Source organism: Aestuariibacter salexigens DSM 15300 (assembly GCF_000429145.1).
Classification (GTDB): Bacteria; Pseudomonadota; Gammaproteobacteria; order Enterobacterales; family Alteromonadaceae; genus Aestuariibacter; species Aestuariibacter salexigens.
The window spans coordinates 175573-233243 of record NZ_KE386852.1 but is presented as its reverse complement, the minus strand read 5'-3'; the positions used below and the strand labels follow the sequence as shown (position 1 = coordinate 233243).

Genomic DNA, 57671 nt, shown 5'->3' with positions numbered 1-57671 from the left:
CGGTTTAATTCCTAAAAGTGCCCCCGCTTACAGTTTTGTTTTCAGCTATCTGGTGCCAGCACTTATCCCGTTGTTTTTAATGCAGGCCGATGTACGCCGTATTATTGGTGAAAGTGGTCGGGTGGGAATCGGCTTCATTCTCGCCTGTATAGGCACCGCAGCAGGCGCAATATTAGCCATCAATGTTGTCGATTTGGGCGCGCGTGAGGCCGATCTGGCAGGTATTTTTACTGCCACCTATACCGGTGGTTCAGTCAATTACGCGGCGGTCATACAGGCCACGGGTTTCGATGATGCCAACATTATCTCTGCCGCAACCGCGGTAGATAATCTTATGAGTGCGCTGTTTCTGGCGGTACTGGCGATTATGCCTGCCTCTGCCTGGTTAATGCGTCAATTTGCGGTCCGGCATCATAGTGAAACGACAGACTTCCAGCACGACGAGCAGGAAAAACCCATTAGTGGACTTTCTATTGCCGCGTCGCTGACTTTCGCTCTGGCCGTGGTGGCCCTGGCAGACGGCACCATTGCCTTGCTCAATACATTGGAAAGCGACTTTGATTTTGGCAGCCTGCGCTATGTATTTATCACCTTATATGCAGTGATACCGGCTACTTTTGCGCCTGCTACAATGGCGAAAATGCACGGCGGACAGACGATTGGTCTCGTGCTTGCCTTTGTCTTTTTTGCGGCTATTGCAGCAGGCGCAGACATTGCGAAACTGCTGGGGCTGGCGCCGATTTTACTGGCGTTTGTGGCCATACTGCTGCTGGTGCATGGTTTAGTCGTATTTGTAGGCGGCATGCTGATCACCAAGCTGAGCGTTGCAGTCACAGGCCGTAAAGATAACGGCCTGGCACTATCACTGCCGGAATTAATCACCGCATCGAATGCGGCAATCCTGGGTGCGACAACAGCGCCTGCTCTGGCCATGGCCCGTGGTTGGCCGGGGCTGGTGACGCCCGGTGTGCTGGTAGGGGTTGCTGGTTATATTGTTGGAACGCCGTTGGGTATTGCGATTGCTCAGGCCATGCAATAGGTAAATCAATGATGATGAAGTTGAGCGTGACGATGAAAAGTGTGCTGCTAATGTTATTCGGATCTGTGCTGTATGTTAGCGGCACATTCAAAACTGCGCTCGCCGTTGAGTTTGGTTCTATTAATTTAGTGGTGGGCGACATTGCTATCACGGTCGAATACGCAGACACCTTCAGCCGCCGTGCGCAGGGGTTGATGTACCGCGACACATTGTGTCAGCAGTGCGGCATGTTTTTTAAATTCGATCAGGAGAAATATGCCGCTATGTGGATGAAGAATACATCCATCCCGTTAGACGTTGCCTATATTGATAAGCAAGGGCGGATAACTGATATTCTCGCGCTAAAGCCTCATGACCTCACCGCAAGAGGCGCATCCAGGCCGGTGCGCTATGCACTGGAAATGAATCAGGGGTGGTTTGCAAAACACGGTGTCGCGGTTGGCGACACCGTTCAGATCAATGTTGAGTCAAACGAGGCGGGCGCAACGCCTGACTAACCTGTTCGTAGGCGTAGGCTGCTTCAATTGTTTTGATGTCCTGCTTATTACCACCGATAAAGCTTAAGCCTACCGGCATGTGCGCCACAAAACCCATCGGCACGGTGACATGGGGATAGCCCGCGACAGCCGGTGCGCCTGACGCAGAGCCCATGTAGTGATCGCCATTGACTCGGTCTATTTTCCAGGCTGGCGCCGTGGTTGGTGCAATCAGGACATCCAGATTATGTTTTGCGATCAGTGCGTCAATGCCGTCCTGAGCCGCTGCGCGCAGGCTATCCTGTCTGGCTGACTGGTATTCCTCACTATCCAGTGGGTGTGAGTCGGCAGCCTGCATGAAAATTTCCTGGCCAAAGTAGGGCATGGTGATAGCACTGTTCGCCTCATTTAGTGTGATGGCATCCTGTAAGTTTTTAATCGGTGCATTGCTACTTTCAAAGTAACGATTCAGCCCATCCTTAAACTCACTTAATAGCACCTGATATTCGCCCCGCCCCCACTGGCCTCGGGTATCCATGCTAACGGGATCGACAAGCTCGGCTCCGGCGGCTTTCAACACCTCCAGTTGCTGTTCAAATACCCTATCCAGGTCCGGGTGGTAGCCTAAGAAGTTTCGCAAAATCCCTACGCGTTTACCACGCAGGCCATCTGGATTGAGTGCGACAGTTAAATCTATTGGCGCCAATGTACTGTCATCTGCTGCATCCTTGCCCTGCATGGTATTGAGCAGCATAACGGCATCTGCCACGCTACGTGCCATTGGCCCTGCGGTGTCCTGTGAGTGCGAGATCGGAATAATACCGTCACGACTGACTCGTCCAATGCTTGGCTTGATCCCGACAATACCATTCACTGCCGATGGACAGACTACGGAACCATCTGTTTCGGTGCCCACGGCCATCAGCGCAAAGTCAGCTGCAATCGCTGCACCTGAACCAGAGCTGGAACCACATGGACTGCGGGTAGTGTCATGTGGGTTGACCGTCTGACCATATAGGCTGCTCCAGCCGCTTGATGATTTGGTAGACCGAAAGTTTGCCCATTCCGATAAATTGGTTTTACCCAATATCAAAGCGCCTGCATCCCGTAATCGTTGAACTAAGAATGCGTCATCGGCAGGACGGTGTTCACGCAACAGCCAGGATCCTGCGCTATTCACCATTCCCTCACCGGTATCGATATTATCCTTAAGCAGCACGATGGCACCGTGCAGAGGTCCCGTGCTTTGACCCTCTTTTCGCTGGTTATCCAATGTCTGAGCGCGGGAACGCCAGTGCGGATTGATTTGTACAACCGCATTTATATTGATGCCCTGATCATCATATCTGGCAATGCGCGCCAGGTAATGTTCTGCAAGTTGTTCAATCGAGTACTCGCCATCAGCAAGGTGCGTTTGCACCTGTTTCAGCGACAGATTATCGGGAATAACTGCCAATGCATTAAGGCTAAGGCCAAGGCACAGTACCAGCAACGCTGGGAGTGTTAATGAGCGGATGGATACAGAGTTCACAGCATATCTCTCTTTTCTTGTTGAGCAGTGTCGCGCACAAATTGCGCAGCCGAAATATCATATGCTGAAAATTTCAGGAAGATCACATTTAATCACTTTGCTTATGCGCAAATGATGGTAGTTTACGCGTTATTAGTTTCCTTAATTTCGTACTCACTATGCAAAATACCGGTCTGAATATCGCTAAATTTGGAGGCACCAGCGTAGCCAATCACGCCAGCATGCTTAATTGCGCCAAAATCGTGTTAGCTAATCCGAAGACTAAGGTTGTTGTGGTGAGCGCCTCTGCAGGTGTCACTAATTTTCTGGTCGAGCTGGCTCATCGGCCTATGACACAACAGCAAATTGAGCAAACCATTGAACAAATAGAAGCTATCGAGCTGGCCATTTTTAAAGCGCTTGGCGAGCCGCAGGATGTTGGCGAAAAACTGCAGGAACTGCTGCAATCTCTCAAAGAGATGGCATTCCACGAGGAGCTTTTACATCGTCCTGACTTGCAGGATGCGCTGTTATCCCTTGGTGAGCGAATGTCCTCTCTGTTGTTCGCTGAGGTTATCGTGCAGCTAGGTGGCGCGGCGCAGAATTTTGATGTGCGTAAAGTGTTACGTACTGATAGTACGTTTGGACAGGGGACACCGCAGCTCGAGCAGATCCGGGAATTATCAGCACAGTTGCTGGCCCCAGAGCTTGCAGACAATATCGTTGTTACGCAAGGATTCGTAGGGGCGGATTCTGATGGCAATACGACCACGCTGGGTCGTGGCGGCTCAGATTTTACGGCCGCATTACTTGCCGAAGCGCTGGACGCGGCGACCTGTGAAATATGGACTGATGTCATAGGCGTTTACACCACAGACCCTCGCATCACAGACAAGGCCAGGCCACTGCCGGAATTAAGTTTTGAAGAAGCGGCAGAAATGGCAACCTTTGGTGCAAAAGTATTGCACCCCGCAACGATGGAGCCGGCGCTCCGACAAGACATCAAAGTTTTTGTGGGCTCCAGCAAAGAGCCAGAAAAGGGCGGTACATGGATTGTCAGGGATTGCGAAGTTGAGCCTGCTTATCGTGCGATAACGCGTCGCAAAGAACAGGTCATGGTCACCGTTAAAACTCCTGAAATGATGTATGCGCAGGGCTTTCTCGAGCGCGTGTTTGCGATTATCGCCAAGCATAAACTCAGTGTGGATTTGGTGACCACGTCAGAAATCTCGGTATCTTTTACTTTGGATAATCCGCCAAACTCGGTAGCCGAACGACTCAATCGCGAGACGGTCGATGAGTTAAAAGAAATCTGTGAAGTCAGCGTCGAACACGGTTTTGATCTGGTGACGGTGGTAGGCAATAACATGCACAGTGAAAAAGGTGTGTCGAGCCGCATCTTTGCAGCAGTGGCAAACTACAATCTGCGTATGATCTGCTTTGGTGCCAACCCTCACAACATGTCGTTTCTGGTGAATGAAGCAGACAGTACGGAGGTTGTACGCGACCTGCATAAGCAACTTTTTGAAAACAATTAAGTCCGACATAACACACGTATGGAGACGCAAATGACTATGCCATTCCATGTTGAAGCATTCCTGGATAATGACAGTGAAACCTTCACCTATGTCGTGCATGATATAGAAACGCGCGAGGCTGCAGTCATCGATCCGGTGCTGGATTTTGACTATAAGTCCGGGCGCACCTCGTCGCACAGCGCACAGCAAATAGCTGATTATATCGATGCTGAACAGCTATCTGTACAGTGGGTATTGGAGACCCACGCCCATGCAGACCACCTCTCTGCTGCCCCTTTTTTCAAGCAGAGGTACGCAGCCAAAATTGGTATCGGGGAACATATTACCGAGGTCCAGAAGACCTTTAAAACGCTGTTCAATCTGGAAAAAGCGTTTTTGCCCAATGGCGCCCAGTTTGACCGGCTTTTTAAAGATGATGATCAACTGACGCTTGGGAATCTGACCTTTAGAGTCGTGCATACGCCTGGTCACACCCCAGCCGACTTGGCGTACGTACTGAATGAACAGGCGGTGTTTGTTGGTGATACCATGTTCATGCCAGACGTGGGCACGGCGCGCTGTGACTTCCCGGGCGGCAGTGCTGGCCAGCTTTATGATTCAATCCAAAAACTGTTGAGCCTGCCTGATAGCACTGACATTTATATCTGTCATGACTACCCGCCAAAAGGTCGGCAGCATGAGTGTAAAACGACAGTTAAAGCGCAGCGTGAGAATAATATTCACGTAAAGCAGGAGATAACTCGCGATCAGTTCATCAGTATGCGGGAAAGCCGTGATGCAACGCTAGATATGCCGAGGCTGATATTACCTGCTATCCAACTCAACATTCGCGCAGGCGATCTCCCCCCTGCGGATGATAACGGCACGCGCTATCTGAAGATACCCATCAACGCGCTCTAACAGACTTAGTGCTGTGCTTTGCCGTTTATGCCTAGCGCGGATGGAATGCTGATAATCAGCATTACTACAGCGCCGGCGATAAGCCCTGCGATAAACGACAATAAAATGGGCAGTACAGCATTCACAAGCCCCGGCAATGACTGCGTGTGGCCAAGAATGGTTTCTGATAGGTGATGAAGTAACGGAGTGTCATGCACCAGAATACCGCCACCAACCAGAAACATGGCAAGGGTGCCCACCACGGTCAGGCTTTTCATAAGGAACGGCGCGAAAACTAATAACGCTTTACCGACATATAACCCCAGCCCTGAAGACGTGTCTTTGTCACGTTTTAACAGGTGTAATCCAACGTCATCGAGTTTCACAATCGCGGCCACCAGACCATAAACACCTATGGTAAACGCCAAAGAAAGCCAGGAAAGCGTAATGATTTGCTGCGTGAGCGGTTGTTCAGCAGCGCTGCCCATGATGATCACAATGATCTCTGCAGACAAAATGAAATCTGTTTTGATCGCCCCTTTAATTTTTTCTTTTTCAAAGGTTTTCAAATCCAGCTCAGGGTCCAGCAAGGCATCTCGCAGGGCATCTTTCTCTTCACGGTCTTGCTTTCTGGTGCGCAGCGTATGCCAGACTTTTTCAAAGCCTTCAAAACACAAATAAAGTCCACCAATCACCAACAGCACGGTTATCAGCGGTGCATAGATAGCCGAAATAAGTAATGCGGAGGGCACCAGAATCAGCTTATTCACTGCAGAGCCCTTTGCCACCGCCCACACCACGGGAAGCTCTCGGTTAGCAGACATGCCGGATACCTGCTGCGCATTCAGTGCGATGTCATCACCGAGCACGCCAGCGGTCTCCTTTGCAGCCACTTTAGATATCATCGCGACATCGTCCATCACAGTGGCAATGTCATCGAGCAGGGCGAGTAAACTGGTAGCCATCCATCACCAACCTTGGTCCTAATCCGGTTGAAGTTAAATTACACTAACTTCTATCGGTGATAAATGATTAAAGCGTCCTTGCATTTTAATACTAACCTCTCTTGCTACTGCATTAGGCCGCCTGATTAACAGACGCTTTATTGCTCTGCGCGCCACCTAATGCATAGTCGTTCAGACCAGGCACATGCACCTGGCTGATGTATTGGTGCCAGTCCAACTCATCAGGGCTCACGGGGTATCTGTTTTGATCGGAGATACTCACTCGCTGATGCAATTCACGTAACTTACTGTTATCGAATCGATAATCTGGTGCTGCGTAAAAGGCGAACAGCTTGACCAGCTTCTCTGCAGTTTTAAGCCGATTGAGCTTTTTACTGGAGCGTTCCGGGTTGAATAGCTTGGCCAGGCCCACATAGCTGCGATAGGCGCTCATCACCGTATGAAACAGAAACGGAGGAATGATGCGTAAGCCATTTTTAGGGGCTGCGCTAAACAGCTTTGTATAAGCGTGATGACGGTGCTGGGCCACGTCTACGACGGCGTCTTTCAGGGTCTGAATGCTCAGAGGATTTCGGCTGCCACTGCAACACTGATAGATATTTACTTCAGACGGTGCTGAATCCGAAATCAGTTCTGCGGCGGCCAGCATGCAGCTATTGGCAACTAAATCGACCGGGATTATGTCTATAGTTCGGTTCTTTCGTGCTGGAAAGCTGTGCAACTTACTTTTTGCATAGGCATAAATTACGGCGTCTGCCACTTTTACGCCTTCCAGCCAGCCGGGGAAGGGCTGTGCGCAGCTGCTTTCAATAATAGAAGGGCGCACAATACTGACAGGGCAGCCAAACCGACGATTCACCAGACGTTGTTCTGCCAGCCACTTAGTCAGTGTGTAGCTGTCGTTAAACCCACACTGATGCGCGACTTGTTCACCGACCTCGGTCATCTTCTGACAAAAGGCTTTATCGTTATCCTCTCGAGCCTGTCTTACGCTTGAGATGATCTCTTCCATTTTGCTAAGCATGCCATCAATCAGGTAATGTCCGTATCGCGTTTGTGGGATATCCATATGGCGTGGCTTGTCCAGTGTTTCTTTGATCCTGCCCTTACGATAGCCATTCACATAGCAGGTAGACACATGCAGTACGGGAACGCTCCTTGGACGGCACAGTGACAAAATGTTATCGATAGAATAGGTATTGATTTTCAGTGCGTGATGCAACGGCTCCTGGAAATTAACACTGGCTGCTGAGTTAATGACAAGATCCGTATCATTTGCCAGTTCGGTGAATTGCAGGTGATCGAGGCCAAACTTTGGCAGTGTGATGTCTCCGGCAATAACCTTGACCCTGCTCAGGGCCAGATTAAACGCCGCTGCACCAAGTTGGTCCTTTAAATGACTAAAAAGGGGCGTTTGCAGAATATCTGCGTGAAATCGCTGTGTCGCTGTTTGTCTGTTGCTGTGGCGGATCATTAACACAATATCTACGCTGCTGCGAAGCGATAACAGGTTGTAAAGTACGACTTTTCCCAGAAACCCGGTACTGCCAAGTAACAACAGCTGCTTGCCATCAAAGGCGTGATCGACGTTAAAAGTGGTGCTGCTCTCCATTAGGACGTTCCTCTTGGCTGTGGTAGTCAATGACTTCCAGCAAGTTGTTTGCCAAGTGGTGAAATTGGCTGAACCCGACGGCATTCAGCACTATTGTCTGATGTGATAAACCATAGTCTGGGAGTGAGTGCCATCCGCCCATTTGATTTGAATAAACCACGAGCTTGTTGGCCTCGGCAGCGGTGAGCTTCGCTAAAAATGCCTCTCTGCCTGCTTCCATCTGCGATTCCAACCGTGACATATTAGAAACATAGGCAAGAACTCAACAACTACGTTATTGTAACTTTTACAGGCAGCTAAAATAAAAAAAGGAACAAGAATGCTACTGCGTCGTGTAATGGAGCATGTTCGAACACAGAATTGGACAGCTGTGTTTCTCGATTTCATTATAGTAGTTGTTGGTGTGTTTATCGGCATTCAAGTTGCCAATTGGAACGAACAGCGAGCCGACAACCAAAGGGAACTGACCCTGTTAAAGGCTTTAAAAGTCGAACTCATCGACAGTATTCGTCAGACTAACACTATTGTAAACGCTTACAAGCAGGTGTCCGAGTCTGGGATCCGAGCCGTTAGTTATCTCGAAGAAGATGCTTCTTGTAAGCAAGATTGTGTTCAGATTATTGTCGACTTTTTTCATGCAAGCCAATGGCAGCAGATTGAAGTTAGCTTACCAACATACCAAGAGTTGTTGCGCAATGGATGGCCGCAAAATCGAGAAATATTCATTGCTGCAAACGGTTATATTCGACGTGTCACTCTGAACAGTGGACCATTTTCAGAGTCACCTACTTACAGAAATTTAGTAAGAGGACTCATTCCCCTTCCTATACATGAACCGTATTGGTCCACATGCTTTCAATTGGTTAACGGTGAAGAAGTATATATTTCGCCTTGTGATTTGCCTATTACGGATGAAATAGCAATAAAAGGACTAGAGGCAATAGCAAATGAACCGGAGGTGCATCGAGCACTAGTTGAATGGACAGGGTATGTGCAGTCAATTGGTAATTTAACTGATCAAAATGAAGCGGCAGACACTTTATTGCGCTTGCTTGATGAGGAAATTAAAACTAGGGAGTGATTCGCCACCAATTAGATAGACACGCACCAACCTCGTTAGAGGAGTTTACATAACTCAACGTCTCCAACATGTACACTATGACCATTCGCTGACTCGATTTCTACTCCAAGTCGTGCGACCGCAAATTGTCTGTTGAAGTCAATGGAAGCTTACCGTTGGCTGAGTAATGAATTTCCAACTTTACGATAGGGCATCATTTCGTCAGCCTGAGCGTTTTCACCTGTTATTATCGCTAAATATCATAGATGTCATGTCAATGTCGTAGCATTGTCATGGCCGACAGTGATGTATTTACTGCAAGATTTTCTCTGGCAGATTGGTGAGGTAATTCAATGATTGTCAAAAAGATGAGAATGGAACGTAATTGGTCTCAGGAACAGCTCGCGGAGTTTTGTGGGCTAAGCGTGCGCACGATTCAACGAGTTGAATCGGGAAACAAAGCTAGCATTGAAACATTGATGTCCCTTGCCTCTGTTTTTGAAGTTGATATTTCAAGACTAACGGAGGAAATCATAGTGATAGATAAAGATTCCGAAAACTGGAAAGCTCTACCTTGGTGGTTCAAGATGTCTCTGGCAGGCGCTCGTACCAAACGTTCTGCCATATCGGCTGAGATAACAATGGTGTTGCTTGGTTTTATTAGCTGGGTTTTTATTGAGCCTAATGCATCGATTACGCCAGCTATTTTTCTTTTTGCGTATGTGATGGGATGGATAACTCGGTACGGAGACAAAAAGAAAGTGTGGTAAATGTCATTGAGTAACATCAAGCAGCAAAAATGTTGCTGCTTGTGCCAATGTATTCTATTTGTCTATTTGAGATCCTCGATTTCTCGAGCATGACGAGCATAAATTTGTCTTCAACAGACCACCGCCTTCGCGGTGGGGACAGGCTGGCTTTTTGTCTTCAGCAGGCATATATGAGTAAGTCGCTATCGGATTTGAAAAGGCTTTTTATAAGCTTCTACTCGGGGGAATGTACTTATATTCACATATTGAGACTAATGCCGAACCAAAGACAAAAAAGCCGACACCTCAAGGCGTCGGCTTTTAGTAGTAAAGAACGGAAACCTAGACTTTGAACTGCCGGATAGAGTTTTGCAGTTCCTCTGCCAGGCGAGCAACTTCGTGGCTGGAGTCTGAGGTTTGCTGAGCACCGGTAGCGGTCTCTTCTGCAATACCTACGATGTTTTCCAGCTTCTCACTGATCTCCTGGGATACCACATTCTGCTCGCGGGCTGATTGCTCGATTTGCGAGCTGACATCATGGGCGCGATGCACGGCGTCAGTGATCAGGTTTAGCGCCTGAGCGGCTTTTTCTGTCTGATCTACGCACACCGTTGTCTGCTCCTTACCCTGATTCATAACAGCTACGGCTTTTTCTGCACCTGCCTGCAACACTTCGATCATATTGTTGATCTCTTGTGTTGATTCCTGTGTGCGGCTAGCCAGCGTGCGTACTTCATCAGCTACCACTGCGAACCCACGGCCTTGCTCACCAGCGCGTGCTGCCTCAATCGCAGCATTCAATGCCAGCAGGTTAGTCTGGTCCGCGACACCGCGGATCACGTCAAGAATACCGCCGATGCTGGCGCTGTCCTGATGCAGCTTATTAATCACCTCAGCAGCTTGCTCAACATCAACGGCCAGTACTTCAATGGTACGACGATTTTCCGCCGAGATGGCTTTCACTTTTTCTGCTTCCGCGTCGGCATGGCGGATCTGGTTCAGGGTATCTTCAGCACTTTGCGATACATTCATTGACGTACTGTGCATCTCGGTTGTTGCTGTCGCAACCTGGGCAATCTGCGACTTTTGTTCCTGAATCGACAAGGTTGTCTGTGATGTAACAGTAGACGTCTCTTCTGATGCTGCGGCAAGCTGTGCAGCACGAGTGGAGATGCCAGATATAAGCTGCTTGAGACTGTCTATTAATTCGTTACAGTTTTTAGCCAATTCCCCAAACTCATCATCAGACGAGTCATCCAGTTTGCGAGTGAGATCACCCGAAGAAACGACTTTCAGGATGTCGTTTACTTTGTGCAGAGGACGGGTGATTGAGGTGACTGTCCAGAACGCAATACCGCCTGCCAGGCCTGCGGCAACCAGGAAGATCAGCACCATCTGTGTGACACCGCCGGTAATTTTGCTATTCACCAGCTGCTCTGCATCTTTTGCTTTACTATCCGCCAGTCCGCTCAGTGAGGTTAACGCCGCCAGACCTTCGTCGATATTTTTCTCGGAAGCGGCTAGCGCGCTTTCGGCGTCATTTGCCCGTTCAAGTTTGGTCACCTGCATCTGCAAAATACCGCCGGCTGAGGTATATGCAGTGTTCACGTCGTTGACCAGGTCAGTGATTTCATCGATGGTGCCGCTGCTATCACGCCCCCCGGCGGCTTGCTGCATTTCGGCCAGTTGGTCGCTGATGGTGTTGATTGTCAGTTCGACTTCATTGCCGATCGTTTCAGCGCGCAGAAGCGTCGTGGTTTTAGAATAGTCAGCGGTAACGGTTAATAAAGTTAATAGCGTGGTTTCCAGACGGCTGCCAATTTCTGCAGCGCTGCGCAGCTGACTTGAAGACTGTACTGCATCGAGGTCTGCGAAATCCAGAATGAGTGTTGAGGCATCGTCTGCATTATCTTCAATGTCGCCAAATTTATCTGCAATTGCATCGCGGGTCTCTAGCTCAATGCGATGATTGTCATACATGCTGGTAACGTTGGTGCGGTATTGCTCAAAAACATTTTCAATGTTGACCAGACTACGGCTCAGACCTGGTTCTTCTGCCACAATTGTTTTCAGGCGACGCAGCTCCTGTACGAAGTCCTCTTCGTTGGCATTGAAACGTTCCTGCTTTTCCGCCAAACCGCTGAGTTCCTGCTCAAGATAGGCTTCAAAAGTCAGTTTACCCATGCGTAAAAAAGAAGATTCCAATCGGCCAGTGCTAGAGATAGCAGGCACAGCCAGGTTGTTCACTTCCTTTGTGGCATCTTCAATTGAATTGAGGGTGAAATACGACGATAAGCTGATAACAAGTAGCAGGAAAGTGATGATGGCAAAACCACCAATGACCCGCATCGCGACAGTTATTTTCATCTGAGCTCCTCGAAGCTGCTTGGCATTTTTTTGTCATAACGATGCAGTAAAACGACGCCACTACACCATTATCGCGTAGTGTGACAAATTTACTGCGTTTAATCACTATGTTATGCGCAAAAAAGAGTATTCACTAACATTAGATTAGGATGGCGCAAACAGGCAAACTTGATGGCTATTATGCTGCGTCAGGAAAACCTTTCGAGACACCGTCCAATTGGTATTATCGACGTTTACGCCTTTTTCTTTACCGCATTGGCCTGGACGAGCCTGTTTTCTTCGACGATATATACGGTCATTTGATTGCCCCAGACATAGCCTGTGTCCAGACCGATAAACTGCTGGCTGTCAGTTTGTCCTTGTAACGCAGCCCAGTGGCCGAAAATGACACGTTGGTCCGGCTGCAGTTGTGGATTGTCGATACGAAACCATGGCTGCAGATGAGCGGGAGCTGCGGCAGGAGAGCTTTTCAGTGAGAGGTTAAGGTTGCCCTCCATATCAACGAATCGCATGCGCGTCATGGCGTTGATGATAAAACGAGCTCGCTTTATATCAGTTAATGAGTCTTTCCATCGTGTTGGCTCACTGCCATACATCATCCGTAATAGGTCCTTCCATGAAGACCCTTGCAGTTTCTGCTCTATTTCCCCAGAAAGACTGATGGCCTTTTCAACCGACCACTTTGGATAGAGTCCCGCATGCGTTAACAGTATGGAGGGCGTGCACATGGTGGCAAGTGGCATATGACGTAGCCATTCAACGTAGCGTTTCAGCTGCTTGTCGCGCAATAAGGGTCCCAGCTTATCACTGGCTTTTGCCTGTTTAATACCATTGGCAACTGCCAGAAAATGCAGGTCATGGTTACCTAGTACAGTGTGGAATCGGTCACCTAAATCGTATAGGTATTGTAATGTCAGAAGTGAGTCTGCGCCTCTTGCAACCAGGTCGCCGACACACCAGAGTTTGTCTACTGCTGGGTTAAATCCCGCTTTCTCAAGCACCGCAAATAAGCCATCTGCACAACCTTGTATATCGCCGATGATTAAGTTTGCCAAGCCGGACCTCAGTTGATCACGTTAGGGATAGCCAGACTAAAAACGTCGATCGGCGCTTCAAACCGAACGCCGAATTCGTCTTCCATTTCATAATACCCTTCCATGGTGCCAACAGGTGTATCCAAAACCGCGCCGCTGGTATATACAAAGGTTTCTCCGGCGGGAATGTGGGGCTGTTCGCCGACCACGCCGGGGCCACGGACCTCGGTTTTCTTGCCATTCGCATCGGTGATAAGCCAGTAACGGTTGAGTAACTGTACCTGATGTTGTCCGCCATTATGTATGGCAACCCGGTAGGCAAATGCGAACTTGTCTGGTTCATTAGGTAATCGATCCTGAAGAAACTTTGTCGACACCTGAATATGGATATTGTGTGATGCAGGACCCGCCATGCGACTACTCTAAAATGTTGGGGGCGTTTGACACCGCGTTCGCCAGCGCTGCAAACTGCTCTAGAGACAGCGTTTCTGCGCGACGTTGTGGATCAATGCCCAGCGCATCAATCTGTTCAGCACTGAGTATATCTTTGAGGCTGTTCCGCAGCGTCTTACGACGTTGATTGAATGCACTGGTACACACTTTGTTTAGCATGCTGATGTCGTCGACCTGCACGATAGGTTTCTGATGTGGGACGAGTCTCACCACCGCGGAGTCAACTTTCGGTGCCGGCTTGAATGCGCCTGGTGGAACAGCAAGAACGGGGATCACCGAACAGTAGTACTGTGCCATCACCGACAATCTGCCAAAGTTTTTATGCCCCGGCGTGGCGGCTAATCTGTCCACCACCTCTTTTTGCAGCATAAAGTGCATATCCTGAATATGTTCACTAAAGCTAAATAAATGAAACATCAGCGGCGTAGAAATGTTGTAGGGCAGGTTGCCAAAAATTCTGAGTTTGCTGTCGCCGTCGCACAAGGAGGCAAAGTCGAATTTCATCGCGTCCTTCTCGATCACCGTCAGCTTGGCTGATATGAACGGGTGATGTCTGAGCCGATGGGCAAGATCGCGATCGAGCTCAACGACGGTAAGACTGTCCACCAGTTCACAGACAGGCTCTGTGAGGGCTCCCAGACCCGGGCCTATTTCGATAAGGTGCTGACCTGCTGCGGGGCCGATGGCCTGTACAATCTGATCGATAACGTAAGGGTCGTGCAAAAAGTTCTGCCCGAATCGTTTACGCGCAGTATGTCCTAAATGGGTTTTACTCATTGCTGGTTTGCGCCAGTTTAATTGCTTGCTGAACGGCTAGCGTGAAGCTGCCCGCGTCGGCCTGGCCGCTACCTGCCAGATCAAGCGCCGTGCCGTGATCCACTGAGGTGCGAATAAAGGGCAGACCTAGCGTGATATTTACCGATGCACCGAAACCTTTGTATTTAAGCACCGGCAGGCCCTGATCGTGATACATCGCCAGCACCACATCCGCCTGCTGTAAGTACTTTGGCTGGAATATGGTATCGGCCGGGAGTGGTCCTGTGATATTCAAGCCCTCGGCACGTAATTCATCGAGCGCCGGTTCAATAACCAGTTGTTCTTCTTTGCCAATGTGGCCGTTTTCCCCAGCATGTGGGTTGAGTCCACAAACGAAAATCTGTGGGTCACGAATACCAAATTTCAACGATAGGTCCGTGTGGATAATGTGAATAACCTTATGTAAACGTTCACGGGTGATCGCTCTGGCGACAAACTCGAGTGGGATATGGGTGGTTGCCAGTGCCACTCGAAGCCCTTCAGTGGCCAGCAACATCACCACGTCCATGGTATTTGACTGGTGAGCAAAAAACTCAGTGTGGCCGCTGAAAGACACGCCTGCCTGATTAATGATGCCCTTGTGTACCGGTCCCGTAACCACAGCATCAAAATCGCCATCCATGTTTTTCTGGCAGGCCTGACGCAGCGTTTCAACGACATAATGGCCATTATCACTGTTTAACTGACCTGCAACGACGTCGCTACTCAGAGGAATGTGTTCAATGAATAGTTGGCCGGGCTGCTGAACAGTTTTTTGATCAGGTTGATAGGGCAGCCACTCGATCTCATGCCCCAGCATCTTGGCCCTTTCCTGCATCATGTACTTGTCGGCGAATACCACAAGCTGTGCCGGCCACTGCATTTTAGCCAGTGCGATGACGAGGTCTGGGCCAATACCGGCTGGCTCTCCCGGCGTGATGGCAATTTTCAGCGGTTGCATGGTTATCCGGCCTATGCGTCTCTACTATCGAGCAGTTCAATATAGGCTGCATCACGCATTTCACGCAACCAGGCATCCGTCTCTTCCTGGAACTTACGACTGAATATCAGTTGATAAGCCTTTTCTTCCTTCAGTTTTTCAGTCGCATCACCGACTCTGCGATCCAGTAATTCGATGAGGTGCCAGCCGTGTACGGAACGAATCGGCTGGCTAAGCTCGCTGACTTCCATATTGTTTAGAGCTAACCTGAAAGCAGGCACGTAGATTTCAGGGTCAGCCCAACCCAGCTCTCCGCCGCGTAGCGCTGAGCCCGGATCTTCTGAATGCTCCTTAGCCAGTTCGGCAAAGTCAGCCTCGCCTGCTAATACCTGCTCTCTGAATTCAAGCAACATGTTTTCCGCTTTTTCATCACTGAGTATGATTGAGGGTTTGATCAGAATGTGACGGGCATTGACTTCAACGACCTCGGCAACTTCAATTCCACGTGTATCGGCCACTTTCAGAATATGAAAGCCGGCGCCACTGCGAATTGGGCCAACTAACTCATCTTTTTTCTTACCCTGCACTGCTTCGGCAAACAGCGTTGGCATCGAATTGACATTCATCCAGCCCATATCACCCCCGTCGAGAGCTTTGGCGCCAGATGATGAGGCGATGGCAATTTTAGCGAAATCAGAACCAGACTCCAGCAATGACATCACGCGCTCAGCGCGCTCTCTGGCGTCTGCTACATCTTCATCGTTCGGCTCAGGTGGAAAACCAATCAATATATGGCCAAGACGATATTCGGCCTGTGACGCGCCTTGTTCATCCATCAGTTTGACCAGGTTTTCAATTTCCTGTGGTGTAATGTAAATCCGGCGGCGTACATTAGCGCGACGTACCTCGCCCAGAATCAGCTCTTTGCGTATCTCTTCGCGGTAGGTTTCATAGGGTGTGCTCTCTGCAATCAGTGCCTGTCTAAGCTGTTCCATATTCGTGCCGTTTTGCTGAGCAATGTTGGCTATCGTTTGCTCAAGCTGCGGGTCGCTGATTTGGATACCCATGCGGTCTGCCATCTGCATCTGCAGGTTGGTGAGGATGAGGCGCTCGATAGCCTGTGTGCGCAGAGCACGGTCTGACGGCAGGTCCTGATTATTGGCCACTGCGTTACGTCGTACGTTGGTCAACAGCTCCTGAATTTCACTTTCCAGGATCACACCCTGGTCGACGATCACTGATACTTTGTCCAACATGGTGGTCTGTGCGGCCGCTGTTGTGGATATCAGCAGGCCTATGCCAAATACTGCGTGCAAAAATGTCGTTGCTAATTTCATTACTTCTCTTTTCGTTTTTGACTTAGTGTTACCAGTGGACAGGGTCCAGACTGGCCAATCAATTTAATACATAGGGCTGGCGGTAACCAAACATACCATCTTCTAGCATGGCGCGTTTACTACTGCTGCTGCCCATCCCTTTGAAAATAAACTGTAATGCGATTCCCGAATCAAATTCGTCAGTGCGCTGTAAGCCTGTTGCATCATATCGATTACTAAGATGCCGTTGCGCCACAAAGCGCAGTGCCCAGCAACAGGACTCATATTGTATGCCAGTGTAACTTTCAATGGTACGTTGTTGACTCAGGTCCTTATACCAGCGCCCGACCCACTGCCAGTTTTTGGCAATCGGCCAGCTGGCAGAGATCCCCAACTGGTCAATTTGTTCGCCGGAGAGATCTCTCACATATCGATGGTTTAACTGCACCAGGCGCTTGTCATCGCGACGATACTCTAATGACAAACTACTTCTTTCGACTTTATCCGTGCGCGTCGATACCTGAATGTCTGCGTGCATAAACCACTTACTGTGCAATCGCCAGTCTAGCTCAGCGGCCAGGGCAGAACGGTCGTCTGCCTTATTGGCTGCCAGTACCTTGTTGTCAGACAAGTAGAAAATCTGACCCACGCTGAAGACAAATTGTTCCCTGCTGGCGGCATCTAAAATTCTCGAGGTTACACCCAGCGTAACCTGATTGTTATCGCTGATACGATCAAGCCCGGTAAACTCCTGGCCTCTGAATAAACCGGTGTAATCATTCAGCAGACGGGTGGTATCGTAAAGTCCTATATCTGTCTGGTCTTCATAACTGGTAAACAGATACTGCAGCTTTGGCTCCAGCGTCATGGTCGATGCTTCGCCAAACCAGTCAGCCTCGCGCTCAAAATTCAGACCACCATACAGTTTTATGCGCCCAAGATTGCGGGCCACTTCGTCCGCTAACGGGGTGCCCTCAATGTCACGTTGATGATAATAAGTACTCAACAAACTGGCTTCAGCCAAAAACTCGCCCCACTGACGCTGATACGGCAATGACAGTGAAGGGGCGAAATGTATCCGTAGGGCTGAAGGATTACCGTCTATCTGATTGTCAAAATAGGCGAGCTCTGAATCGACTCTGAAATCCAGTCCGTTAGCAAAGCTGGTGACATAGTCCAATTGCAGTTCTGGCAAGGTGCGGTACGTGTCCGCGTGTTCACCAATCACTTCAAAATCGCGGACCCGCATCACGACGTCCAGATTGTTGCTGTAATAGCTCATGGCGACGGTCTGATACAGGTGGGTGTCGGCACGGTTGTAGAAATCAGACCCTAAATCAACGATGTAGTTATCGTCACTCAGACCATTGATATCCGCGCTTAGCACCCAGTTATCGGATAGCTGACCATGATGCTCAAACCGATAAAAATAGCGATTGCTGCGGTCTGCACTATCACGGTCGTCAGGCAGATACTCCAGATTGATGGTACCGCGATGGGATTCAGTCAGGTACCTGAACTCGGTTTTTAACTGAATACCCCGGTTGGTCATCACTCTGGGCGAAATGGTAGCGTCATAATTGGGCGCTATGTTCCAGTAGAAAGGCTGCTCGTAGTCGATGCCTGTTGCCGATGAACTCGACACTTGCGGAAACAGAAATCCTGTCTGACGTACCGGGCTGACCGGGAATGCGAAATAAGGCAAGTAAAATACTGGCACGTCGGCGATATAAAAACGCGTATTGCGCGCTTTACCCCAGATTTCACCGGGTTCAATAGATATCTCACTGGCCTGTATCTGCCAGTCGGTTGAGTTAATTGGGCAGGTGGTAAACGACACATCCTGTAAAGATAATCCCTGCTCCCGACTCAATACGATGCGCTGGGCAGCACCATGTCCGGTGAAGCCGGTTAGTCTATATTCGGTTTGCTCCATGTTCAGTGACTGAGCCTCAGAATCAAGCCTGACCGATTCACTGCTAACCTGAATTTGCGCATCGCGATAGGATACCTGTCCCTCTGCAACCAGTTGCTTGCCCGCCTGAGCAACCTGCGCGCGCTGTGCAGAGATTTGCGCGCTGTCACTAACTATGCTGACATCGCCGGAAAAGTCTGCCGATTCGTCCTGTATTATCGTCGCGCGTCGGGCATTGACTTTGATTTCACCTTTGGCCATCAGCAGCGCCGGATCAAATCTGCTCGGCGGCGCGAGGCATTGCTCTGGCTGATCATCCGCCTGTTGGGCAGATGCATGCAGGGATGCCAAAGCAATAAGTAAAATCAGAACAATTTGCATTATATTGAAGATGAGCCGACGTGAAGAGCTAGTTAATTTACGGGTGTTGCGAGCGTGATTTTAAGGGTTTTGTGCTGATTTACCAACTAAAGCCGTGAAAATCCTCAAAAAAACTTCTTCAGGAGTTAAAACACATCCGGCACCTACGGTATGATTGACGTCAACACAGCTTTTTCCGGGGTGGTTTCAAACCGTTCATGTCACAACAGATTTCTCCGCCTGATGTGCGACAGCAGCAGCTGGTTGCATGGATAAACCAGCACACCGAGTATCAAACCTCCAACATAGTGATGGTATCCGGTGACGCCAGTTTCAGACGCTATTTCCGCACATTCACGTCGCCAGCGTTGATAGCGGTAGATGCACCGCCGCCCGACGAAGACAGTCAGGTATTCGTAGATGTCGCGTCAGCTTTAAGGCAACAGGGTGTTCCCGTGCCTGAAGTTTATGCGCATGATGCCGAGCAGGGCATGTATTTATTGGAAGATCTCGGTAATACCGTGCTGTCGGATACGCTAAGTGATACCAATTTTATTTCGTTATACCGGCGTGCATTGGCACTATTGCCGGGGATCCAGGCATGCACACGTACTGCAGCAGGCGAGTTGCCCCGGTTTGATGAAGCCCTGCTGGCGCGAGAATTTCATCTTTTTCGTCACTGGCTACTTGAGGAGCATTTAGGGCTGTCTGTCAATAGCGAAGAGCGCCGCATGTTAAACGACATCGAACAGCGCTTGCAGGATAATTTTTTTGCTCAGCCACAGGCTGGCGTGCATCGTGATTACCATTCGCGCAACATCATGATTGATGGTGATGAGCAGCTGCGGATTATCGATTTTCAGGATGCCGTGCTGGGCCCCATTACTTATGACGCTGTGTCGCTGCTCCGGGACTGCTACCAGTGCTGGCCAGAATCAGATGTAGAAATGCTGACACGTGAACATTGGCAGCAATGCCATCGACAATACAGCTGGCAGGAGTTTGCTCGTTGGTTTGATTTAACCGGCATCCAGCGCCATGTCAAAGCGAGTGGGATTTTTGCCCGATTGTGCCACCGTGACGGTAAATCAACGTATCTACATGACATACCTAATACACTCAGGCATCTCATCCGTGTAGGGCATCGTTACGACCAGTTTGCCGCGTTTGCAAATTGGGTGAGCTCTACTGTCTTACCTGCAGTAGAGGCGAAACTAGGTCGATGAGAACTGCAATGATACTGGCGGCAGGCCGTGGTGAGCGGATGCGGCCACTAACTGACACCACCCCCAAACCACTGTTGCAAGTGCGCGGCAAAGCGCTGATTGACTATCATCTGGAGAAACTCGCCAACGCGAATATTGAGCGCGTTGTGATCAATCATGCCTGGCTTGGTGAGCAAATTGTAGATCACGTGCGCTGTGGCGAATTTGCCGGGTTGGATATCGTTTTCAGTGCTGAAAGTCCGGTGCTCGAGACCGCTGGTGGGATTGTCAAAGCATTGCCCGCTTTGACCAAAGATAACGCCAGAGAGTTTATTGTTGTCAACGGTGATGTATTTTCTGATGTGGACTTTACGCAGCTGCCAGACAGCCTTGGCGAAGATCTGGCGCATCTGGTGATGGTGGATAATCCAGAGCAGCACCCACGTGGCGACTTTTATTATGCGCAAGGTCGGTTAAATACTGATGGACACACACGTCTGACGTATAGTGGCATCGGCGTATATCACGTTGCCATGTTCAGCCATCTGCATCCGGTCAGGGCGCCATTGGCACCCCTTTTAATCGACGCGATCGAACAACGCAGGGTTAGTGCGCAACACCACCAGGGAGAGTGGAATGATGTTGGCACCCCGGACAGGTTGGCTGCATTGAATCAGGGAGGAGCAAATGCCGGTTTGGGGTAAAATTTTAGGTGCACTGTTTGGCTTTATGGTCGGCAAAATCCCGGGCGCGATCCTGGGTTTTATTGTCGGTCACATGTTCGATCGCGGTTACAGTCAGAATTTCAATCAACTCGGTGGTTTTGGGCGCTACTTCTCCAATCCAGACAATCTTCAGCAGCAGGCCGTATTTTTTCATGCGCTGTTTTCGACCATTGGTCATATCTCTAAAGCCGACGGTCAGGTCACTCAGCGTGAAATTCAGATGGCCTCGGCCTTGATGGATGAAATGGGTCTGCAGGGTGATACCAGAAGCGAAGCGCAGCAAGCATTTCGAGAAGGCAAGGCGGCTGATTTCCCACTGCGTCAGATCCTGTCCGAGTTTCGCGAATCATGTCATGGGCGTCGTGACGTGATGCAGGTGTTTTTAGAAATCATTATCCAGACCGCGTATGTCGATGGACGGCTGGATAATGCCGAACAGCGCGTATTAGACAAGGTCGCTGAATATCTGGGGTTCCGCCAAAACGAGCTGCGTTATCTGCAATCCATGTTTGAGGCTGAAGTACGATTCAGGCAGGCTCAGGGGCGCGGCAGGCAGGGGCATTCCCGGCAGCACTCACATCGCCAGCGGCACCAGCAGCAGGCGCAATCAGGCGCCACACTCAGTGACGCTTATCGCATTCTTGGCATCGCCAGTAGCGCCGATGATCGCAGCGTAAAAAAAGCCTATCGCAAATTAATGAGTGAACATCACCCGGATAAACTGGTGTCCAAAGGTCTGCCCAAGCAGGCGATGGAAATTGCTAAAGCCAAGGCGCAGGATATTCAGGCTGCCTACGAGATGATAAAGACCAACCGAGGCATCAAGTAAAACATGGCTGACACCGCGCTGCCTGCTCTTTCCGCTGACAATCAAGGCAAAATCGAATCTTTTATTGACGCCATGTGGGTCGAAAAGGGCCTTAGCGACAATACCTTAAGCGCCTATCGAACCGACCTGATTAAATTTGCCTGTCACTTACAGGCGCATACTGCGCATGGGCAGATTGCCCTGTGTCATGCTGATGATATCCACCACTATCTGGGTAGTCGTTATGACGCTGGGCTGTCGGAGCGCAGCACTTCACGGTTTTTGAGTTCTTTGCGGGCGTTTTGTGGTTACATGATGCGTGAAAAACACCGTGATGATGATCCTTCCCGTCTGGTTAGCAACCCTAAGTTATCTAAACCCTTACCGAAGTCTTTGTCTGAACAGGAAGTCGACGCACTGCTTGACGCACCAGATTGCGACGAACCCATGCAGCTGCGCGACAGGGCTATGCTGGAAGTGCTGTATGCGACAGGGCTAAGGGTGTCTGAGTTGGTAGGTTTGAGATTGGGACAACTGAGCATGCAGCAGGGCGTTGTCAGGGTCACGGGCAAAGGCAATAAAGACCGCCTTGTGCCGCTCGGCGAGGAAGCACTGGAATGGTTACAGCTGTGGCTTAGCAAGGGACGCAGTCTGTTCCTGAAGTCTGAATCTGATATCCTCTTTCCGAGTAAAAGAGGGGTAAAAATGACCCGTCAGACGTTCTGGCATCGAATAAAATACTATGCCACGGTAGCGGGTATTAACGTTGAATTGTCGCCACATACGTTGCGACACGCCTTCGCTACCCATTTACTTAATCATGGTGCAGACCTGCGTGCCGTGCAGATGCTGCTGGGGCACAGTGATCTTTCAACCACACAGATCTACACCCATGTGGCGACGGAACGACTGCAGAAGTTGGTAGAGCAACATCATCCTCGTGGCTGATAAATTTAACACAGCTAAGTTATAGTTCATCTTCCAGATCGTTGATTGTCTCTTTTAGATCGTCAACGCGGTCGCTGATAGCCTTAATACTCTCAAATAGTGACCGAATTTTCTCTGTTGATGTGCTACTGAGTTCGCCAACGTCCTCCATTTTCTTCATCAATTGCATGATGAGATCAGTATTGCGGTTAACAACTTCACTGATTTCCTTCGAGAATTCAGATGTCTGTCCCGCTAATGTTCGCACTTCATCTGCGACCACAGCGAAGCCTCTCCCTTGTTCACCTGCTCGGGCTGCTTCGATGGCCGCGTTGAGCGCGAGCAAATTGGTTTGTTCAGCGACGCCCTGAATCTGGCTCAATATTCGATTGATATCATCGGCTTGCTTGTTTAATTCTAGACTTATTTGAGTTGCGCCAGCGATTTCCTTATCTGCTCTGCCGGAGGTTTCAACAGTTTCAGACAAGGTCTGCTTAGCCTCGCTGGCTATCTGAGAGGTATGTGTATTAAACGCATTGGTTTCTTTTTTTGCATCTAGTGCAAGACGTTGAGCATCAGTTATATCTTGCGCAAATTTCACAATACGCGTTACTTCACCATCTTCATCATAAACAGGAGAATACACCGCTTCTAAAAATACTTTGTCCCCATGTTTGTTGCGCCTTGAGAATTTTCCTGACGAGCGTTTGCCAGCGGCTAACTCTTCCCAAAAATGAGGGTGCCGTTTGTAAAACGAATCTGAGCAGAACATCTTGTGATGTTGTCCCTTTATTTCATCAAGAGAGTAGCCCATGGTGTTGAGAAAATTCTGATTCGCATCGAGGACATAGCCATCAGGCGTAAACTTGATGACCGCCATGTATTCGTCGAGTGCATTGAGTATTGCTCTATCGTCAAGAGCGTCTGCGTGAGTGTCGGTAACGTCGTAGGCTAATTTAAAGACCTTTGAGACCTTACCCTTAGAATCATTAACCGGGAAGTAGGTTGCACGTAAATATATGGTCTGGCCGGATTTTCCCACACGTTTAAAAATGCCAAATTTACGTTTTCCTTTGGCCAAATCCGGCCAAAAACGCTGATACTCATTTCCGCGCTGTTGTTGTTCATCTACTAACGCGCTGTGGTGCTGCCCTATCAGCTCTGAGGGTTGAAAATTGAATATGCTGGCAAACGTGTCATTGGCATCCACCACCGTGCCATCTGGAGTAAATTCAATGAAGCCGACATTTTGCTTCATTGCCTCTAACATTGCCTGACTTTCTTTTTCAAGACGGTGGCTCAATGCCAACTGAGAAGTCAGTTGCTCTATAATTTTATTTTTTTGACCAAATATCACGGGCACCTTCTCGCGCAGCGAATTAAACGCTTTCCTACACCAAAGTTAGTCGTAAAAGAGCAAAAGTCTATAAATAATGAGTTTGGTTAGGTAAACTGGACGTCCTACGACAAGTTTTTGAAAACATTTTCGTCAACACCCTGTCTAATGCAATAAATCTAGCGTTCACTCATTTCGATACGTTGAAAGCATAAGTGTAAATTGGAAGCAGTATGAAAAATATTTTTAAGTCGGCCTTGGTAGCAACGTCACTCGTCATGTCATTGATGGCATGTGCTGAACCGAGCGCATCCCCGGTAAAAGACAAAATTGAGTCAACATTGGGGTTGCAGGTATCGTCTGTGGCGGATTCACCGGTGCCTGGGCTGGTTCAGGTGATGACCGATCGTGGCATGTTTTACGCGTCAAAAGATGGGACATATTTTTTGCAGGCCCGCATTTTCAATTTAGATGAAGAGATGCGTAACGAGACTGAAGAAGCACTCGGCGCTATTCGTTTGGAAGGGTTGCAACAGTTTCAGGACAGCGCCGTGGTATTTAAGGCAGAAGACGAGAAATATGTCGTCAATGTGTTTACCGATATCACCTGTGGCTACTGCCGTAAATTCCACCGTGAGATCGCAAACTACAATGATCGCGGCATTACGGTGCGTTACCTGGCGTTCCCGCGCGCAGGTTTAAATAGCAAACCCTACAATGATATGGTGTCGGTTTGGTGCGCTGAGGATCCGCTTGAAGCGATGACGGCCGCCAAAGCGGATGAAGAGATTGCCAGTGCGTCGTGCAAAAACTCTGTGGCCCAGCAATACCAGTTCGGTCAGCGGGTAGGTGTAACAGGCACCCCCAATATCATTTTGCCGGATGGAACCTTAATTCCCGGATATCAGCCAGCAGATCAGTTAGAGCAGGCACTTAAACAAGTTATGTAACACAAGACGGCGCCAGAGGGCGCCGTTACCTTATCATCATGACATTATCGATTGTGCGTCGGCCCCCCGGCGATGACAGCGCGTTACCCGCAGAACTTCATCCTTTACTGCGCAGACTGTATGCCAGCAGAGGCGTTAAACTAAGCGACGATCTTGAACGTTCGTTGCAGGGATTACATCACTATCAGGCACTGGACGGCATTCAGCGTGCGGTGGCCAGGCTGATAACGGCACTAGAGCAGCAACAGAGAATAGTGATCATTGGTGACTTTGATGCCGATGGCGCCACCAGTACCGCGTTGTGCATGCTGGCGCTAAGAGCGTTTGGTGCCAACGAGCTAGACTATCTGGTGCCGAACCGGTTTGATTACGGCTATGGTTTAAGTCCGGAAATTGTCGAGCATGCTCACCAGCAGGGAGCACAGTTACTGGTCACAGTAGACAGCGGCATTGCCTGTATTACTGGAGCACAACGGGCAAAAGAACTCGGTATTGATGTGATCATTACCGATCACCACTTGCCTGGCACAACGTTGCCCGAAGCGGCGGCAATTGTGAACCCGAACCTCAGTAGCTGCGCGTTCCCTTCTAAAAACCTGGCCGGTGTTGGCGTAGCGTTTTATCTGATGTCAGCGCTGCGTGCTGAATTGCAAAAACTGGGAAAGTTTCACAACAATCCCCCTACGTTGGCGCAATGGTTGGATATCGTTGCCCTGGGGACGGTTGCCGATGTCGTCAAACTGGATGGCAATAATCGGATTTTGGTATATCAGGGCTTGCAGAGGATACGCGCGGGTCGCTGTCGGCCCGGTATTCGCGCTCTGCTTGATGTAGCAGAGCGCCCTGCGCAGTTTCTCACCTCCAGCGACCTTGGTTTTGTTCTCGGGCCGCGACTGAATGCCGCAGGACGATTGGATGACATGTCGTTGGGGATTGAATGTCTGTTAACTGACTCGTATGACGACGCGCTGAATATTGCGCGCCGTCTCGATGCGTTGAACAAAAAACGTAAGCATATTGAAAGCACCATGCAGCAAGAGGCTGAGACCCATATACAGGAATTGAACCTTAGCGCAGATGATCTGCCTCCAGCTCTGGTGTTATTTAACGAAGCCTACCATCAGGGCGTAATTGGTATCGTCGCCGGGCGAATCAAGGAAAAATATTACCGTCCAACCATTGTTATGGCGGCGCAGGATGAGCAGTTTTTAAAAGGGTCTGCACGATCGATTCCCGGTGTGCATATTCGTGATCTATTGGAAGAGGTCAATACCCGTCATCCCCGCCTGTTGGCCAAGTTTGGGGGGCACGCCATGGCAGCCGGGCTAAGCATTGCCCGTCAACACTTAAGCGACTTTGAAAAGGCACTGACGTCGATTGCCAACGAATGGCTGCAAGGCAAACCGTTAAGCGGAGAATTGTTAAGTGACGGTGAAGTGGAAGATCAGTGGTTGACACTTAACACGGCAAAGCTGCTTGCCGATGCTGGTCCGTGGGGGCAAGGATTTGAAGCACCGATGTTTGATGGTGAGTTTGCTATAGTCCAGCAGCGTCTGGTTGGCGAGAAACATTTAAAACTGGTGTTGCGCACGAGCCAGGGAGAGTTAGTCGATGCCATTGCCTTTAATATTGATCCGCAGATCTGGCCTGACGAGAGTGTACATACCATTCATGCCGTTTACCGCATGGATGTCAATCGATTCAGGGGAGAGGAAAACCTGCAACTGATTATTGAGGCTTTGGCAGCGCAATGAATAAACAGGTTGATAAGCTGCTCACCCAGCATCCCGGGCTGACCCACTCTGAAAATGTCAAAGTCGCGTCCCATGTGCAACGTGATGATGACGACTGGATATTGCATACGTTAATGCTTGAAGGGATTGATGTTCCCTTTAAATTCCGGCGCAAGCAGCAGTACCGGTCACTGGTTGGTCGGCGCGTTAATCTGACCTATTATCCGCATACCGAGAATGTCGCTGGGATAGATTTCGAAATTATGAAAGTGGTGCGTATCCGGGCGCTCTGACGCCATAGTGACAGTCGAGGTGATATGTTAAGAGTAGAAGGCGTGGTGCTGCATCGGCGAGCATATCGGGAAACCAGTTTTCTGCTCGATCTGTTTTGTCGTGAAAGCGGAAAGATCAGTGCCGTCGCTAAAGGCGTCAGGTCTGCTAAAAGTGACAGAAAAAGTCTGTTGCAACCCTTCCAGCTACTAGAATGCCACCTTTATGGCCGCCATGAGCTAAAAAATCTTGGCAGCGTAGATGCGCTGCAACCTGCGATGCAGCTACAGGGACTGAGGCTCTATTGCGCCATGTACCTGAACGAGTTGTTGAACCGTGTATTGCCGAAAGAGGAACCCTGCCCGCAGCTCTTCAATCATTATCTTAGTATCTTGCAGCAGTTTCGCCAGTTAGATGATTCGCTCAATGAGGTTGAACCTTTGCTAAGAGAATTCGAATTCGCGTTATTGTCTGAGCTCGGTTATATGCCAGATTTATGTGAGGACTCTCATGGTGAGGTCCTGCGCCATGATGGACACTACATGCTGAGTGCGGATGAGGGACTTGTCGCGAGCGCGGATAATCAGCGCAGCTTCAGGGGCGAGGCATTAATGTTGGTCAATGCACGTCAATGGGGACCCGAGTCGATGCAATGCGCCAAGCGTCTGAGCCGTCAGCTTCTGGCGCCGCTGCTGGGCGATAAACCCCTCAAAAGCAGAGAGCTCTTTGCCCCTTTTCGCACCTCAAATTCATAATAAGTGCCTGAACTATCACGACGATCTGTTATTATCCTCAGGCAAATTAATTCATAAACAGTAAGGTCATGAAAGATATTCTTTTGGGCGTCAATATCGACCATATCGCCACATTAAGAAATGCCCGTGGCACACATTACCCCGATCCTGTGCATGCTGCTGATATTGCAGAACGCGCCGGCGCTGATGGCATCACCGTGCATCTGCGTGAAGACCGCCGTCACATAACAGATCGTGACGTTGAATTACTAAGCCAGACCATCAATACCCGTCTGAATCTGGAAATGGCGGTCACCGAAGAAATGCTCAATATTGCCTGCCAAATCAAGCCGGCATTTTGTTGTCTGGTACCAGAAAAACGCGAGGAGCTGACCACTGAGGGCGGGCTTGACGTAGCTGGTAATCTGTCGCGTATCAGCAGTGCCTGCCAGCAGTTGGCCGAGCAGGGGATCCTGGTGTCATTATTTATCGATGCGGAGACCACACAGATAGATGCAGCGTGCGCAACAGGGGCACCCTACATAGAAATTCACACAGGCCAGTATGCCGAAGCGCGAAACGAAGCAGAGCAGGAAACAGAACTGACTAAGCTGGTGAAAGGCATTGAATATGCCGATGCGAAGGGATTGAAAGTAAACGCGGGGCATGGCTTGCACTATCACAATGTCAAACCGATTGCTGCGATTCCGCAACTGATCGAACTCAATATCGGTCATGCCATTATTGCCCGAGCCGCATTCGATGGTCTGCACACGGCAGTGTCAGACATGCGACGTCTGATGCTTGAAGCAAGAGTATAGTAGCCTCAACCATGGCAATTATAGGACTGGGCACCGATATCGTCGAAATAGCCCGATTTGAGGGAGACCAGTCGCGTACCGAAAAACTGGCGCGGCGAGTCCTGACAGATAATGAGTATCAGCGTTTCTTAAGTCACCCTCATGCGCACCGTTATCTGGCCAAACGTTTTGCCGCGAAAGAAGCGGCCGTCAAAGCACTGGGCAGTGGCATTGGCAACGGTGTTGGCTGGCAACAACTTGAAATACAGACATTGCAAAGTGGCGCGCCAACACTGCTGTATGAAGGGGAGTTTGCACGGCGCTGCGAGGCGCTTAATGTGACATCGGCGCTGTTGAGTATTGCTGATGAAATGCACTATGCCATCGCTACTGTCATGCTGCAGTCTGACAGTTGAGTTTGATGTAAATAACCATGGTCAAAGTATTTAAACCACAGCGTCAGTCGCAACAAACAAAACGTATAGAGTTGTATATTGACACACTTGATGTGCACGGTGTCGGCGTCAGTCGGCAGCATGCGCCGGTAGTATTTGTGCAAGGCGCCCTGCCCGGTGAGCGCTGTGAAGTGCTGGTCACTGAACGCAAAAAACGCCATTGGCAGGCAACCCTACTGAGGGTGGTTGAGCCTTCAGAACAGAGGCAAGTCCCACCCTGTAAGCACTTTTCTGTATGTGGAGGCTGTCAGACCCAGCATATGCAAGCTGATGCCATGTTGCGCGAAAAGCAGCGTGCTATTGAAGGGCTGCTGAACAGGCATATTACTCAAACTGATGAGGCTGATGTATTGCCGTGGCATCCTCCCTTGACGGACTCTGCGTTGTATTACCGACGTAAATCGAGGCTGGCGATCGACGCCAGACGCAAAGAAATCAGGATTGGCTTCAGGCAAAAGTCCTCCAGTGACGTGGTTGATATCAGTGAGTGTCCTGTCCTTACCCCATCGCTGCAGAACGCTCTGAGTGATGTTCGGCAGGTGTTCAATGACACTCAGAAAGCCAGATGGCTTGGCCATATCGGTTTGTTTGAAGGCAACGATTTTGTACAACTGCTGTTACATGCCCGACGAGAGCCGGGAGCCGGGGCCGCAGAGCTGTGTGAGCAATTGGCCCAGCTGGGTAATTATCAGGTGGTGTTAAGCACATCGAATGGATTGCACAAAGTGTTTGGCATCGAACAGCCTGCATGCTTCTCTCCTGCGCAGGCAATTGAGCTGGAAGTCTCGGCCAATGATTTTGTGCAGGTTAACGACAATATAAATCGTCGAATGGTAGAACAAGCCATGGAGTGGCTTGACCTTAACGAAGATGATCGCGTTCTGGATTTGTTTTGTGGCGTGGGTAATTTCAGTCTTCCTGCTGCACGGCAGGTGAAACACCTGCATGGCGCAGAAGGAGTGGCCAGCATGGTGCAACGGGCCGCTGCCAATGCACAAAAAAATGGCATACACAACACCGAGTTCAGCTGTGTAGATTTAAATGATGCAAAAGCAGTGTCCGAATTGCTACAGAACACGTACAACAAAGTATTGCTGGATCCCTCACGAGAAGGTGCTGAGCAGGTGGCCAAAGCGCTTGCGGCACGAGGCTGTGACACAGTGTTGTATGTTTCTTGCAACCCGACCAGTTTTGCGCGTGATGCCGGTATTCTGCTTGGGGCAGGCTATCAGTTTGCTAAAATCGGTCTGATGGATATGTTCCCCTACACCGAACACTGTGAACTAATGGCACTTTTTACACGCGCCTCAGACAAGCATAAAGGTAAGTAACGAAACTATGGTGTCGATACGCAAAGTGCATCGCTCAGAGCGTCCATCCTTCGATGAGTGGTTGGCCAGCCTTGAGCTAAGCGACAGGACCAAACAGAAACTCAGGGATACCTCTGATACGCCAGAAGTGCTGCTGGTGGGCCAGGAGATGGTGGAAATTCTGCATGAGCTGAATATGGATGATGAGACACTGCAGGCAGCTCTGGTTTTTCCGTATTGTCAGTTGCATGAATTGAGCGATGATGACGTGCTGGAAACCTTCGGCGAAAAGGTCATGCATCTGATCAGCGGTGTACGCCGAATGGACGCGATCCGCTTCCTTCAGGCCCGCAACGCTGGCAAGGCTAATGAATCCCAGATTGATAATGTCAGACGAATGTTGTTAGCCATGATTGACGATGTGCGGGCTGTGGTTATCAAAATGGCTGAGCGGATATGTGCACTTCAACAGGTCAAAAAAGACAGCGAAGAAAAACGCGTAATGCTGGCGCGCGAATGCGCGACAATATATGCGCCCCTGGCCAACCGCCTGGGTATCGGTCAATTGAAGTGGGAACTGGAAGACCTGGCGTTTCGCTATCTGCATCCGGATACGTACAAACATATTGCTAAACTGCTGGATGAACGGCGGGCTGACCGTCAGGAATATATCGAAAGTTTTGTCAGCGGCCTGCAGGCAATGCTCGACAGGGAGGGCATAAAAGCCGAGGTGTATGGCAGGCCGAAGCATATTTACAGCATCTGGAAAAAAATGCAGAAGAAGCAGCTCGACTTTGATGAGCTGTTTGACATCCGCGCGGTGCGTATTATTGCCGAACGTTTGCAAGACTGCTACGCAGCACTTGGACTCGTGCATGCGCAGTGGAAGCATATTCCAAATGAATTCGATGATTATATCGCTACACCCAAACCCAATGGCTACCAGTCTATTCACACCGTTGTACTGGGACCGCAGGGTAAGTCGGTGGAAATTCAGATCCGCACCCAGCAAATGCATCAGGATGCTGAATTGGGCGTGGCAGCCCACTGGAAGTATAAAGAAGGCAGCACCGGCAAAGAATCAGGTTATGAGGAGCGCATCAACTGGTTGCGTAAGATCCTCGCCTGGCAGGAAGAAGTTTCTGATTCCGGCGACATTATGGAAGAGTTGCGCAGCCAGGTGTTTGATGACCGGGTCTATGTGTTTACGCCGAAAGGCGATGTGATTGATTTACCGGTGGGGTCAACGCCGCTGGACTTCGCCTACTATATACACAGCAACGTCGGGCATCGCTGTATCGGGGCTAAAATCAACGGCCGTATTGTGCCATTTACTTACCAATTGCAAACCGGTGATCAGGTAGAGATTCATACAGGAAAGAAACTGAATCCAAGTCGTGATTGGATGCATCCGGGACTAGGTTATGTCCACTCGTCCCGTGCCCGCGCCAAGATCCATACGTTTTTCAAAAAGCAGGATCGCGATAAAAATATTCAGGCCGGCAAAGAGCTGCTTGAACGCGAGTTATCGAAAAACAATATCGATAGCAAAGACCTGCGCTCAGCCTGTGAACGCTTTAATGTCAATTCAGTCGACGATCTGCACGCCGCGATAGGTGCAGGTGACGTGCGATTAATGCAGGTGGTCAACTTCCTGCAGCAACTGCATCAGCCACCTCCGGCCATTGACCCGCGCGTTAAATCCAGAAAGCCGTCTCGTGCTAAGTCGCATAAAGACAGTATAGAAGTGGAAGGGGTAGGTCACCTGATGAGTCAACTGGCGAATTGCTGCAGACCATTGCCGGGTGAGCCGATTATGGGCTACATCACTCAGGGTCGAGGCGTGTCGGTACATCGAGAAAGCTGTGAACAGCTGGCTAACCTGCTGAATCAGCACCCGGAGCGGCAAATAGAGGTAAACTGGGTATCGGATGTGCAGTCCAGTTTTCGTGCTGATCTGGATATATTCTGTTCCGACCGAGACGGTATTTTGCGCGATATTACCACTGTGCTGGCGAACGAAAAGGCGGCGCTGCTGGGCGTTAACAGCCTCAGTGACACACAATACCACACCGCAAAAATCAAACTGACGATTGAGGTAAAGGATCTTAACGCCCTGTCTCGTACCATGAGCAAACTTCGGTTAGTGAAAGGAGTGGTGGATGTCGTCCGGCTGGAAAACTGACATGCCATCGCAGCCAGTTGCCAAACTATTGTGGGTCATGAAGCAGTTGCGAGACCCGCACACGGGCTGTCCCTGGGATCTCAAGCAAGACTTTGCCAGCATCGTGCCACACACTATCGAGGAGGCCTATGAGGTTGCCGATGCCATTGAACATGGCAGCATGGAAGACATTAAGGACGAGCTTGGTGACTTATTGTTTCAGGTGGTGTTTTACGCACAGTTAGGAGAAGAGCAGGATGCCTTTGACTTCAATGCAGTGGCGGCAACCATTGCCGAAAAACTGATACGCAGGCACCCGCATGTATTTGCGCAGCAACAAGCCGAGAGTGATGAACAGCTCGCTGCTCAATGGGATGCCATAAAACAGCAGGAGCGTGCCGCTAAGGGCAAGCAGGATGACAGTGTGTTGGCAAATATTCCCGTCGGTCTGGCACCGCTTATCAGGGCGCAAAAATTACAAAAGAAATGCGCCAAAGTGGGGTTTGACTGGCCTGATGCTGCACCTGTGGTAGATAAAATCCACGAAGAAATTGAAGAAGTACTGGACGCAGTTCAATCACAAACCGGTACGCATGATGAAGTGGAAGAAGAAATCGGCGACCTTCTGTTTGCAGTAGTAAACCTCTCTCGCCATCTTGGCGTGGATGCTGAGACAGCTCTGCGCAAAGCGAATAACAAATTCGAACGTCGCTTTCGCCATCTGGAGCAGTCTGTATCAGACGATAGCGTTGATCTTCGAACGTTATCTCTTGAACAATTGGAATCGTACTGGTGCGAAGCAAAAAGCCAGTTAAAACAACGTGATTGATAAATCACACGCCTTTGAGACTACAGCAACATTTTTATACAAGACGCTCGCGTTTTTGTTCAAGTTCTGTATAATGCGCGGCCTGCCCAGTTACACCCACTTTGGGAAAGTGGAAGAATCAACCGGCTCGAAGGGGTCAAGGTGTTGATTTAAGGCCTTTTCTGACTGCTAACCTGGTCAGAAAAAACGTAACGAACAGAATTAGGTAAATTTCAATGAAAACCTTTGTTGCAAAGCCAGAAAGCGTACAGCGCGACTGGTTCGTGGTTGACGCCACAAACAAAACACTGGGTCGCCTTGCGACTGAAATTGCGCGCCGTTTACGCGGTAAGCATAAGCCAGAGTACACGCCACACGTAGACACTGGTGACTACATCGTAGTCATCAATGCAGAAAAAGTGGTAGTGACTGGTAACAAGACCAAGGACAAAATGTACTACGCGCACAGCGGTTATCCAGGTGGTCTGAAAACGACTAACTTTGAAAAACTGCAGGCTGAAAAGCCGGAAATGATCATCGAAAAAGCGGTAAAAGGTATGTTGCCAAAAGGCCCTCTGGGTCGTGCAATGTTCCGCAAGATGAAAGTGTACGCGGGTGCAGAGCATAATCATGCTGCCCAGCAGCCGCAGGTTTTGGACATTTAAGGAGCGAGATAAATGGCTGATACTCAATACTACGGCACTGGCCGTCGCAAAAGTTCTACCGCTCGCGTATTCCTTCGTCCAGGTAGCGGTAACATCACTGTAAACAAACGTCCTCTTGACGAGTTCTTCGGCCGTGAAACGGCATGTATGATCGTTCGTCAACCATTGGAACTGGTCGAAATGACTGACAAATTCGACTTGTACGTCACCGTAACCGGTGGTGGTATCAGTGGACAAGCGGGTGCAATCCGTCACGGAATCACTCGTGCGCTGATGGAATATGACGAAGCGCTGCGTCCAGCATTGCGCAAAGCTGGCTACGTTACTCGTGACGCACGTCGCGTTGAACGTAAGAAAGTTGGCTTGCACAAAGCTCGTAAGCGTCCGCAGTTCTCGAAGCGTTAATTCGTTTTCATGCAATGCAAAAACCCGGCTACTCAGCCGGGTTTTTTTATACCCAAACGCGCTTCAATATCTGTTAGTACATTGGCAGCACCGCCAAATCGGTTAAAATGGTTGTTCAGTTTTCGAACAGTGTAAAATTTCGCAAACACTCCGTTCACTGCGTTTTTTATTAAAACCCTGTATAACTTGGTTTTATTCGAGTAATTCCTTGTCTTTAGCAGGGGTTATCTTTTATCATTTCCGGTTGAATAGAACACAAATTACCGGTTCGTTACTGATATCCGTAACTGACGCTTGGTGAGTTCATATTAGCTGCGTTAACACGTGGGTATAACGAGCGTCTCTACGCCAGTCAGTATTAATACGATACCGATCTTGGAGAGAAGTGGATGAGCAATGTATCGTTAGATGCGAGTGATTCGTCTAAAGCCAATGAAGACCAGCCACAAAATAATAACCGTCGTCGCTTCCTGACCGTTGCAACGTCTGTGATTGGTGGTGTAGGTGCTGTTGGTGCAGCCGTGCCGTTTATCGCATCCTGGAATCCGAGTGCCAAAGCCAAGGCTGCTGGTGCGGACGTTGAAGTCGATATCAGCAAAATTGAACCGGGCCAGCTGATTCGCGTGATGTGGCGTAGTAAGCCAGTCTGGATTGTGCGTCGCACACCAGAGCTGCTGGCGTCACTGGCTAATCATGAAGACCAGTTGCGTGATCCCAACTCTGAAGTTGAGCAGCAGCCGGCCTTTGCACAAAATCGCTATCGCTCTTTGAAAGAAGAGTACTTGATTCTGGTCGGTATCTGTACTCACCTGGGTTGCTCTCCACAGCATCTTACTGACGGGGATTTCGCCCAGTACGCTGAGGGTATTCCTGAGGGCTTCTTCTGCCCTTGCCACGGTTCCAAGTTTGATATGGCTGGCCGTGTGTTCCAGGGCGTACCAGCACCGTCAAATCTGGTGGTACCGCCTTATCAGTATTTAGACGACACCACGGTGTTAATCGGATCAGAAGCGGAGACTGCATAATATGTCAGGGTTTCTTAACTGGATAGAACAGCGCATTCCTATGATGCGGGTGGCGAATATGCACGCCATTCAGTATCCGGCACCGCGCAATATGAACTTCTGGTACGTGTTTGGCTTCCTGGCCACCATCGTACTGGTTAACCAAATCCTTACCGGTATCTGGTTAACGATGAACTTCGAACCTTCTGCAGAGCGCGCGTTCGCCTCTGTTGAATACATAATGCGTGAAATCGATTACGGCTGGTTGTTGCGCTATATGCACTCGACCGGTGCATCGGCATTCTTTATCGTCGTTTATCTGCATATGTTCAGGGGCATGATTTACGGCTCTTACCAAAAGCCGCGGGAGTTGCTGTGGGTATTTGGTATGCTGATTTATCTGGCCCTGATGGCAGAGGCCTTTATGGGGTATGTGCTGCCTTGGGGACAGATGTCTTACTGGGGTGCACAGGTTATCGTCTCCCTGTTTGGCGCAATTCCTGTGATTGGACCAGACCTGGTGGTGTGGATCCAGGGCGACTATGTAATTTCAGGCGCCACGCTTAACCGTTTCTTCGCACTGCACGTTATTGCACTGCCACTGGTTATCGTGATTCTGGTGTTCCTGCACATTATTGCGCTGCACGAAGTGGGTTCTAACAACCCGGATGGCATTGCTATCAAGCACAAGAAAGGCTCGCTACCGGAAAGTGAAAAGACTAAGTGGGAAATCCATGAATACTACACCAGCAAATATGACATTGCTGACGATGTAGTACCGTTCTTCCCGCATATCGTGCTTAAAGATCTAATCGCTTTCTCAGTGTTCCTGTTTGCGTTCTGCTACATCATGTTCTTTGCGCCGGAGATGGGCGGTTATTTCCTAGAGAGACCAAATTTTGAAATTGCTAACCCGCTGAAGACGCCAGAGCACATCTTCCCGGTATGGTATTTCACGCCGTTCTACGCGATTTTGAAGGCAGTACCGGACAAGCTGTTTGGTGTCATTATGATGTTTGCCGCTATTGCTGCTCTGTTTGTTCTACCTTGGCTTGACCGCAGTAACGTGCGCTCATGGCGCTATCGCAGCGGCCTGCACAAGTGGAACCTGATCATCTTTGCGTTGGTATTCATCTTCCTTGGATATCTTGGTGGTACACCTCAGGAAAACTGGAAAATTACTGCCTCTCAGTTTGCCACTGTTGCTTATTTCGGCTTCTTTGTCGCACTGTTCCTTTACAGCAAGCATGAGAAGACCAAGCCTGTACCTACGAGGATCCCTAAATGAGAAAACTAGTTGTTTCCCTATTGTTCCTGGTACCTGGGCTGGTGTTGGCTGCAGGTCCGGGCATACCATTAGATAAAGCAAACTATGACCTGACTGACAAAGCGTCTTTGCAACGCGGTGCACAGTTATTTATGAACTATTGTCTGGGATGTCACCAGCAGCAATATCAGCGTTATCAGCGTACCTTTCAGGATATTGGTGTACCGGATGAGCTGGGTCAGGAGTATCTGCAGTTCACCGGTGAAAAGGTGACTGACTACATCACGACAGCGATGCCGCAAGAAGGCGCGGCCAAATGGTTTGGTGCACCACCACCTGACCTGACGCTGGTAGCCCGTGTTCGTGGTGCTGACTGGTTGTACACTTATCTGCGCACTTTCTATGTAGACGAAAGCAAAACCTTTGGTGTGAACAATAAGGTATTCCCCAACGTGGGTATGCCTCATGTGTTGCAGCCACTGCAAGGTACGCCAAGAGAAACGTATGAAGAACGTATGATCGATGGCGAAATGAAGCAGGTTTATGTTGGCCTGAAAGCCGAGGGCGGTAAGCTGTCAGCTGAAGAATACGACCAGGCTATTCTCGATCTGACCAATTATCTGGTATATACCGGCGAGCCTGCCAGACTGGAAGCAGAAAGCATCGGTCGTTGGGTGCTGGTGTTTATCGTTGTGTTGGGTATTTTTGTTTACCTGACCAAGAAGGAATATTGGCGAGACGTGCATTAATTAGCACTAATTTAAGGTATACTTCGCAAAGGGGGCGTTCTCGCCCCCTTTTTGGCATTGTAAGATCGGCGAGAAGCGTAAAGTGGCAAGCATTCAATGCAGCCTATTCTGGCCGGTAGTATAAAAGCGCGTTCATGTTTTTTTGGAGGACCATTAATGGCTGTAGCCACGAATAAACGTTCAATTATGACGTTATTCTCAGACACCTCAGACATATACAGTCATCAGGTGCGTATCGTATTAGCAGAGAAGGGAGTGGGTGTAGAAATCAGCTTTACCGACCCTAACAATCTGCCGGAAGATCTGATGGATCTGAACCCCTACGGTACAGTGCCAACGTTGGTGGATCGCGAACTGGTGTTGTATCAATCACACATCATCATGGAATATCTGGATGAACGTTTTCCGCATCCGCCACTGATGCCCGTTTACCCGGTTTCTCGTGGTCAGAGCCGCTTGATGATGCATCGCATTCAGCAAGACTGGTACTCACTCGCAGAGCAGATCATGAAAGGTGAAGGCGATGTTAATAGTGCACGAAATGAACTTCGTGAGGCGATTTTAAGCATTGCGCCACTGTTTGCAGAGACCCCATTCTTTATGAGTGAAGAATTCAGTTTAGTTGATTGCTATCTGGCGCCGCTTTTATGGCGTTTGCCAGCGCTAGATATTGAGCTGACTGGTGCGGGCAGTAAAGAGGTGTTGGCGTATATGAACCGCATCTTCTCGCGTAACTCGTTCAAAGCCTCGCTGACCGATCAGGAACGCGAGATCCACGATCCGCTGTAAGTGATTATGTCAGAGCGAATGACATCTAATCAGCCCTATTTACTTAGGGCTTTTTATGAATGGATTGTTGATAACAATCTGACACCTTACATCGTCGTTGATGCCACTAAACCTGGGGTAGAAGTCCCTGAAGAGCACATTCGCAACGGTCAGATAGTACTTAACGTATCACCCAGCGCGTGTGCCAATTTGTTGATTGGCAACATTGACGTGACGTTCGAAGCTCGATTTGGTGGCGTCGCTCGACAACTGGTGGTGCCTATTTATGCGGTGTTGGCAATCTATGCCAGAGAAAACGGCGCAGGAACGGTCTTTGCCGGCGAAGAGGAAATGTCAGAGCCTGCTGCTCATGACTTAGATCAGGAAGACGTACCATCTACGCCGTCTCAGGCGCCAAAGCCTGCTAAAAAGGGCAAGCCCACTCTCAAAGTCATTAAATAAAGTCAGAGACTGTGCACGCACAGTCTCTATCTATCTCAAAGAATTTCAAATACTTTAACAACTCTAGCGACACCGTTAATATTGCGGGCAATATCGACTGCTTTCTGCGCTTCCGCCTCGGTGACCAATCCCATCAGAAACACTTCTGAATCTTGCACCGTCACTTTTATATGCAGGCTGCTAATATCAGAGTCTGTCAGAATTTGAGTGCGTACTTTTGAGGCCAGCCACACATCATTGGCCTGAGGGCCCGCGCCAATCGGTTCGGCAACGCGTATTTGGTTGTGGACTTTACGTACGCCTTTGACGGTTTGGGCGATTTTTCCGGCCTCACGTTGCAACGTCTCTGTTGGAATTTGACCTGTGAGTAATGCAACACCGTTATGTACTTCGACATCGATATTCGCTGAGGCTTTAAGTTGCTCATTTTCGCCTAATTTGAAGGCAATACGTGTTTCAGCCGTGGTATCGTCTACTTGTGTGCCTAATGTGCGTCTGTCATTAGCCGATGAAACGACCGCGGCGGCGCCTGCTCCTACGGCGACGACAGCGCAGCTTTGAAGCTGCATAACAACACTAAATATTGCAGTGACAGCTATCCATCTGCGCATGTCTACACGTCCTCTGGTGTTTCCGGAAACAGGCTGTCATCAATGCATTCGCATAAGTTATGGATCACCAGCAGATGCACCTCCTGAATGCGAGCAGTGCGGTTTGAAGGGACACGGATCTCAACGTCATTCTGGCTAAGTAGACCGGCCATTTCACCGCCGTCCTTACCGGTAAGCGCAACGATTGTCATATCACGATTGACCGCAGCCTCCATAGCCTGAATAACGTTGCGCGAATTTCCGCTGGTAGAAATTGCTAATAAAATGTCACCCGGTTGGCCTAACGCACGGACCTGCTTTGAAAACACTTCATCATAGCTGTAATCATTGGCAATCGATGTCAGGGTAGAGGTATCAGTAGTAAGCGCGATAGCTGGCAAGCTCGGTCTGTCCCGCTCGTATCGATTCAACAGCTCGGATGAAAAATGCTGTGAGTCCCCAGCGGATCCTCCGTTGCCGCAGCACAGGATTTTGTTGCCGCGAATTAGCGCTTCGACCATCATGTTCGCCGCGCGCTCAATATGGTTTGGGAGTAACTCCGCAGCGGCAATTTTAGTCTGAATACTTTCGGTAAAGTTTGCTTTGATTTGTTCTATCATCTGTTTTCCACGTTTTTGCTACAGATCGTTTTACACGTTCTGGTACCAGGCTATTCTATCACTACGGATGGCAACCATATCTATTCTGCACGCTGTATAATCCGGATGTAATTCATGGACCTGCATAAACATGGCGATGGCAGCTTCCATCTTGCGCCTTTTGCTGGCATGAAAAGAGGCTTCCGGATCAGCAAAGTATGTATTCTTCCTGAATTTGACTTCAACAAATACCCATTGTTCACCATCGCGCATCACCAAATCCAACTCGCCTCGGCGGCAATGGTAGTTTTGTGCGACAAATGTCAGTCCCTGTTGCTCAAGGTATTTGCGGGCAGCGTGTTCTCCCTCACGCCCCTTACTAAAAGACAGCTCTCCGTGCATATCTTGTTATCCCGTTATTGTCCCGTTGGTCCCTGTGCTTCATTCAGCGACACTTTCTGTACGCCGCTCTCGGTTATTCTGCCCATCGCGAGGGTGCGCTTAATCGTGCGTTGATAGGGTATCGATAGCTCACCGCTTAATCCCTGCTGAGTACTATAGGGCAGGGCTTCAAGCATGGGCGAACTGTATGTTAACAGTAAGGCATCATAACCCATTGCAAACAAACGTTTTAATGCACTGTTGCGTTGAGGCCATAGGTCTTCGCTTAGACGATACAAGTCGCTCTGCTCGTTGTCGGGCAGCATCCATGGCATATCGGTAAAAATCAAATTACGGAGGTCTCGTAAGGTGTTGGGCGACACCTCCTGGCTATAACTGCGCGAGGTTGCGTAAACGGGCACCGCTTCCTGTTTAAACGGACTTAAACTTGCCTCAATAATAGGGTTGAGCAGTTCCGTTTGGTCGGGAGTGGCAAATACAATGAAGGCATCAATATCGCGGCGGTTACGAGGCACATTATATAGGGGCTCACTGAGCATATTTTCAATTTGTCGTATGCGCTGTTCACTTTGCTCGACATCCAGAACCGAGGTCACTGTACTGCGCATATCGTCGTTCTGATTGAAGGTGGCGATGGTCAAGCGCTTGTCTGCATAACGACCGTGTAACGCTGACCATGTTTGCTGGAAAGCTTCTACCATTCGCGCGGGTACACCGCCATCACCGGCTATGATAACCGGTGATGTATAACCTTGCCGGAAAATGTAATTAGCTAACTGCACCGCCTCATCTTCTGGAGCAAGCGCAAAGAACACCCCATCAGCGCTTTCTGGCATCATGTAAGGCTCAACGCGATTGAGTGCGACAAAACGCTGCTCTGGCAGCAGCAATGGTAATAAATCAGAGATTTTGTCGCGGACCAGCGGGCCAATGATGGTGTCATAGGTGCTTACCAGTTCAGCGAGATCATGGGCTGAGCGAAGTGCAGAATTGAAAAAGTGAATTTGCGGTGTTTGCTCAGAACCCACGGACGTGTTGTTTTGATGTGTGGAGAAATAGGCCGCCAGTATGCCATCACGGACTGCCTGTCCCTGATTACCGAGCCTGCCAGTCAGAGGCAGAAGTACCGCTATTCTCTGCGGAGAACGGGGTGTTATCGACAATGCATTAACGACTTCCTGCGGTAGCTGTTGCAGAGGATGGCTCGGATATAACACTCGCCAGCCGTCGATTTCGGACTGTAACACCTGCGGTTCCAGCGCGTAACGTCGGGTCAGCATGGCCAGCTCGAGTTCAGGGCGAAGTGCGGCATTGCGCTGACTCGCGTGCAGTATATCAGCGTCTGAAAGCTGTTGTACGAGCTGCCATATTTGCAGGGCATCCTCATATTTCCCATCGCTGCTAAGTTTGAGTAACTCTGCGGCTTCAAGCCAGCGTCGTTGGTTTATCAAGACTCTTACTTGTAACGGTGCAATATCAGGTAATACAGCGCCATAGTTTGCAATATCATCTAATAATGACGCGACATGCTGATAGTCCGGCTGGGAAGTCTGCAATTCACACTGCACTTCACTTATTACCGCGCGGGCACGGTGTAATGCTGAAGTAAGCTCAGGTCTGAGTAACTGCAGCATCTTGCGTGTTTCTACGCACTGACCTTGCTCAGCAAAAAGCTGAGTGGCATTCAACAGCGTTTCTACAATAGCGTTTTCAGATGCGCCTGACTGCTCGAGCCGGCTGGCATCGTCAATCAGTGAGTATGCAGTCTGCTCAGGGACGGCATCATCTTCAGTGATCACTTCCACCGGTTTGGGGGCAGTCTTGACGCTAGGTGGCGCACTACTACAGGCACTGAGGAGCAGTGCCACAGGGAAAGCCAAATAAACATGACGACGCATGAATGAAGAGCTACCAACACGAAATAAGGACATGCGCCAAGTGTATAGTAAACAAGATAAATTTCTATCCCTCAGGGGCCCTGCTGTACACTTGGCGCATTAAGAAACGATAACAGGCGGATAACTATGCTGATTCAAGGTGGGCTATATGTCGTTGCCACCCCTATTGGTAACCTCGATGATATGACAAAGCGAGCTATTGAGGTACTTACACATGTTGATGTCATTGCCGCCGAAGATACCCGTCACAGTCAGAAACTATTGAGCCACTACAGCATCTCTACCCCGCTACTGTCCTTACATGAACACAATGAACAGCAAAGAAGTGAACAGCTTATTGCAAAAATGCAGCAGGGACAGTCAATTGCGTTGATCAGCGATGCCGGGACACCACTGATAAGCGATCCTGGTTACCAATTGGTTAACCTGTGTACCAGAAATAATATCAGAGTGACGCCCATCCCTGGACCAAGTGCACTGATTACGGCGCTAAGTGCGGCAGGTCTGCCAACCGATCGATTCATCTTCGAAGGATTTCTGCCGGTTAAAAGCGCTGCCAGAGACAAATCCCTTAGTAAGCTGTTAGGTGAATCTGCAACGGTGGTGTTTTATGAATCGCCTCGAAGGATACTGACTACCGTTGAGGCTATCATCAGTGAGCTGGGTGAAGACAGAAGGTTGGTTTTGGCAAAAGAGCTAACCAAAGCCTTCGAGACATTTTTTAGTGGCACAGCGGCCCAGTGCCGAGACTGGCTAGCAGAAGATGATAACCATCAACGTGGCGAATTTGTGCTGATGGTCGGCGGTGCACCGCAGCAATTAGAGGATTTACCGCCTGATGCATTGGCACTGCTAGCCCTCCTTAAAAATGAACTGGCATTGAAAAAGGCCGCTGCGATTGTGGCGCAGCATTATGGATTAAAAAAGAACGCGCTGTACAAACATGCGCTTGAGCATCTTTAGTGTCTGGTTTACAGGAGAATCCACCACAGTCGGGGTTTTTACTGGTGATAGCGGGCACGGTGCTGTTTTCCAGTAAAGCCATTCTGATCAAATTCCTCTACTACTATGACATTTCCCCGCTAGAGTTGCAGGCCCTTCGCATGCTTGCGGTTGCGCCGTGTTATGCACTCATTTTGGGCTGGTTGATATGGCAAAGCGGCTGGCCAGCTATCAGTAAACGTGAATTACTGGGATGCACTTTGGCAGGCATTGCTTGTTACCATATTGCCAGCTACCTCGATTTTGTCGGCCTGGTCTATATTTCTGCCGGACTAGAGCGGATCATTCTGTTTTGCTATCCGTTGATTGCCATTTTGTTCGGTAAATGGTTTTTAAAAGAATCTTTGCCATCCAATGTCTGGTATGCCCTTGCAGCAAGTTATGCGGGTATTATCTTATTTTTCTATGCAGATAGCCTGTTCGGGGGGCAGCAGCTGTTGTTCGGCAGTCTGCTAGTATTCGCGGCAAGCGTGCTGACAGCCTGGTATATGGTCGCTAATCAGCAATATTCCCGTCGCTTTGGCAGCCAGCGATTTACCTGTCTGGCCATGCTTGCCGCCTGTGCTTCCTTACTCTGTCATGCGTTTGTCGTTGAGTCAGTTACTATCTCGCAGTTCACTGGCGAGGTGTACTGGGGAGCGGCAGCGCTAGCGCTGTTTTGTACACTTATCCCTTCGTTTCTGGTCAGCGCTGGCGTGCGCAGAATTGGTGCTAGTCGAGCTGGGGTGGTAGGCACAGTCGGGCCACTATTTACGGTTGTCGTGTCTAACATCATGCTGGATGAACCGGTTACCGGGACCCACCTGGCGGGCTTGCTACTGGTGCTGACTGGGATGTGGTTATTGCGACAGGGCAGGCGTGACTGATAATCCTGCAGGCATCTCAAATATTGACGCTAATTCGCCCGTGCTGCGCATTTTTTTGATTATATTGTTTATGTCGTCGAGCATTTCGAGGGCAGGGGATGCATTTCCTACTCCGACATAAAAGTAGTCGCTTTGTAATGCCTGGTCACTGTGCCCGATAAGGCTGCTTAGGCCAAGTTGTTTTAGCAGGAAGTACCCTGATTCCAGACTGAAAGCGAACAGATCGATACGTTGTCTCTCAAGCATGCCAAACATCTGGCTTTCATGACCATTAATTCTGATCAGTTCAAGCGGTATCCCAGCGTCTACCGCGTTTGATAATGCCTGCTCAGCAAGGTAGCCGTTAATGACACCAATTCTCAGATTGACTAAATCTTTCAGACTTCTCCAGTTGAATCCGCTCGGAAACCGTTCTTTATTGTAAAAAAATACGGCATGGGTCTCGATCACTGGGTCAGAAAAAGTCAAATAAGGTGACGTATTGTCTGCTTTACCGACCAGACTCACTGCATCGGCCCGTCCCTCTTCCAGTTCCTTAAGTGCGCGCTGCCAGGGCATCAATTCGAATTCAGCGTGATAGCCCTCTATCTGGTTAAATACCTTATGGATAAATGCAACAGCACTGCCTCCCTGTATTTCTCCAGTTTGCAGGTTGCCCAGTACAAAGGGCGGAAACGGCGTATCAACAAACTTTACAGCCTTAGACGCAGCATCATGTGCGTTCGCCATGGAGACGCACATTGCTGTAAAAAGTAGGGCTGATAGTCTTAACATCAGAGAAGATAGCGGGTTCGGACTAACTTAAGGTGGTTATCATCCTACACGAACGGCGGTTTTTGTCTATGAGAGGCGGGATCTGAAGTCTTCGTAGCTGAACTGACGCACCAGCTGGAACTCACCGTTGGATTTGAGGATACCAATGGCGGGATGTTCAACACCATTAAAGAACGTCGTTTTCACCATGGTGTAGTGCATCATATCTTCAAAAATGACTCGGTCGCCAGGCTTGAGCGGTGTATCAAAGCTGTAGGTGTCAATCACATCGCCCGCCAGACACGAGTTGCCCCCCAGTTTGTAAGTGTAGGCTTTTTCTCCGGCTTCTCCGGCATTTCTCACTGTCGGACGATAGGGCATTTCGAGCACGTCTGGCATATGCGCAGTGGCGGAAATATCCAGAATGGCAATGTGTCCGTCGTTCTCAACAACATCTACCACTTCACTGACTAGCGGGCCGGTCTGCCAGGCTACTGCTGAGCCAGGCTCCATGACAATATGCAGGTGCGGATGACGTTCACGAAAGGCCTTTAGAGTCGTGATCAGATGTTCGACATCGTATCCTTCGCGGGTCATAAGGTGTCCACCGCCGAGGTTGAGCCATTTCAATTGCGGCAGGTATTGAGCAAACTTCTTTTCTACCGCAAGCAGTGTGCGTTCTGTTGCAAATGAATCACACTCGCACAGGTTATGTACATGAAAACCATCTACACCGCATAGGTCAACGCCTTCCAGTTGACTGACACGAATGCCAAGGCGTGAACCCGGAGCACTTGGGTCATAGAGTTCAGTTGTTGCCTCTCGATGCTCAGGATTAATACGTAGACCGACCGATACCCCAGCCTGTTGAACGGTTTGCTGATAGCGCTGCCACTGGCTAAGACTGTTGAATGACAGGTGACTCACTAATTCGGTAAGCTGTTGAATATCTGTATCTTTATAGGCAGGTGAATAGGCGTGGACTTCCTTGCCCATTTCATATTTTGCTAGTTTGGCTTCCCACACTGAACTCGCCGTACAGCCTTTCAGATATTGGCCGACGAGAGGAAACGCTGACCACATAGAGAAACCTTTTAGCGCCAGAATAATGTCAACACCGGCCTGTCGTTGCACACGCTGCATCAGTTCCAGATTGGCGCGCAGCCTGGATTCTTCCAGTACATAACAGGGAGAAGGAATGGCAGCGCTGTTAATTGGGTCAGTCATCTATCTGCTCCGAATAAATTCACATTCAGATGGTGGGGCAAAGGTTGCCCCACCTTATGCTTATTTTTTGAAAGGACTATCGCACTCAATAACATGCCACGGCAGACCATGTTGGTTGAGCATGTCCATAAATGGATCGGGGTCGAATTGTTCCATATTCCACACGCCAGGCTTCTTCCAGGTTCCATTGAGCATCAGTGCCGCGCCAATCATAGCTGGAACGCCAGTGGTATAGGACACTGCCTGTGCGCCTACCTCTTCATTACATACTGCATGGTCGCAGTTGTTGTAGATAAAGATGGTTTTCTCTTTGCCGTCTTTTATCCCTGTGATGTAAGTACCGATGCACGTCATGCCCGTATAGCCCTCGGCCAACGAGCCCGGATTAGGCAGTACCGCTTTAAGGAATTCAAGAGGCACAATTTCCTGTCCCTGGAATTGAACAGGCTCAATGCTGGTCATGCCAATGCCTTCGAGTACACGAAGATGGTTAAGATAGGCGTCACCAAAAGTCATCCAGAAGCGGGCGCGCTTGAGCGTTGGGAAATGCTTAACCAGCGACTCTAACTCCTCGTGGAACATCAGGTAAGAGGCACGCACGCCAATATTCTGATAGTCGAGATCTTCACGCACACTCAATGGGTCAGTTTCTTTCCACTGACCATCTTCCCAGAAGCGACCGCGCTGGGTGATCTCACGGATATTGATTTCAGGGTTAAAGTTGGTGGCAAACGCCTGACCGTGGTCTCCGCCATTACAATCAACGATATCCAGATAGTGGATTTCATCAAAATGGTGTTTCGCGGCATAGGCCGTAAATACGTTGGTAACACCGGGATCGAAACCACTTCCGAGCAATGCCATTATGCCTTTATCCTGGAAGCGTTGTTGATAAGCCCACTGCCATGAATATTCAAATTTGGCCTCGTCTTTTGGCTCATAGTTAGCGGTATCAAGATAGTCTGTACCGGTCGCCAGACAGGCGTCCATGATAGGTAAGTCCTGGTAGGGTAAAGCCAGGTTGATAAGCAGATCTGGCTGTACTTTCTCAATCAACGCCTGCACCTGTGATGCGTCGTCCGCATCAACAGCAAATACCGCTTTAACCCGATCAGCTCCTACTTCTTGCTGCAACGCTTCGCACTTGGATACCGTGCGACTCGCCAGATAAATTTCATCAAAGTGTTCAGGTAAACGGGCACACTTTTTTATGGTGACAGTAGCAACGCCGCCTGCACCAATAATAAGAACTCGAGACATAGCCATTCCTCTTAGAAATAAACCGGCGCATGCTATCACCAATTTATTCTGTAACCAATCTGTGAACAGAGAAGGATAGTCTGAAATGGCGCTAACGTCAGTAGCTTGGAAATGGAATGGTCGCTGTGAATGCCCCCGGGTTATCAAGCGATAACCGGGGGCTCTCCCTGAAATGCGTGTGGAGGGTGAAAGTTGTAGCCCTGCACGGCTCACCCAAGCATGTTGTTATTATTATTCCCCTTCCACAGCGCGCTTAGATAAAGCATGCTGCAGGCCAATTTTAAAAATATAATAAATTCAATTGGTTGAGGAGGTTTGAAGCATGATGGAGAGGTGTCTTTGCACTGCCTTAGTGAAATCTTGCACCGCTCCGGTTCGCATTAGTCAGATAATAATTTATACGGGAGGCCGATGCGCAAGTCACCCTTATTGAATGAATAGGGAAACAGGTGTGTCTGACTGCTTTTGCCAAGCGTCTCTGTAATGACGATCGTATGGGTCGTGTCACCGCGCTCATCCGTCACCATTGCGTCATACACCAGTACCGATGTTAACTCATCGCAGTGCTCATGAATGTTTACAAGGCGCTGCTGCAATCGTTCGATCAACCGGTATTCGTTACGGGTATCAAGAGTGTCCTCAGCGAAGATGCTGCGATACTGCTCATCAACCTGATAGGCAGCAAATGGAAAAAAGTGGTCGCACTGTTGCAGCATAGAGGTGCACAGTTCAAGGGACGCCTTTATCAAAGGACTGTCGGTAAGCGTTGTCACCGATTTACGTGATAATGCCATCGTCGCACTCCATCAATAACCAGACCGATATTGATTTAACGGGTTCAATTGCAAAATGGATTAACGTACTCGCTTATTCTAGTCTATGCGCGCGCCCTGTAAACCGCCTGTGTGCCAACACAATATCCGGCAGCCGTCGGGAAAATAATGATTGCGCAATAAATGGGTCAGGGCCATCAGCGTTTTTCCTGAATAAACAGGCTCAATATCAATCTCATTTTGCTCTGAAAATTGACGACAGAATGCAGTCAGTTCAGGGGTTGACCGAGCATAACCTCCGCAATGATAGTCATGTAGGATAGTCCAGTTTGTAGCAGTGATATTTTGCTCATCCATAAAGCGCTTTACCAATCCCTCCAGGTAACCCTCACCTTTCAGAACACCAATTCCGATTATAGTGGTTGTCGGTTGACTGGCGGCAATGATGCCTGCCATGGTAGCACCGCTGGCTACAGGGAGGATAATATAATCATAGTGCTGTTCGAGCTCTTGCATCGCTTCTGCGACGCCACCCAGCGCGAGGGGATGCGAGCCGCCTTCGGGGATCATATGGCTGTCTGGATAAGTGTGTTTTACCCAATCGGCGAATGCTGAAGTGTTACGTTCGGCGAATTCTCGTTTAGTTAAGTAGTGCAGTTTTACCCCCCATTCATTCAGGTCTCTGAGCATGGGGGTGAGGTGCTGTGTGTAATCGCCGCGGATCAGCGCGGTGCAATTGATATCCAATTCACGACAGCAATAACCTAATGCATGCAAATGATTAGAGTACCCGCCCCCCAAACTGACGACATGAGCTACGCCGTTTTGCACGGCGTACTCAAGCTGGGGCTGCAGTTTTCGCCATTTATTGCCAGAGACAATCGGATGAATCAAATCATCGCGCTTCAATACCACCTTACAGTTCCCTATATCTTTAAATGTAAGCGGGGTCTCAGCACTGGGGATTTGCATAATTTTTTGCAGGGCTTTGAGGCGCTGTATAGACATGGTATCGCTCAGCGGGTGGATCTTCTGTGAGCAGAAATCATAACGATTTGACAGCCGTCTCGACAATTTTTTACTGAATTAATCGAGCAGAAGGTGATCAAAGCGATATCCGAGCGGGTAAAAACCAACAATCTATCAATAAAATTTTACGCTAATGAAGCGGCAGGTCAGAGGGAGCAGTGCGCATGACATCAAAACCATGGCTGACAATTTCCCTGGTCATCATTGCAATGGGGGGGCTCGCTATGTCAGCACCAGCGTCTGCGATTAACAACATCGTGGGACAGTATTTTGAACAGGCCGAAAAAGTTGGCGAAGGGCGGATGACGTATCTTTTTTGGGATGTTTATGATGCCCGCTTGTATGCGCCGCAGGGTAAGTGGCAGGAAGATGGGCCTTATGTTCTTGAATTACACTACCTTCGAAGCCTCGATGGTGAGGCGATAGCGGAACGCTCGGTTGAAGAAATACGCAAGCAAGGCTTTGACGATAACGCGATATTGTCTGACTGGCTGGAGCAGATGCGAAATATTTTCCCCGACGTTAACAAAGGCGTCACTCTGGTTGGTATCGCGGATCAGAACCAGCATACCCATTTCTATCGCAATGACGAGTTGATTGGTAGCGTGCCTGATCCAGAATTTACCCGCCGATTTTTTGGAATATGGCTAAGTGAGAATACCTCAGAGCCGTCGCTCAGAAAGAAACTATTAGGAGTGAGCTAATGAAGTTTATAACTGTCGTGTTGATTACATTATGGCTGACTGGCTGTGCGGGCTCTATTGAAGGTGAACAATATCAGAACATTGGCCCAAAATTTGACTTACAAGGGTTTTTTAACGGTGATGTAAAAGCGTGGGGCATTGTTCAGGACAGGTCTGGCAACGTGGTTCAGCGTTTTACGGTAGATATCGCTGGCTCTATGCAAGACGGCAAGCTGGTACTAGATGAAACCTTTGATTATGCAGTAGGTGAAGGGCCAGAAAAACGTATCTGGACTATTACTGCAAAGGGCGACAATGCGTTTGAAGGTCAGGCGTCTGATATAGCTGGCCCTGCTCAGGGACGCGTGTTCGGCAACGCGCTGTATTGGCAATACGAGATGGACCTGCCTGTGAGTGGCAGCACTTACCGAGTTAACTTTGAAGACTGGATGTGGGCATTTGATGACAAAACGCTAATGAATCGGTCATACATCAAAAAGTTCGGTATCACGTTTGCCGAAGTGACGCTGTTTATGCAGCGGCAGTCTGTTTAAGACGAATACCTGCCCGTCATCCTCGTGAAATCGAGGATCCCATAAAGACAAGAAGCCAGCCCGTCTCTACCGCGAAGGCGGTGGTCTGTTGAAGACAATTTGCAGATATTGTCGCAAGAGATTTCTCAGCAAACGCTTTGTGCCAATTAGTGTAAATCAAGATGACGAAACTGAACTGGAGTAAATTACAGTATTTAGTTTTTACTGGTCCTTTCAGGAAGTGAGTGCTATTCCATCCAGCAACAACCTATAATACTGATGACAACTAGAGTGTTACTGTCCTGAAATAGACTTCTTAAGTCCTTCAGCTAGTGTGGGTTGCGCATTAACAAGACGCTTTTCAATTGATTCAGCGTAATAGTCCGCTTCATAACGACCTTCAAAGTCGTCTGGCCAACTGTTCCTGTCAAACCACTGGTGTGACTCCACTTCCAACCCGAATTCTGGCCAGGTTCGATAAAGGTGGTGCATAAATTCATGTTGAAACCACTGGGGATGATAGGCGCGACGCTCAACAACCGAGTATTGACCAAACCCAAGGTGCTCTGGCTTACGGATAAACCAGGCATCATCAGAAATAAATACAGGCTTTTCACCAATCAGTCCCATTCCACCTGTAATAAACTCCTTGTTGAATCCCGAACCATCGCCTGGCACAGCTGATGGCACGACGACCATCCACATGTCCGTCTGGTTTCTTATCGTATCTGGCACAGAACCAATGACCTGATAAATATCTGGGTAACTGAATACCAAATCACCATCGTCTGCTGTGCTGACATACGAACAATCATCAGACTCATAAACCTCCAACGTCAATTCGCTACCGAGGGTAATGGCTTTAACCCAGCGACGAAACAGGTCGGTTGCCTCAAACAATATTTGGTAATCATTTTGCAGAAGTCTCTGATCGATATTCACGCCAACAACTTCAACTTCAAAGTCAGGTAATGTAAGTCGCTCAACCGTCGCACATAGTGACATGACCGCGGTTAACCTGAGCTCTTGCATGGTGACAATGTCGCCTTGCGTAGTGATATCTTCCAGCATGCGCAGTCCATAATAGGCGACAGGGTAACCGACGTTCAGACCAAACAAATCATATCCATTGGTCCAGCTATTTTGTGAAAGTGGCTGCTGAGCGAAAATGTCCTCGACGATTTCTTTTGCTGTCTGGAAATCGTCATTGATCAAAGCATCCTGACCATAAATTAGCGCTTCTAGACCTTTGCTGTAACTCTCAGGAAGTGACGCTCGGTTCGCGGTTGACGTGTAAAAGTCGACCATACTGGAGCCCACAACGGTTACAGAACGGCCTGCCACAGAACGGTTGCCTGCGCTGTCTGTAGCTGTGTAAGTTATTTGATAGGTGCCCAGATTATCTGCATCAACCATTCCAGATATCTCAACGGTTATTTGACCATCGGTATCGTCTGATGCATTAGCTCCCTGCTCGATGTAATCCGTCCCCAGCTCGTGGATCACCAGTGCTTCTCCTACGATTGTGATTACAGGAGGTGTGTTGTCCCTATTGGGTTCTGGCTGAGGTGCAGAGACGTCGTCTCCTCCACCTCCTCCACAAGAAAGCAGCAGAAACAGTATCGTGCTGAAGAAGATTACTTTCATTTTGATTCTCGAGTATACGCCGACTTTATCTCGATGTTAGCGAGCATTCGAAAGACCATTTGCCATAAAAAGTTCATAAATCGCTTCTCTTACAACTGAAAGATAGCTCACCTTGAGTCTATAGCCCAAATGTTGAACGCAGGTTTTACTCTAGACGCCTTTAACTATCGCATTCAGCTTCAGACAAATTTATGCTCGTCACCCTCGAGAAATCGAGGATCTCAAAAAGACAACAAGCCGACGTACAGATTTTCGGTTTAGTACTACAGGCTTGTGCTATTTGGCGACTGTGGTAAACAAAGCTCTGAATAAGAGCTTTTTTGGGGTTAGTGGACGTTCGAACCTCGATTTGGCTTGATATAGATGAGAACAACATCACCATAGTCGTTTGTAGGAGAACTTGGTCACCCCGGCCGAAACATGAAATAGGCTGTACTTAGATTCACAAACCAAATTGAGCCAGCAAATTAGAGGGGCTGTTGAAGCCCAACTAGCTTTTTTGACGTTGTCCAGCCGATGGCTGCAACAGCGAGCTTATAGGTAAAAGTCTTGAATCCACCAGCGCTGCTTCTCTGTGACCCGCGGCTTTTCGAATATCTGGATTGCTCGCAAAAGAAAGAAATGCCGCCAAAGAATGCTGCTTAACCAGCATTACCATATCCCAAATTTCGTCTTGTGGACCAATAAAGAATTGAGAGGCGTTTCCCAATAACAACACTTCACCGCCACTTTCTTTTAAAATAGGGTGGGTGTCATCTATATACATTCGATAGGCTTCTCTACCCGATATAGGTTTAGTTGGCTCTAACTCTGGATGGCTCGAATAGTCAGCAGTTTCCTTAAATCTAAGTAGATTCAACATTACAATCTCTTTCTGCATAGATTGAGAAAATAACGTTCTCGCGGCCTCGTCTGTTGGATGAAGATAATGCGGATTCACTTTAATCTCCCTCTTGGCCTATTTTTTTGACATTTTGCTGCGTCGGTATGCATAGATACGTTTTACAATCGGAATTAACTCTTTTCATCGCTTGCGCTCTCTCTTTGACTTGAATACAGGCTAATCTGTTGTGCTACTGGGTAGCTTGGTGACTCAATTACCTCGAAGAGATAATGAATGTGAACTTTACTTATCCGTTATGAACTTAACTTTTCAATTCTTGCTAATAAGGCCGCTTGAAAAGCAATATTGGAAAATTCCACTCGCTCACTTAACGGTAGGCTTGCCTTTGGTCGGTTTACATAAAAGGTGTACAAAGTGAAATTTAAAAAGTTGCCCTTAAGCTTCGTTATCGGGTTATTGTTTTTACTCTCATTGATATTCGGTTCTGAGGAATACAAGCTCTTGAGTGAAGAGGCAAATGCTGGAGTGAACCTGCTCATTAGTTTTGAGGACTGCTGCGCATTGCAGGTGGGGTTTACCCCTAAGCGTTTTTTGGTTGCTATCAAGCTCGGGGGTTCTAAATGAATCCCGCATATAAACGACGAATTATAAAGGCTTTGGAATACATAGAGTCCCAATTGGCAACCCCTCTGAGCTTAGAGATAATTTCAGAGCACTGCCACTTCTCACCATTTCATTTCCATCGAATTTTTAGTGGTGCGATGAATGAAACATTAAACAACTATATTGCTAGAAGACGACTGGAAAAGGCGGCTAACTTTCTCGTATTTAAAAGAGATAAGAGTATTACCGAAATTGCTTATGACTGCGGTTTTTCTTCTAGCGCTAATTTCTCTAGAGCGATAAAACAGTACTTTGGTTATACGCCAAAAGAAATACGGCAACCCAAGAACGAAGACATATCAAGACTAGGGCGTATTTTTGATAAGTACGGTAAAGTTTTTGATCCAACTGATTTTTATCGTGAAAAGACTGCCATTAAGACTTCATATGATGCATCGATAATTGTTGAAGTGAAGGAGCTTGCCACCATGCGACTTGCGAAGCTGAAGTCAACTAGAGGATATCAATCCGATTCATTATTTCAAACCTGGGATGATTTATCCAAATGGGGGGAGCTTCAGAATATCGCGCTTGAGAAGCAATTCAGATTGGCATGGTGCTACGACAACCCTGCGGTTACACCCTTAGATAAATGCAGATATGAAGCCTCCATTGAAGTGGATAATGACACATCGATTGCGGAGCCTTTTACGGAAGCATATCTACCTCAAGGAAGCTATGCTTTTCTCCATGTAAAAGGTACGTCTGAAGATGTCAATCACGCACAAAAATACTTATTCAGTGAATGGTTACCCTACAGTCGTTTTGAACCCGACAACCTCCCCATGTTGGAGCATTACATAAACGATGTAAGAATCGATGGTTTAATCGAAACTGAAATAATACTAAAGCTCAGGAGGTTGGGTTGAATTACCGCAAACACGCTTGTGACCGAGCGCTGTGCCCATAACAACTAAACATTTCGATGTGCTGACTTGTTGGTGCAGGCAAATGCGAGTGTTACGGCTTTCTTCAAAAGCGGGCGTTATGATTTCTTAAACTGGGTTAGGTTAGGCTTGAATTGAAACGTTCGTAAATAGAAAGGAATAAAACCTGATAGTCTTCTCATTCGTTGAACCAGACGCCAAACAGAGGAAAAAGGAGAGACAGCAAATCGCTCAATCCTGCTGTTTGTATTTAGATACTTCAACGGCGGCTTTACGTACGCAGCCGAAAGTAAGCCTCTACTGACTTCAACAGACAAGCAGCAAACGTTCAAGGCGTTGTTTGATACATTATTTTGGTATGAGGTTTTCGCCACATTGCGGTCTTTCAAAATACTCAATGTTTAAAGTAGGCACTACCACTTCTCGCAAACTACACACGTCACAAACAGGCAATGCCTTCAGTCACCGGTGCAACCCATTGGCGTGGTTCAATTAATAGTAATGAACAGGCAGAAATTTTGTTTCATTGTAAGACCTAACATATTAAATCAAACTTTTGCCTTCCATTGTTTCTATAGCTTTATCCCTCTCTCGTGCTAACTAAACGAAGAAACGGATCTTAATTATTCGCTAAGCTAAGGTTCGGTGTGGAATGGACACACATAGTGCAAAAAACAAGCGCATTAGTGTCGGTTATTTTTACATGTGACGTGAATAAATAATCGATAAAATCCATTTTATCTAATTTAAACAATCACATGCGAATCGTGGTTCGTTTTTTGCTAACGCCTAAGCCCAACAACATTGCTAGAAATGCTTTTATTGCATTTGCCTTAGAAAATATACAAAAAAAGACGTTTCAACAGGTAAACAGCAATTAGAGATTTTCAGATCAAACAATGTGAGTGTACATGGCTTTTCTGTAGCGGCTGTTAATTTCACTTAAATTTGCATTTGGATTTGCCAACTGTGCTCCTAGTGCCCTTTTCAGCAGCAAATACATTAATACATGTTTTGTCAGTTAAGCGTTTAGCTGTCTTTGACACTAAACGTGTGGTGGTCGTGCCATACCGACCATGAAACATAGTGATACTTTTTGTTTTGAAAACGCGGCCAGCCCAATCTGCTGAACATGTTTGCCTGAGCCGTTGCTAACAGGTCTATAAACTTAGGAACATGATTTTGCATCATCGTAAACTCTCTAGAAGTATAAAAGTCGCTCTACTCCTTATTGGCTCTAGCGCTGCTTATCAAGCTCAGGCTTGTACAACATACATCAACGGAACTCCTTCCTCAGAATGGATAGTTGGAGACGATTGTAACAACCTAATTTTTGCATTGGGTGGTAATGACTTAATTTTTGGAAGTTATGGAAGTGACATCATAATTGGTGGCGATGGGAACGATACTCTTAGCTATAATGGCGCCTTTAGAGTAGATGCTAACCTAAGTACAGGGGTAACGGAAAAATATTTCTCAACTACCCTGATAGATACATTGAAAAGCATTGAAAACCTAACCGGCTCTATTTACAACGACACCTTAACTGGCAATGCTGAGAATAATATTTTACGCGGTGGGGATGGCGATGACGCGCTTTATGGCGAAGGCGGCAATGACACGCTGGACGGGGGGTTTGGGAATGACGTGCTCTCTGGTGGCTCAGGCAATGACAGGTTATATGGTAACAGAGGTGATGACACGCTGGATGGTGGCGATGGCGATGACTTTTTAAGTGGGGCGGATGGCAACGACACCGCCAGCTATGCTTCTGCTTCAGGCGGCGTAGCGGTAGACTTAAACCGCACTTATTATCAAAATACTGGTGGATCAGGTTTAGATTATTTGCTTTCAATAGAAAACCTAATCGGCTCTGACTACAACGATACCCTAATCGGCAATGCTGGCAATAATGTTTTAAGCGGTGGGGCTGGCGATGACGCGCTTAATGGTGGCGATGGCAGAGACACGCTTTATGGGGGAATTGGCAATGACACGTTAGATGGTGGCGATGGCGATGACTACTTTAATGGTGGCGAAGGCAATGACACGCTTTATGGTCGCGCTGGCGATGACACGCTTCATGGGTGGGTTGGCCATGACAGGATTTATGGTGGCTATGGCCATGACAGGATTTATGGTGACGATGGCGATGACACGCTGCATGGTAGCGATGGCGATGATACGTTATATGGTGGCGCTGGCGATGACGCGCTTAATGGGGGGTGGGGCATTGACACGCTTTATGGGGGAATTGGCAATGACACGTTAGATGGTGGCGAAGGCTTTGACTATCTGGATGGTGGCGCTGGCGATGACGCGCTTCATGGGGGGGGGGGCATTGACAGGCTTTATGGGGGGATTGGCAATGATACGTTAGATGGTGGCGATGGCTATGACCGAGACTGGCTTTATGGTGGGGATGGCCATGACACGCTTTATGGTCGCGCTGGCGATGACACGCTTCATGGTGGCTCCGGCAATGACATGCTAGATGGCGGCCCTGGCAATAACGCGCTTTATGGTGAGGATGGAAATGACAACCTTTTTGGGTGGTGGGACGATGACTACCTTGTTGGTGGGGCTGGCGATGACACGCTTAATGGCGGGCTTGGGAATGACTTCCTCTCTGGTGGCGACGGCAACGACACAGCCTCCTATTTCTATGCTTCAAGCGGCGTAGTGGTAAACTTAAATCACACTAATCTTCAAAATACTGGTGGATCAGGTTTCGATAGTTTGAAGTCAATAGAAAACCTAACCGGCTCTCGCTACAACGACACCTTAACTGGCAATGCTGAGAATAATATTTTAAGCGGTGGACATGGCGATGACTGGCTTTTTGGTGGGGATGGCAATGACGCGCTTAATGGGGGGTGGGGCAGTGACATGCTTAATGGTGACGGTGGCGATGACACGCTAGATGGTGGCTATGGAAATGACTTTTTAGATGGTGGCGCCGGCAACGACACCGCCAGCTATGCTTCTGCTTCAAGCGGCGTAGCGGTAAACTTAAACATCACTAATCATCAATATACTGGTGGAGCAGGTTCCGATAGGTTGATTTCAATAGAAAACCTAACCGGCTCTGACTACGACGATACCTTAACCGGCAATGCTGGCAATAATGTTTTAAGCGGTGGACATGGCGATGACTATCTTGATGGAGGTCGCGGAAATGATGTCCTCTATGGTGGGGATGGCAATGACGCGCTTAATGGTGGCGGTGGCGATGACACGCTAGATGGTGGCGATGGCGATGGCGATGATACGCTAGATGGTGGGGCTGGCAATGACGCGCTTTATGGCAAAAGCGGCAATGACAATCTGGATGGGGGGCTCGGAAATGACTTTGTTCATGGCGGAAACGGCCATGACACCCTGGATGGTGGGCTTGGGAATGACTTCCTCTCTGGTGGCGCCGGCAACGACACCGCCTCCTATGCCTCTGCTTCAGGCGGC

56 protein-coding genes and 2 pseudogenes (1 of these 58 running past the window's edge) are annotated in these 57671 nt (G+C 48.8%); 34 read left to right on the top strand and 24 right to left on the bottom strand.

Going from position 1 to position 57671, the window contains the following annotated elements; all coding sequences use genetic code 11:
- Together G441_RS0117470 and G441_RS19085 are read left to right on the top strand one after the other, a co-directional pair.
- On the top strand, positions 1 to 1039 hold the 3' portion of the coding sequence (locus G441_RS0117470; protein ID WP_034475522.1) for a DUF819 family protein. Its footprint begins 167 nt before the window's first position; only the last 1039 of its 1206 coding nucleotides appear in the window; its start codon lies beyond the left edge, outside the window; the stop codon is at positions 1037 to 1039.
- A gap of 50 nt (positions 1040 to 1089) precedes the next feature.
- Positions 1090 to 1536 (top strand): DUF192 domain-containing protein, encoded by a 447-nt coding sequence (locus tag G441_RS19085; protein ID WP_240485166.1) that lies wholly within the window; start codon positions 1090 to 1092, stop codon positions 1534 to 1536.
- On the opposite strand, the gene G441_RS19080 is transcribed toward G441_RS19085, so the two are convergent.
- Positions 1496 to 3046: an amidase gene (locus G441_RS19080; protein ID WP_084407423.1), complete on the bottom strand. Its 1551-nt coding sequence runs from the start codon at positions 3044 to 3046 to the stop codon at positions 1496 to 1498. The genes G441_RS19085 and G441_RS19080 overlap by 41 nt on opposite strands.
- Positions 3047 to 3204: 158 nt before the next feature.
- On the opposite strand from G441_RS19080, the gene lysC reads away from it, so the two are divergent.
- Together lysC and G441_RS0117450 are read left to right on the top strand one after the other, a co-directional pair.
- Entirely contained in the window at positions 3205 to 4563 is a 1359-nt protein-coding gene (lysC, locus tag G441_RS0117455) for a lysine-sensitive aspartokinase 3 (protein WP_026377526.1), read from the top strand.
- A gap of 30 nt (positions 4564 to 4593) precedes the next feature.
- Positions 4594 to 5463, top strand: coding sequence for an MBL fold metallo-hydrolase (locus G441_RS0117450; RefSeq protein WP_026377525.1), 870 nt, complete (start codon positions 4594 to 4596; stop codon positions 5461 to 5463).
- A 5-nt stretch (positions 5464 to 5468) separates the two neighbouring features.
- On the opposite strand, the gene G441_RS0117445 is transcribed toward G441_RS0117450, so the two are convergent.
- The 3 genes from G441_RS0117445 to G441_RS19865 form a co-directional block, all read right to left on the bottom strand.
- Entirely contained in the window at positions 5469 to 6407 is a 939-nt protein-coding gene (locus G441_RS0117445) for a DUF808 domain-containing protein (RefSeq protein WP_026377524.1), read from the bottom strand.
- 112 nt (positions 6408 to 6519) lie between these two features.
- Positions 6520 to 8019, bottom strand: coding sequence for a fatty acyl-CoA reductase (locus G441_RS19075; RefSeq protein WP_051275700.1), 1500 nt, complete (start codon positions 8017 to 8019; stop codon positions 6520 to 6522).
- Complete coding sequence (locus G441_RS19865) at positions 7997 to 8260, bottom strand: hypothetical protein (RefSeq protein ID WP_169726103.1); 264 nt, start codon at positions 8258 to 8260, stop codon at positions 7997 to 7999. The genes G441_RS19075 and G441_RS19865 overlap by 23 nt, the downstream gene beginning before the upstream one ends.
- Positions 8261 to 8338: 78 nt before the next feature.
- Between G441_RS19865 and G441_RS0117430 the strand changes: the two genes are divergently transcribed.
- Positions 8339 to 9100, top strand: a complete 762-nt coding sequence (locus G441_RS0117430; protein WP_026377522.1) for a hypothetical protein — start codon at positions 8339 to 8341, stop codon at positions 9098 to 9100.
- A 332-nt stretch (positions 9101 to 9432) separates the two neighbouring features.
- The gene (locus G441_RS0117425; RefSeq protein ID WP_034475519.1) at positions 9433 to 9849 is read left to right on the top strand and encodes a helix-turn-helix domain-containing protein; all 417 of its coding nucleotides are present in this window, start codon (positions 9433 to 9435) and stop codon (positions 9847 to 9849) included.
- A 321-nt stretch (positions 9850 to 10170) separates the two neighbouring features.
- Here the strand turns inward: G441_RS0117425 and G441_RS0117420 are convergent, their stop codons facing one another.
- The 7 genes from G441_RS0117420 to G441_RS0117390 all read right to left on the bottom strand — a co-directional run bounded on the left by G441_RS0117420 (position 10171) and on the right by G441_RS0117390 (position 19029).
- Positions 10171 to 12195, bottom strand: coding sequence for a methyl-accepting chemotaxis protein (locus G441_RS0117420; RefSeq protein ID WP_026377520.1), 2025 nt, complete (start codon positions 12193 to 12195; stop codon positions 10171 to 10173).
- Positions 12196 to 12428: 233 nt separating this feature from the next.
- On the bottom strand, positions 12429 to 13250 hold the full coding sequence (locus tag G441_RS0117415) for a symmetrical bis(5'-nucleosyl)-tetraphosphatase (RefSeq protein ID WP_026377519.1): 822 nt from the start codon (positions 13248 to 13250) through the stop codon (positions 12429 to 12431).
- Between the two features lie 8 nt (positions 13251 to 13258).
- Positions 13259 to 13642, bottom strand: a complete 384-nt coding sequence (apaG, locus tag G441_RS0117410; protein WP_026377518.1) for a Co2+/Mg2+ efflux protein ApaG — start codon at positions 13640 to 13642, stop codon at positions 13259 to 13261.
- A gap of 4 nt (positions 13643 to 13646) precedes the next feature.
- Positions 13647 to 14459, bottom strand: coding sequence for a 16S rRNA (adenine(1518)-N(6)/adenine(1519)-N(6))-dimethyltransferase RsmA (gene rsmA, locus G441_RS0117405; RefSeq protein WP_026377517.1), 813 nt, complete (start codon positions 14457 to 14459; stop codon positions 13647 to 13649).
- Positions 14452 to 15438, bottom strand: coding sequence for a 4-hydroxythreonine-4-phosphate dehydrogenase PdxA (gene pdxA, locus G441_RS0117400; RefSeq protein WP_026377516.1), 987 nt, complete (start codon positions 15436 to 15438; stop codon positions 14452 to 14454). The genes rsmA and pdxA overlap by 8 nt, the downstream gene beginning before the upstream one ends.
- A gap of 11 nt (positions 15439 to 15449) precedes the next feature.
- On the bottom strand, positions 15450 to 16754 hold the full coding sequence (gene surA / locus G441_RS0117395; RefSeq protein ID WP_034475516.1) for a peptidylprolyl isomerase SurA: 1305 nt from the start codon (positions 16752 to 16754) through the stop codon (positions 15450 to 15452).
- 58 nt (positions 16755 to 16812) lie between these two features.
- A complete protein-coding gene (locus tag G441_RS0117390) occupies positions 16813 to 19029 on the bottom strand; it encodes an LPS-assembly protein LptD (protein ID WP_156896410.1) in 2217 nt (738 codons plus the stop codon).
- Positions 19030 to 19226: 197 nt separating this feature from the next.
- Between G441_RS0117390 and G441_RS0117385 the strand changes: the two genes are divergently transcribed.
- The 4 genes from G441_RS0117385 to xerD are packed head-to-tail and all read left to right on the top strand — an operon-like array spanning position 19227 to position 22694.
- Entirely contained in the window at positions 19227 to 20234 is a 1008-nt protein-coding gene (locus G441_RS0117385; RefSeq protein ID WP_034475514.1) for an aminoglycoside phosphotransferase family protein, read from the top strand.
- Positions 20231 to 20917, top strand: a complete 687-nt coding sequence (gene murU / locus G441_RS0117380) for an N-acetylmuramate alpha-1-phosphate uridylyltransferase MurU (RefSeq protein WP_240485165.1) — start codon at positions 20231 to 20233, stop codon at positions 20915 to 20917. The genes G441_RS0117385 and murU overlap by 4 nt, the downstream gene beginning before the upstream one ends.
- A complete protein-coding gene (djlA, locus tag G441_RS19795) occupies positions 20901 to 21767 on the top strand; it encodes a co-chaperone DjlA (protein ID WP_026377511.1) in 867 nt (288 codons plus the stop codon). The genes murU and djlA overlap by 17 nt, the downstream gene beginning before the upstream one ends.
- Before the next feature lie 3 nt (positions 21768 to 21770).
- On the top strand, positions 21771 to 22694 hold the full coding sequence (xerD, locus tag G441_RS19790; RefSeq protein ID WP_026377510.1) for a site-specific tyrosine recombinase XerD: 924 nt from the start codon (positions 21771 to 21773) through the stop codon (positions 22692 to 22694).
- Between the two features lie 19 nt (positions 22695 to 22713).
- Here xerD and G441_RS20090 read toward each other — a convergent pair whose 3' ends face one another.
- A complete protein-coding gene (locus tag G441_RS20090; RefSeq protein ID WP_240485168.1) occupies positions 22714 to 23274 on the bottom strand; it encodes a methyl-accepting chemotaxis protein in 561 nt (186 codons plus the stop codon).
- Positions 23248 to 24030 (bottom strand): annotated as a pseudogene (locus G441_RS20085) (PAS domain-containing protein); the annotation flags it as partial. The gene G441_RS20090 and the pseudogene G441_RS20085, both read right to left, overlap by 27 nt.
- A gap of 212 nt (positions 24031 to 24242) precedes the next feature.
- Here G441_RS20085 and dsbC point away from each other — a divergent pair.
- From dsbC to G441_RS0117280, 16 genes are all read left to right on the top strand, one after another.
- On the top strand, positions 24243 to 24959 hold the full coding sequence (gene dsbC, locus G441_RS0117360; RefSeq protein ID WP_026377508.1) for a bifunctional protein-disulfide isomerase/oxidoreductase DsbC: 717 nt from the start codon (positions 24243 to 24245) through the stop codon (positions 24957 to 24959).
- Between the two features lie 38 nt (positions 24960 to 24997).
- Positions 24998 to 26713, top strand: a complete 1716-nt coding sequence (gene recJ / locus G441_RS0117355) for a single-stranded-DNA-specific exonuclease RecJ (protein ID WP_026377507.1) — start codon at positions 24998 to 25000, stop codon at positions 26711 to 26713.
- Complete coding sequence (locus tag G441_RS0117350) at positions 26710 to 26985, top strand: hypothetical protein (RefSeq protein WP_026377506.1); 276 nt, start codon at positions 26710 to 26712, stop codon at positions 26983 to 26985. The genes recJ and G441_RS0117350 overlap by 4 nt, the downstream gene beginning before the upstream one ends.
- A 24-nt stretch (positions 26986 to 27009) precedes the next feature.
- A complete protein-coding gene (gene recO / locus G441_RS0117345) occupies positions 27010 to 27717 on the top strand; it encodes a DNA repair protein RecO (protein WP_026377505.1) in 708 nt (235 codons plus the stop codon).
- Positions 27718 to 27785: 68 nt separating this feature from the next.
- Positions 27786 to 28517: a pyridoxine 5'-phosphate synthase gene (pdxJ, locus tag G441_RS0117340; RefSeq protein ID WP_026377504.1), complete on the top strand. Its 732-nt coding sequence runs from the start codon at positions 27786 to 27788 to the stop codon at positions 28515 to 28517.
- A gap of 11 nt (positions 28518 to 28528) precedes the next feature.
- Complete coding sequence (acpS, locus tag G441_RS0117335) at positions 28529 to 28912, top strand: holo-ACP synthase (RefSeq protein WP_026377503.1); 384 nt, start codon at positions 28529 to 28531, stop codon at positions 28910 to 28912.
- A 17-nt stretch (positions 28913 to 28929) separates the two neighbouring features.
- A complete protein-coding gene (rlmD, locus tag G441_RS19070) occupies positions 28930 to 30282 on the top strand; it encodes a 23S rRNA (uracil(1939)-C(5))-methyltransferase RlmD (RefSeq protein ID WP_051275698.1) in 1353 nt (450 codons plus the stop codon).
- A gap of 7 nt (positions 30283 to 30289) precedes the next feature.
- Complete coding sequence (gene relA / locus G441_RS0117325) at positions 30290 to 32446, top strand: GTP diphosphokinase (RefSeq protein WP_026377502.1); 2157 nt, start codon at positions 30290 to 30292, stop codon at positions 32444 to 32446.
- Entirely contained in the window at positions 32424 to 33254 is an 831-nt protein-coding gene (gene mazG, locus G441_RS0117320; protein ID WP_026377501.1) for a nucleoside triphosphate pyrophosphohydrolase, read from the top strand. Before relA ends, mazG begins: the two co-directional genes overlap by 23 nt.
- Before the next feature lie 215 nt (positions 33255 to 33469).
- Entirely contained in the window at positions 33470 to 33898 is a 429-nt protein-coding gene (gene rplM, locus G441_RS0117315; RefSeq protein WP_026377500.1) for a 50S ribosomal protein L13, read from the top strand.
- Positions 33899 to 33910: 12 nt separating this feature from the next.
- A complete protein-coding gene (rpsI, locus tag G441_RS0117310) occupies positions 33911 to 34303 on the top strand; it encodes a 30S ribosomal protein S9 (RefSeq protein ID WP_026377499.1) in 393 nt (130 codons plus the stop codon).
- Between the two features lie 389 nt (positions 34304 to 34692).
- Entirely contained in the window at positions 34693 to 35328 is a 636-nt protein-coding gene (petA, locus tag G441_RS0117300) for a ubiquinol-cytochrome c reductase iron-sulfur subunit (protein WP_026377498.1), read from the top strand.
- 1 nt (position 35329) lies between these two features.
- Positions 35330 to 36595, top strand: coding sequence for a cytochrome b (locus G441_RS0117295; protein ID WP_026377497.1), 1266 nt, complete (start codon positions 35330 to 35332; stop codon positions 36593 to 36595).
- On the top strand, positions 36592 to 37323 hold the full coding sequence (locus G441_RS0117290) for a cytochrome c1 (RefSeq protein ID WP_026377496.1): 732 nt from the start codon (positions 36592 to 36594) through the stop codon (positions 37321 to 37323). The genes G441_RS0117295 and G441_RS0117290 overlap by 4 nt, the downstream gene beginning before the upstream one ends.
- A gap of 156 nt (positions 37324 to 37479) precedes the next feature.
- Positions 37480 to 38112: a stringent starvation protein SspA gene (gene sspA, locus G441_RS0117285; protein WP_026377495.1), complete on the top strand. Its 633-nt coding sequence runs from the start codon at positions 37480 to 37482 to the stop codon at positions 38110 to 38112.
- Positions 38113 to 38130: 18 nt separating this feature from the next.
- Positions 38131 to 38553: a ClpXP protease specificity-enhancing factor gene (locus tag G441_RS0117280; RefSeq protein ID WP_026377494.1), complete on the top strand. Its 423-nt coding sequence runs from the start codon at positions 38131 to 38133 to the stop codon at positions 38551 to 38553.
- 35 nt (positions 38554 to 38588) lie between these two features.
- On the opposite strand, the gene G441_RS0117275 is transcribed toward G441_RS0117280, so the two are convergent.
- Genes G441_RS0117275 through G441_RS0117260 form a run of 4 tightly spaced genes read right to left on the bottom strand, consistent with a single transcriptional unit; the run spans position 38589 to position 42075 of the window.
- Entirely contained in the window at positions 38589 to 39164 is a 576-nt protein-coding gene (locus G441_RS0117275; protein WP_051275697.1) for a BON domain-containing protein, read from the bottom strand.
- 2 nt (positions 39165 to 39166) lie between these two features.
- Positions 39167 to 39763, bottom strand: a complete 597-nt coding sequence (locus G441_RS0117270; RefSeq protein ID WP_026377492.1) for a phosphoheptose isomerase — start codon at positions 39761 to 39763, stop codon at positions 39167 to 39169.
- A 30-nt stretch (positions 39764 to 39793) separates the two neighbouring features.
- On the bottom strand, positions 39794 to 40144 hold the full coding sequence (locus G441_RS0117265) for a YraN family protein (RefSeq protein ID WP_026377491.1): 351 nt from the start codon (positions 40142 to 40144) through the stop codon (positions 39794 to 39796).
- A gap of 14 nt (positions 40145 to 40158) precedes the next feature.
- Positions 40159 to 42075, bottom strand: coding sequence for a penicillin-binding protein activator (locus tag G441_RS0117260; RefSeq protein WP_026377490.1), 1917 nt, complete (start codon positions 42073 to 42075; stop codon positions 40159 to 40161).
- Positions 42076 to 42168: 93 nt separating this feature from the next.
- On the opposite strand from G441_RS0117260, the gene rsmI reads away from it, so the two are divergent.
- Together rsmI and G441_RS0117250 are read left to right on the top strand one after the other, a co-directional pair.
- A complete protein-coding gene (rsmI, locus tag G441_RS0117255) occupies positions 42169 to 43005 on the top strand; it encodes a 16S rRNA (cytidine(1402)-2'-O)-methyltransferase (RefSeq protein ID WP_026377489.1) in 837 nt (278 codons plus the stop codon).
- Positions 43005 to 43910: a DMT family transporter gene (locus G441_RS0117250; protein ID WP_051275696.1), complete on the top strand. Its 906-nt coding sequence runs from the start codon at positions 43005 to 43007 to the stop codon at positions 43908 to 43910. Before rsmI ends, G441_RS0117250 begins: the two co-directional genes overlap by 1 nt.
- Here G441_RS0117250 and G441_RS0117245 read toward each other — a convergent pair.
- The 5 genes from G441_RS0117245 to G441_RS0117225 form a co-directional block, all read right to left on the bottom strand.
- Positions 43884 to 44639 (bottom strand): substrate-binding periplasmic protein, encoded by a 756-nt coding sequence (locus G441_RS0117245; RefSeq protein ID WP_026377487.1) that lies wholly within the window; start codon positions 44637 to 44639, stop codon positions 43884 to 43886. The genes G441_RS0117250 and G441_RS0117245 overlap by 27 nt on opposite strands.
- A gap of 111 nt (positions 44640 to 44750) precedes the next feature.
- On the bottom strand, positions 44751 to 45890 hold the full coding sequence (gene nspC / locus G441_RS0117240; protein ID WP_026377486.1) for a carboxynorspermidine decarboxylase: 1140 nt from the start codon (positions 45888 to 45890) through the stop codon (positions 44751 to 44753).
- Between the two features lie 60 nt (positions 45891 to 45950).
- Complete coding sequence (locus tag G441_RS0117235; RefSeq protein WP_026377485.1) at positions 45951 to 47150, bottom strand: saccharopine dehydrogenase family protein; 1200 nt, start codon at positions 47148 to 47150, stop codon at positions 45951 to 45953.
- A 380-nt stretch (positions 47151 to 47530) separates the two neighbouring features.
- Positions 47531 to 47944 carry a hypothetical protein gene (locus G441_RS19065; protein WP_051275695.1) on the bottom strand — a complete coding sequence of 138 codons (414 nt, stop codon included), beginning with the start codon at positions 47942 to 47944 and terminating at the stop codon, positions 47531 to 47533.
- Positions 47945 to 48022: 78 nt separating this feature from the next.
- A complete protein-coding gene (locus G441_RS0117225; protein WP_026377484.1) occupies positions 48023 to 48931 on the bottom strand; it encodes a 1-aminocyclopropane-1-carboxylate deaminase/D-cysteine desulfhydrase in 909 nt (302 codons plus the stop codon).
- 185 nt (positions 48932 to 49116) lie between these two features.
- Here G441_RS0117225 and G441_RS0117220 point away from each other — a divergent pair, with 185 nt between their 5' ends.
- The gene (locus G441_RS0117220; RefSeq protein ID WP_240485164.1) at positions 49117 to 49656 is read left to right on the top strand and encodes a chalcone isomerase family protein; all 540 of its coding nucleotides are present in this window, start codon (positions 49117 to 49119) and stop codon (positions 49654 to 49656) included.
- The gene (locus tag G441_RS0117215; protein WP_026377482.1) at positions 49656 to 50189 is read left to right on the top strand and encodes a DUF3833 domain-containing protein; all 534 of its coding nucleotides are present in this window, start codon (positions 49656 to 49658) and stop codon (positions 50187 to 50189) included. The genes G441_RS0117220 and G441_RS0117215 overlap by 1 nt, the downstream gene beginning before the upstream one ends.
- Before the next feature lie 273 nt (positions 50190 to 50462).
- On the opposite strand, the gene G441_RS0117210 is transcribed toward G441_RS0117215, so the two are convergent.
- Both G441_RS0117210 and G441_RS19060 read right to left on the bottom strand, forming a co-directional pair.
- A complete protein-coding gene (locus tag G441_RS0117210) occupies positions 50463 to 51815 on the bottom strand; it encodes a DUF5011 domain-containing protein (RefSeq protein ID WP_026377481.1) in 1353 nt (450 codons plus the stop codon).
- A 490-nt stretch (positions 51816 to 52305) separates the two neighbouring features.
- A complete protein-coding gene (locus G441_RS19060) occupies positions 52306 to 52755 on the bottom strand; it encodes a DUF1330 domain-containing protein (RefSeq protein WP_205622192.1) in 450 nt (149 codons plus the stop codon).
- A 318-nt stretch (positions 52756 to 53073) separates the two neighbouring features.
- Here G441_RS19060 and G441_RS0117200 point away from each other — a divergent pair, with 318 nt between their 5' ends.
- From G441_RS0117200 to G441_RS19860, 4 genes and pseudogenes are all read left to right on the top strand, one after another.
- A complete protein-coding gene (locus tag G441_RS0117200; RefSeq protein ID WP_156896408.1) occupies positions 53074 to 53283 on the top strand; it encodes a hypothetical protein in 210 nt (69 codons plus the stop codon).
- 53 nt (positions 53284 to 53336) lie between these two features.
- Positions 53337 to 54191 carry an AraC family transcriptional regulator gene (locus tag G441_RS0117195; RefSeq protein ID WP_240485163.1) on the top strand — a complete coding sequence of 285 codons (855 nt, stop codon included), beginning with the start codon at positions 53337 to 53339 and terminating at the stop codon, positions 54189 to 54191.
- A 1194-nt stretch (positions 54192 to 55385) separates the two neighbouring features.
- A pseudogene (locus G441_RS20080) lies at positions 55386 to 55610 on the top strand (hypothetical protein); the annotation flags it as partial.
- A gap of 96 nt (positions 55611 to 55706) precedes the next feature.
- Positions 55707 to 57671, top strand: a 1965-nt coding sequence (locus G441_RS19860) for a calcium-binding protein (RefSeq protein ID WP_276201948.1), incomplete at its 3' end; no start/stop codon positions are given.

Coding starts and splice junctions, on each gene's coding strand:
- G441_RS19085 (WP_240485166.1), top strand. CDS start 1,090: ATGTTATTCGGATCTGTGCTGTATGTTAGCGGCACATTCAAAACTGCG.
- lysC (WP_026377526.1), top strand. CDS start 3,205: ATGCAAAATACCGGTCTGAATATCGCTAAATTTGGAGGCACCAGCGTA.
- G441_RS0117450 (WP_026377525.1), top strand. CDS start 4,594: ATGACTATGCCATTCCATGTTGAAGCATTCCTGGATAATGACAGTGAA.
- G441_RS0117445 (WP_026377524.1), bottom strand. CDS start 6,407: ATGGCTACCAGTTTACTCGCCCTGCTCGATGACATTGCCACTGTGATG.
- G441_RS19075 (WP_051275700.1), bottom strand. CDS start 8,019: ATGGAGAGCAGCACCACTTTTAACGTCGATCACGCCTTTGATGGCAAG.
- G441_RS19865 (WP_169726103.1), bottom strand. CDS start 8,260: ATGTCACGGTTGGAATCGCAGATGGAAGCAGGCAGAGAGGCATTTTTA.
- G441_RS0117430 (WP_026377522.1), top strand. CDS start 8,339: ATGCTACTGCGTCGTGTAATGGAGCATGTTCGAACACAGAATTGGACA.
- G441_RS0117425 (WP_034475519.1), top strand. CDS start 9,433: ATGATTGTCAAAAAGATGAGAATGGAACGTAATTGGTCTCAGGAACAG.
- G441_RS0117420 (WP_026377520.1), bottom strand. CDS start 12,195: ATGAAAATAACTGTCGCGATGCGGGTCATTGGTGGTTTTGCCATCATC.
- apaG (WP_026377518.1), bottom strand. CDS start 13,642: ATGGCGGGTCCTGCATCACACAATATCCATATTCAGGTGTCGACAAAG.
- rsmA (WP_026377517.1), bottom strand. CDS start 14,459: ATGAGTAAAACCCATTTAGGACATACTGCGCGTAAACGATTCGGGCAG.
- pdxA (WP_026377516.1), bottom strand. CDS start 15,438: ATGCAACCGCTGAAAATTGCCATCACGCCGGGAGAGCCAGCCGGTATT.
- surA (WP_034475516.1), bottom strand. CDS start 16,754: ATGAAATTAGCAACGACATTTTTGCACGCAGTATTTGGCATAGGCCTG.
- G441_RS0117390 (WP_156896410.1), bottom strand. CDS start 19,029: ATGCAAATTGTTCTGATTTTACTTATTGCTTTGGCATCCCTGCATGCA.
- G441_RS0117385 (WP_034475514.1), top strand. CDS start 19,227: ATGTCACAACAGATTTCTCCGCCTGATGTGCGACAGCAGCAGCTGGTT.
- murU (WP_240485165.1), top strand. CDS start 20,231: ATGAGAACTGCAATGATACTGGCGGCAGGCCGTGGTGAGCGGATGCGG.
- djlA (WP_026377511.1), top strand. CDS start 20,901: ATGCCGGTTTGGGGTAAAATTTTAGGTGCACTGTTTGGCTTTATGGTC.
- xerD (WP_026377510.1), top strand. CDS start 21,771: ATGGCTGACACCGCGCTGCCTGCTCTTTCCGCTGACAATCAAGGCAAA.
- dsbC (WP_026377508.1), top strand. CDS start 24,243: ATGAAAAATATTTTTAAGTCGGCCTTGGTAGCAACGTCACTCGTCATG.
- recJ (WP_026377507.1), top strand. CDS start 24,998: ATGACATTATCGATTGTGCGTCGGCCCCCCGGCGATGACAGCGCGTTA.
- G441_RS0117350 (WP_026377506.1), top strand. CDS start 26,710: ATGAATAAACAGGTTGATAAGCTGCTCACCCAGCATCCCGGGCTGACC.
- recO (WP_026377505.1), top strand. CDS start 27,010: ATGTTAAGAGTAGAAGGCGTGGTGCTGCATCGGCGAGCATATCGGGAA.
- pdxJ (WP_026377504.1), top strand. CDS start 27,786: ATGAAAGATATTCTTTTGGGCGTCAATATCGACCATATCGCCACATTA.
- acpS (WP_026377503.1), top strand. CDS start 28,529: ATGGCAATTATAGGACTGGGCACCGATATCGTCGAAATAGCCCGATTT.
- rlmD (WP_051275698.1), top strand. CDS start 28,930: ATGGTCAAAGTATTTAAACCACAGCGTCAGTCGCAACAAACAAAACGT.
- relA (WP_026377502.1), top strand. CDS start 30,290: ATGGTGTCGATACGCAAAGTGCATCGCTCAGAGCGTCCATCCTTCGAT.
- mazG (WP_026377501.1), top strand. CDS start 32,424: ATGTCGTCCGGCTGGAAAACTGACATGCCATCGCAGCCAGTTGCCAAA.
- rplM (WP_026377500.1), top strand. CDS start 33,470: ATGAAAACCTTTGTTGCAAAGCCAGAAAGCGTACAGCGCGACTGGTTC.
- rpsI (WP_026377499.1), top strand. CDS start 33,911: ATGGCTGATACTCAATACTACGGCACTGGCCGTCGCAAAAGTTCTACC.
- petA (WP_026377498.1), top strand. CDS start 34,693: ATGAGCAATGTATCGTTAGATGCGAGTGATTCGTCTAAAGCCAATGAA.
- G441_RS0117295 (WP_026377497.1), top strand. CDS start 35,330: ATGTCAGGGTTTCTTAACTGGATAGAACAGCGCATTCCTATGATGCGG.
- G441_RS0117290 (WP_026377496.1), top strand. CDS start 36,592: ATGAGAAAACTAGTTGTTTCCCTATTGTTCCTGGTACCTGGGCTGGTG.
- sspA (WP_026377495.1), top strand. CDS start 37,480: ATGGCTGTAGCCACGAATAAACGTTCAATTATGACGTTATTCTCAGAC.
- G441_RS0117280 (WP_026377494.1), top strand. CDS start 38,131: ATGACATCTAATCAGCCCTATTTACTTAGGGCTTTTTATGAATGGATT.
- G441_RS0117275 (WP_051275697.1), bottom strand. CDS start 39,164: ATGCGCAGATGGATAGCTGTCACTGCAATATTTAGTGTTGTTATGCAG.
- G441_RS0117270 (WP_026377492.1), bottom strand. CDS start 39,763: ATGATAGAACAAATCAAAGCAAACTTTACCGAAAGTATTCAGACTAAA.
- G441_RS0117265 (WP_026377491.1), bottom strand. CDS start 40,144: ATGCACGGAGAGCTGTCTTTTAGTAAGGGGCGTGAGGGAGAACACGCT.
- G441_RS0117260 (WP_026377490.1), bottom strand. CDS start 42,075: ATGTCCTTATTTCGTGTTGGTAGCTCTTCATTCATGCGTCGTCATGTT.
- rsmI (WP_026377489.1), top strand. CDS start 42,169: ATGCTGATTCAAGGTGGGCTATATGTCGTTGCCACCCCTATTGGTAAC.
- G441_RS0117245 (WP_026377487.1), bottom strand. CDS start 44,639: ATGGCGAACGCACATGATGCTGCGTCTAAGGCTGTAAAGTTTGTTGAT.
- nspC (WP_026377486.1), bottom strand. CDS start 45,890: ATGACTGACCCAATTAACAGCGCTGCCATTCCTTCTCCCTGTTATGTA.
- G441_RS0117235 (WP_026377485.1), bottom strand. CDS start 47,150: ATGTCTCGAGTTCTTATTATTGGTGCAGGCGGCGTTGCTACTGTCACC.
- G441_RS19065 (WP_051275695.1), bottom strand. CDS start 47,944: ATGGCATTATCACGTAAATCGGTGACAACGCTTACCGACAGTCCTTTG.
- G441_RS0117225 (WP_026377484.1), bottom strand. CDS start 48,931: ATGTCTATACAGCGCCTCAAAGCCCTGCAAAAAATTATGCAAATCCCC.
- G441_RS0117220 (WP_240485164.1), top strand. CDS start 49,117: ATGACATCAAAACCATGGCTGACAATTTCCCTGGTCATCATTGCAATG.
- G441_RS0117215 (WP_026377482.1), top strand. CDS start 49,656: ATGAAGTTTATAACTGTCGTGTTGATTACATTATGGCTGACTGGCTGT.
- G441_RS0117210 (WP_026377481.1), bottom strand. CDS start 51,815: ATGAAAGTAATCTTCTTCAGCACGATACTGTTTCTGCTGCTTTCTTGT.